We start from the raw sequence: 46,382 nt of genomic DNA on the forward strand, positions 1-46,382 counted from the left end.
GGCCCCGCCAGGTCCTCGATCTGGTCGAGCGCGCCGACGTGCTCATCGAGGGCTACCGGCCCGGGGTCGCGGAGCGCCTCGGGGTCGGTCCCGACGCGTGTCTCGCCCGCAATCCGCGTCTCGTCTATGGGCGGATGACCGGCTGGGGCCAGGAAGGCCCGCTGGCTGCACGAGCCGGCCACGACATCGGTTACATCGCTCTCACCGGCACCCTCTCCATGATCGGCAAGGCCGACGAGCCGCCCGTCGTCCCCGCCAACCTTGTGGGTGACTACGCCGGCGGCTCGCTCTACCTCGTCATCGGTGTACTGGCGGCCCTCCAGCACGCGCGCAGCGAGGGCGGCTCCGGGCAGGTCGTGGACGCGGCCATCGTCGACGGCGCGGCGCACCTCGCCACGATGATCCACGGCATGATGGCGGCCGGCGGCTGGCAGGACCGGCGCGGTGCCAACCTGCTCGACGGCGGCTGCCCCTTCTACGGAAGCTACGAGACGGCCGACGGCGAGTACATGGCCGTCGGCGCGCTGGAGCAGCAGTTCTACGACCAGTTCGTCGAGCTGCTGGGGATCAAGGACGAGATCCCGGCCCGCAAGGACTTCGGCCGCTGGGACGAGCTGCGCGACGCGGTCGCCGCCAGGTTCAGGACGCGCACCCGCGCCGAGTGGACCGCCGTCTTCGAGGGGTCCGACGCCTGCGTCGCGCCCGTGCTCTCGCTGCGCGAAGCCCCCGCCCACCCGCACCTCGCCGCCCGGGAGACCTTCGTCGACCACGGCGGCATCACCCAGCCCGCGCCCGCCCCCCGTTTCTCCGCCACACCGGCCGCCGTGACCAGGCCGCCGGCCCTGCCCGGCGCGGACACCGCGGACGTCGCACGCGACTGGGACGTGCGGAGCATCCAGCCCCACGAGTCCCACGAGTCCCGGGAGGACCGTTGAAGCGCCGCATCTTCACCGCCGAGCACGAGGCGTTCCGCGAGACCGTCCGCACCTTCCTCACCAAGGAGGTGCTGCCCCACTACGAGCAGTGGGAGAAGGACGGCATCGTCAGCCGCGACGCCTGGCTCGCGGCAGGCCGTCAGGGCCTGCTCGGCCTCGCCGTGCCGGAGGAGTACGGGGGCGGCGGCAACGCCGACTTCCGGTACGCCGCCGTGCTCCACGAGGAGTTCACCCGCGCCGGCGCCGCCGGGCTCGCCATCGGCCTGCACAACGACATCATCGGCCCGTATCTCACCTCGCTCGCCACCGACGAGCAGAAGCGGCGCTGGTTGCCGGGCTTCTGCAGCGGCGAGACCGTCACCGCCATCGCGATGACCGAGCCGGGCGCCGGCTCCGACCTCCAGGGCATACGCACCACCGCAGAGGACGGAGGCGACCACTGGGTCCTCAACGGGTCCAAGACCTTCATCTCCAACGGCATCCTTGCCGACCTGGTGGTCGTCGTGGCGAAGACGACACCTGAGGGAGGCGCGCACGGCCTGTCCCTCCTCGTCGTCGAACGGGGCATGGAGGGCTTCGAACGCGGCCGCAACCTGGAGAAGATCGGCCAGAAGTCCCAGGACACCGCCGAGCTGTTCTTCAACGACGTTCGCGTGCCCAAAGCCAATCTCCTGGGCGAGTTGAACGGCGCCTTCATCCACCTCATGACCAACCTCGCGCAGGAGCGGATGGCGATCGCCGTCTCCGGGATCGCCGCCGCCGAGCACCTGCTGGAGATCACCACCCAGTACGTCAAGGAGCGTGAGGCCTTCGGGCGGCCGCTGGCGAAGCTCCAGCACATCCGCTTCGAGATCGCGGAGCTCGCCACCGAGTGCGCCGTCACCCGCGCCTTCCTCGACCGCTGCATCGAGGACCACGCGAACGGCGAACTCGACGCCGTGCACGCCTCGATGGCCAAGTGGTGGGCGACCGAGCTGCAGAAGCGCGCGGCGGACCGCTGCCTTCAACTGCACGGTGGATACGGCTACATGAGCGAGTATCCCGTCGCCAGGGCCTTCACGGACGGCCGCATCCAAACGATCTACGGGGGCACGACGGAGATCATGAAGGAGATCATCGGCCGCTCCCTGCTCGGCTGACCCCATCCACCCCGTCCCGCACGGCACACCCTCATGAAAGGCTCCAGACAGTGAGCACCGAAGCTTACGTGTACGACGCGATCCGCACCCCGCGCGGGCGCGGGAAGGCAAACGGCGCCCTGCACGGCACCAAGCCGATCGACCTCGTCGTCGGACTGATCCACGAGCTCCAGGCTCGTTTCCCCAGCCTCGACCCCGCCGCGATCGACGACATCGTGCTGGGCGTCGTCGGCCCCGTGGGTGACCAGGGCTCCGACATCGCCCGGATCGCCGCCATCGCGGCCGGGCTGCCCGACACCGTCGCCGGAGTCCAGGAGAACCGCTTCTGCGCCTCGGGTCTCGAGGCAGTCAACATGGCCGCCATGAAGATCCGTTCCGGCTGGGAGGACCTGGTCCTCGCCGGCGGTGTGGAGTCGATGTCCCGCGTGCCGATGGCCTCGGACGGCGGCGCCTGGTTCGCCGACCCGATGACCAACTTCGACACCAACTTCGTCCCGCAGGGCATCGGCGCCGACCTGATCGCCACCCTGGGTGGCTGGTCGCGCCGCGACGTCGACGAGTACGCGGCGCTGTCGCAGGAGCGGGCCGCCGTCGCATGGAAGGACGGACGCTTCGACCGCTCGGTCGTGCCCGTCCGCGACCGCAACGGCCTGGTCGTCCTCGACCACGACGAGCACATGCGGCCCGGCACCACAGCCGACTCCCTCGCCGCCCTCAAGCCCTCCTTCGCGGGCATCGGCGAACTCGGTGGCTTCGACGCCGTCGCACTGCAGAAGTACCACTGGGTCGAGAAGATCGACCACGTCCACCACGCGGGCAACTCCTCGGGCATCGTCGACGGCGCGGCCCTTGTCGCCATCGGCTCCAAGGAGGTCGGCGAGCGCCACGGCCTGACCGCGCGCGCCCGGATCGTCTCCGCCGCCGTCTCCGGCTCCGAGCCGACCATCATGCTCACCGGCCCCGCGCCCGCCACCCGCAAGGCACTCGCCAGGGCCGGGCTGACCATCGACGACATCGATCTCGTCGAGATCAACGAGGCCTTCGCCGGCGTCGTCCTGCGCTTCGCCCAGGACATGGGCCTGTCCCTCGACAAGGTCAACGTCAACGGCGGCGCGATCGCCCTGGGCCACCCGCTCGGTGCGACCGGAGCGATGATCCTCGGCACCCTCATCGACGAACTGGAGCGCCAGGACAAGCGGTACGGCCTCGCCACCCTGTGCGTGGGCGGCGGAATGGGCATCGCCACCGTCGTCGAGCGTCTCTGACCCCCGTCCTCTTCCGCCTTACGGAGCACCCACCACCATGAGCGAGCCCACCACCATCCGCTGGGAACAGGACGAGACCGGCGTCGTCACCCTCGTCCTCGACGACCCGAACCAGTCCGCCAACACGATGAACCAGGCCTTCAAGGCCTCGATCGCAGCCGTCGCCGACCGGGTGGAGGCCGAGCAGGACTCCATCCGCGGCATCATCTTCACCTCCGCGAAGAAGACCTTCTTCGCGGGCGGCGACCTCAAGGAGATGATCCAGGCAGGGCCCGACGACGCGCAGTTCGTCTTCGACGCGGGCATGGGCATCAAGCGCGCCCTGCGCCGTATCGAGACCATCGGCAAGCCCGTCGTCGCCGCCATCAACGGCGCCGCCCTCGGCGGCGGTTACGAGATCGCCCTCGCCTGCCACCACCGCATCGCACTCGACGCGCCCGGCTCCAAGATCGGCCTGCCCGAGGTCACCCTCGGCCTGCTCCCGGCCGGTGGCGGCGTCACCCGCACCGTACGGCTCATGGGCATCGCCGACGCCCTGCTGAAGGTGCTGCTGCAGGGCACGCAGTACAGCCCGGCGCGGGCGCTGGAGAACGGCCTGATCCACGAAGTCGCCGCGACGAAGGACGAGATGCTCGCGAAGGCCCGCGCCTTCATCGACGCCAATCCCGAGTCGCAGCAGCCCTTCGACGCCAAGGGCTACAAGATTCCCGGCGGCACCCCGTCCAACCCGAAGTTCGCCGCCAACCTGCCCGCGTTCCCCGCGAACCTGCGCAAGCAGACCGCCGGTGCGCCCTACCCGGCGCCGCGCAACATCCTCGCGGCGGCCGTCGAGGGCTCGCAGGTCGACTTCGAGACCGCGCAGGTCATCGAGGCCCGCTACTTCACCGAGCTGGTCACCGGCGCGATCGCCAAGAACATGATGCAGGCCTTCTTCTTCGACCTGCAGGCCGTCAACGCCGGCCGCAGCCGCCCGGAAGGCGTCGAGCCCCGCCCCGTGCGCAAGGTCGCCGTCCTCGGCGCCGGCATGATGGGCGCCGGCATCGCCTACTCCTGCGCGCGCGCCGGGATCGACGTCGTCCTCAAGGACGTCACCGCCGAGGCCGCGGCCAAGGGCAAGGACTACTCGGAGAAACTGTGCGCCAAGGCGGTGTCCCGGGGCCGCACCACCCAGGAGAAGGCCGACGCGCTGCTGGCCCGGATCACGCCGACCTCGGACGCTGCCGACCTCGCGGGCTGCGACGCCGTGATCGAGGCGGTCTTCGAGGACACCGCGCTCAAGCACAAGGTCTTCCAGGAGATCCAGGACGTCGTCGAGCCTGACGCGCTCCTCTGCTCCAACACCTCCACGCTCCCCATCACCGTCCTCGCCGAAGGCGTTTCACGACCGGACGACTTCGTCGGGCTGCACTTCTTCTCGCCCGTCGACAAGATGCCGCTGGTGGAGATCATCAAGGGCGAGCGCACCGGGGACGAGGCGCTGGCCCGCGCGTTCGACCTGGTCAGGCAGATCAACAAGACGCCGATCGTCGTCAACGACTCCCGCGGCTTCTTCACCTCCCGGGTCATCGGCCAGTTCATCAACGAGGGCGTGGCGATGGTCGGCGAGGGCGTCGACCCCGTCTCCGTCGAGCAGGCGGCCGCGCAGGCCGGCTATCCGGCGAAGGTGCTCTCCCTGATGGACGAGCTGACCCTCACCCTGCCGCGCAAGATCCGCAACGAGACCAGGCGGGCGGTCGAGGAGGCGGGCGGCACCTGGACCGGCCACCCCGCGGACACGGTGATCGACCGGATCGTGGACGAGTTCGGCCGCACCGGCCGCAGCGGCGGCGCGGGCTTCTACGACTACGACGAGGACGGCAAGCGCGCCGGGCTGTGGCCGGGCCTGCGCGAGCACTTCACACGCGCCGACGCCGACGTGCCCTTCGAGGACATGAAGGAGCGGATGCTCTTCTCCGAGGCGCTCGACACCGTCCGCTGCCTCGAGGAGAACGTCCTCACCTCGGTCGCCGACGCCAACATCGGCTCCATCATGGGCATCGGATTCCCGGCCTGGACGGGCGGCGCTCTCCAGTACATCAACGGCTACGAGGGCGGTCTGCCCGGCTTCGTGGCCCGTGCCCGCGAACTGGCCGAGCACTACGGCGAGCGTTTCCAGCCGCCCGCGCTGCTCGTCGAGAAGGCGGGCCGCGGCGAGGTCTTCACCGACGCCTGACGTGACCTGACCTGACTGACCCCATGGGAGCGGGTGGCCTGCCACAGAGGAGGCCACCCGTTCCGACGCGTTTCACCGGGGTGCCCCCGCCGCCTGCGGCGGCCATTCGTCCCTGCGGTAGTTGCCGCCGTCCCTCATGTGGACCAGCAGACCGCCCACGACCAGCGAGCGCCGCAGCGCCGCGCAGTCGTCGTGCAACGGTGAGCAGCGCGTCGTTGGCCTCGCGCTCCGTGTAGTCGCGGTCCCGCTCGAAGAGCGTCTGTGCGAGATGCCGCGAGCAGCTGCTCGCGGCGGGCCGGCTTGCGGGGAATCGCCGTCAGGCGCCCGTGGGAGAAGAGCGCCTGCACACCGTGCGCGCCACTGGTTGTTTGTTCGGACGTGCCCGGAAGCCCGTCCCACCCCTGACCAGGGACAACGTATTTACCTGGACTCCGTGCCGAACGCGGCCCGCAGCTCCTCGCGCAGCGAACGCTGAAACGCCGTCACCAGCGCCTGGACCACCATGGGCTGCATATGGGCGGACAGCGACTTCATCGCCGCCAGATGGTCCGGATCCGACTCGCGCTCGCGGTAGGGATTCCAGACCTCGTCACGGAACAGCCGGCTCAGGTCCTGCGCAGCCGCCCGGGCATGCTCCAGCAGCACCGTGCGGGAGGCCAGGATCGTCTCGTGCGCGATCGGCACGTCCAGCAGCTCCACACCGAGCCGCAGCAGACCGCCGTCCAGTCGGAGCGTGTCCTTCGCGGCGCGGTCCAGCACCCCCATCGCGGCCAGCCGGTCGACGTCCTGGTCCGACAGCTCCCGCCCGGCCCTGCGCTCCAACTCCTGCCGCGAGACCTCCTCCGCCGACTCCGGCGCCCACGAGGCGACCAGGGCGCGGTGGATGGCCAGGTCCTGTGCGCTCAGGTCGGGGGGCAGCTGCTCCAGATAGCGTTCGATCGCGGCCAGCGTCATGCCCTGGTGCTGGAGCTCCTCGATCAGGGCCAGCCGGGAAAGATGGTCATGGCCGTAGTGGCCGACCCGGCGGGGGCCGATCACGGGCGGAGGCAGCAGTCCCCGCGTGCTGTAGAACCGAATGGTGCGCACGGTGACCCCGGCGCGCGCGGCCAGCTCGTCGACGGTGAGCGTCGGCTCCTTTGTTCCGGTCGCCATGACCCTCCTTCTGCTGAAACCGCACCGATGGAACAGTATTGCTGTCTCATCAGTGTTGTGAAAGCCGTGTCCGGAGCGGGTTGTCAGTGGTGGATCGTACGGTTGTTCCGTGTCCGAGATCAGATACGTCCGGGGGGACGCCACCACGCCACAGGGCAAAGGCGTCAAAGTGATCGCCCATGTCGCAAACGACCTGGGCGGCTGGGGGAAGGGGTTCGTCCTCGCGCTGTCCCGCCGCTGGCCCGAGCCGGAGGCCGCGTACCGCCGTTGGCACCGGGAGCGCGCGGGCAACGACTTCGGGCTGGGCGCGGTGCAGTTCGTGCAGGTCGGTCCGTATCTCTGGGTGGCCAACATGGTCGGTCAGCGCGGGATACGGACCGGGAGCAACGGCGTCCCCGTGCGGTACGAGGCCATCGACAAGGCATTGGCCGCCGTCGCCGACAAGGCGTTGGAGCTCGGTGCCACCGTTCACATGCCGCGCATCGGCTGCGGTCTCGCAGGCGGCAAGTGGTCGCGAACAGAGCCGCTGATAACCGAGCGCCTGACGGCACGCGGCATCGCGGTCACGGTCTACGACCACGGCGACTGACGCCGCCCGACCGCGCTCTTGCCCTGGCCCCCGCTGCGGTCCGGGACCGGCACGCCGGAGGCGTGCCCACCGGCCGCGGGCACGCCTCCGGTTGAGGACACATGCGTCAGTAGACGGCGACGCCGTACGCGCCGAGCGCCTCCCTGACCGGCTGGTGGAGCGCCGAGCCGCTGGTGCCCGTGCAGCCTGCGCTGCCCGAGTGGATGCCCAGGGCCGTCGAGCCGGCGAAGTGCGCGCCGCCGCTGTCGCCGCCCGCGGAGCATACGGTGGTGCGGACCAGGTTGTGCACCGGCCCGTCGCCGTAGTTCACCGTGACGTTCACGGCGGTCACCGTGCCGCTGGTGAGCTTGGTGGTGGAGCCGCTCTTGTGGATCGACTGGCCGACGATCGCGTCGGCGGCCGAGGTGATGTCCTGGTGGTTGCCGTTGTAGAGGTTGACGCTGCCCGGCGGCAGTGACCCGTCGGTGTAGCGGACGAGACCGTAGTCGTTGGTCGGGAAGCTGGTGCCCTCCCGTGTGCCGATCGAGGGACCGCCGGAGGTGGTGGACCACTCGGTCGCGACATTGGTGCAGTGCCCGGCGGTCAGGAAGTAACGGTCGGCGCCTTTGGACACATGGAACGCGGTGGAGCAGCGGTAGCCGCCGCCGTAGATCGCGTCGCCGCCCGCCACCTCCTTCTTGAACGCTCCGGCGATCTGCTTAATGCGTACGGCGTCGCCGAGCGTGGCGGCGACGCTCCTCAGCTTCGCCATGGAGGCCGCGGACACGGTGCTGTCGGCCTCGATCACGACCTGGTTCGCCGAGGGGTCCAGGCCCCAGGAGGTCCCGGTGATCCTCGCCTTGGACTCGAGAGTGTCCACAGCGGCCTGCAGTCGGGCCATGCTGCGTGTGACGAGCTCGGCCCGGGCACCGGTGGCCCGTACCTCGTCGGCGGCTTCTGCGTCGGTGACGGTGACGACGAGTTCACCGCTCTGTGCGTCGAGGTACGAGCCGGCGGTGCGGTCGCCGAGGTCGCGTGCGAGCGAGGTGTGCAGGGAGTACTGGGCGGGCGATGCGGCGACGCCGGGGCTCGGGTTCCCGGCGCCGGAGTCGGCTTCGGCGGCACCGGCCGTTTTGGAGCCGAGTCCGACGGCGGTCAAGGCCAGCAGGGCGGGAAGGCAGATGCGCGCGCGGAGCGTGCGTCTCATGGGGGGCTTCTCCTTCGTACGAGTCCGTGTGGGGGGTGCCTGACGGCAATGTGGACTGGACCAGTCCGGAGTTGCGGACTCAATGTGGCATGGCCCTGACACGGACACAAGGCCGCCGTCGGCGGCTTGCGCCTACTGGCCGGAGGCAATCACCGGATAGTGGTCGGACAGATTGTCGTACGTGTAGGTGGTGCCCCAACTGGAGACCGACCAGGGTGCGCTCTGCTCTTTGATCACCTCATTGGTCCAGTCGGCAGGCCTGCTGTGCCCCGCGCGGTGCAGCACGTAGTCGAGATCCTCGCGGGCGTCGTCCGGGTAGCGCTCGGCCGCGATCGAGTTGTCCTCGGTGTCGAAGGAGTACGCGTGGCCGGTCCGGGCGTCGGCTCCCACCAGACCGCCGTCGGCGAGCATCGAGGCGTACTCGGACGTGCGCGAGTCCACGTTGAAGTCGCCCGCCACGACGACCTGCTCGGATGCCGGGATCTTCTTGGCGTCCAGGAAGGCGTCCATCGCGCGGAACTGACGACTGCGCATCTCCGCCGCCTCGCCCGCCTTGCAGCCGGGGTCGGTGGACTGCGCATGGGTGCCGACGACGTGCACCTTCGTGCCGTTCACGTCGAGCACCGCGTAGACGAAGCCCTTGTTCGACCACCAGTCCGCGCCGCAGGCGTCCTTGTAGACGTACTGTTCCTTGCGGACGATCGGCCACTTGCTGAGGACGGCCACCCCACCGTCCTCTGGTGTGGTGGCCGAGTACGAGCCGCCCGTCGCGTCCCAGCCGTCCTTGCTCCGGCCCATCACCGGCGTCCGGTGCGGATATTGCCCGGCGGCGTTGCGTATCAGCGCTTCCGAGGACGAGTTGTCGAAGGCCTCTTGGAGCACGACGACGTCGTTGCCCCGGAAGAAGCCGGCCGCGGGGATGGCGACGGCACGGTGGTCCTGGCCCCAGTTGGGGTACAGCGTCTTGCTGAACAGGAACGCGTTGTACGTGAGGACCTTGAGGGGCGGCGTCTCCGCGCTCGGCGCGGCGGCGGCGGACGGTGCGGCACCGGCGAGGGCGGTGGCGGCGAGCACGGCGGACAGCGCGGCGGAAACAGCGACGCCGGGAACACGGCGGGGCTCGGACTGCGGCACAGGATCTCCCGTTCATGGGTGGGGGGTTCCACCGGTCGACGGACCGGCGCCGCATATCAAATCAGCCGTAGTTACCTTCTGGTAATAGCCAGGTGCCCGAATTCTTTACGCCGCGCCACGATCAGGGGCGGATCCCGTCGCAGGCGATCGACAGATGCCGCGGCCCGCGCAGCACGGCGTTCTGCCGGTACGGGGGCGGGTCCTCCAACAGACGCGGGTTCTCCAGCCTGCGGGCGAGTTCCGACAGCGCGAACTGGGCCTCCAGCCGGGCGAGCGGTGCGCCGAAGCAGCTGTGGATGCCGCTGCCCAGCCCGAGGTGCTGGATGTCCTTGCGGTCCGGGTCGAAGCGGTTCGGGTCCTCGAAGCGCTGCGGGTCGCGGTTGCCGGAGGCCAGGACCAGCCAGAGGGAGGCGCCCTTGGGGATGGTGACGCCGCGGACCTCGATGTCGGTGATGGTCGTGCGCTGGGGGACCAGTTGCACCGGCGGCTCGAAGCGCAGCAGTTCCTCGACGATGGGCACGGCCAGCCGCGGGTCCGTACGAAGCCGCTGGAGGACGTCGGGGTTGCGCAGCAGGGTCAGCATGCCGTTGGTGACGAGGTTGACGGTGGTCTCGTGGCCCGCGATCAGCAACAGCGCCGCGGTGCTGAGCAGTTCAATCGTGGTCATCGTGCCGTCCTCGCTCTTGAGCGTGGCCAGCTCGGAGAGCATGTCGTCTCCGGGATTCTTGCGGCGCTCCTCGATCAGGCCGGCGAGATACATGCCCAACTGCATCCGGGCGTCGTGCGAGGTCTTGCCCCGCTCGGCGGGGTCCGCGCCCGGATCGGGGTCCAGGCTCGCGGCGATGGTGTCGGCCCAGACGTGGAAACGCGCCTCGTCCTCGCGCGGTACGCCGAGCAGCCGGCAGATCACCGTCACCGGGAAGGGATACGAGAACTGGTCCACCAGGTCGAACCGGTCGGTGCCGTCGATGCCGTCGATGAGGCCGGAGACGATGCCGTGGAGCTCCTCGCGCATCCCGTCGACCCGGTGCGGCGAGTGCGGCGGGCCGAAGGGCCGGTTGGTCATGCGTCGCAGCCGGTCGTGTTCCGGCGGGTCGAGCCGCAGGAAGCTCGGCGGCAGGGCGCTCTCCTCCTCCTGGGCCGACTCCGCCAGCGGGTCGCGGGCGGACGAGGCGAGATTGCGGGCGTCCGAGCTGAGCCGGGGATCGTGCAGGAGGCTGCGGATCTCGTAGTAGGTGCTGACGACGTACGGCCCGTTCTCTTCGTGGTGGACCGGCGTCTTCCGCAGCTCCTCGTAAATCGGATACGGATCGGCGCGGTTTGTGTAGTCCAGGATCTGGTGCAGCAGCGATTGCGTCATGGCGGGTCCTCGTGGGCCGGGCGGGTCAGTGCGCGGGAATGAACGTCATCCGGCGATCAGCCGGCGAATAACCGCTGAGGGTCACAGTGGGGCCGTGGGTGGGGATCGAAGGGTCGGGGAAGTCCGCGTCCACCGGCTGCTGTCCGTCCGGGTGCCGGTCGACCGTCGGGAACGACGGCGGGAACGGTGCCGTGGTCTCGATGAGTTCCTGGTAGAACTGCAACCACCGGGCCTGGTCGAAGGCGACCGCGCCGATGACGCGCCCCTGGTAGCCGTAGACACCGATGAACCTGTGACTGCCGAGCGAGCCCTGCGAGACGAGGATCTCCGTCCCCAGCGACGGCACCCCGACCGACTTGATGTTGACGCCGAACTGCGAGGACCAGAAGGCCGGCACCCACATGTGGGGGAGGCGGTCGGAGCTTTCGCTGAGCATGTTGTGCGCCGCGATCCCGGCCTGGGAGACGGCGTTGCCCCAATGCTCCAGGGACAGGAACTGGTAGCCGAACAGGGGGTGTGGGGAGCGGGCGACGTCACCGGCCACGTAGATGTCGTCGGTCACGATTCCGCGGATGTCGAACGCGCGGCAGCCGGCGTCGCAGGCGATGCCGCGGGGGCCGGCACCGAGCCCGGACCCGGCGAGCCATTCCGTGTTGCGGGTGGCGCCGAGCGAGACGACCACGACGTCGGTCTCCACGGTGGAGCCGTCCGACAGATGCGCGGCCCGTACCCGTCCCGAGGCGTCCCCCTCGAGGGCGGTCACCATCACCCGGGTGCGCAGGTCCACGCCGTGCGCGCGCTGGAGCTCGGCGGCGACCGCGCCGACCACCCCGCCGAGCGCGCCGACCAGGGGCGCCGCGCCGCGCTCGGCGACCGTGACCGGCAGGCCGCGTTCACGGCACGCGGAGGCGATCTCCGAACCGGTGAACCCGGCCCCGATGACAAAGACCCGCTTGGGCCCCTCGGCGAGCCGCCGTGCCAGCGCGGCGCCGTCGTCGCGGGTCCGCAGCACGAAGACGCCGTCGAGTTCCGCCTCGTCCTTGCGCGGCCACGGCCGCGCCCGCACCCCGGTGGCGATCAGCAGCCGGTCGTACGGCACCTCGTCGCCGTCGGCCAGCAGCACCCTCCGGGCGGCCATGTCCAGTCCGGTGGCCGGAACGCCGAGCCGCCAGGTCGCGTCGAGGGCCCGTCGCCTGGGCAGTGCCGTGCGGTCGGCGCTCGCCCCGCCCAGCAGCACCTGCTTGGACAGCGGGGGCCGGTCGTACGGCTCGTAGGGCTCGTCGCCGATCATCGTCAGCGAACCGGCGAAGCCCTTGTCGCGCAGGGTCTCGGCAGCCCGCAGGCCCGCCAGCGAGGCGCCGACGACGACGATGCGGCCCTCGCGCTTGAGCCGTTCCAGGGATCCGTCACCGTTCACCGGACACCGCCTCGGCCCCTGGTACGTCGACCGCGTCGACCGCGTCGACCGCGTCGACCGCGTCGACGAGGATCGCCTGGACGGGGCAGGCCCCGACGGCCTGCGTCAGCTTCTCGCGCTGCGCCTCGTCGGCCTCCGGGGTGTACAGCAGCCCCTCCTCGCCGTGCATGGTGAAGACTTCTGGAGCCAGGAACGCGCACTGCGCGTACCCCTGACAGCGGTTCAGGTCGACGACAAGGCTTACCAAGGGATCGGTCCTCTCCAATGGCGCGGTCACCCCCACACCACCACCTTGGGTGGCCCGAAGGGTTGCGGCGACGGGAGGAAGCCGTTGGAGTGAGCGCTGCGGGTGGCGGCTCAGGCCGGTGTGGCGGGCCGGGAACGGGCGGGCCGCCGTCCCAGCAGGATGTGCAGGCTGACGATGAGCGCCCAGGCCGGGAAGACCAGCTCGGCCCAGGGCAGGTTCGCTCCCACCACGAGCAGCGTCAGCCCCGCCAGGTAGCCGAGGATCACGAGCGGGCGCGGGAAGACGCCGAGCCGTCGGCCGATGGTCGAGGTCGTGAAGATGAACACCGCCGCCATCCGCATCGCATACGTGGTCATCATGGTGTAGGCGAAGTGGCGGCCGAAGGCCGAGTGCTGCTGACTCTCGTCGAGCACGGTCCCCGCCGCCGCGGCGCTGCCGAACAGGGTGGCGACGAAGACCAGGCCGCTACCCAGGAACACCGTGGAGATGAACCGGTCCTCTCCCTCACCGGCCTGATCGCGCAGGGCGCCCATGAACCACAGGAAGGCGATACCGGCGAACGGGAGCAGCTCCAGCGCCGTCTGCACGGCGCGCCGCTGCCCGGCGTCGACGGCCACCTCGTCTCCGCCGGCCCCGCCTGGCAGGGCGAGCCGCACCAGGACGATCGCCGCGGCCATCAGGATCGCGAACACCACCCCGGCGATCCCGGCGGCCCGGGGTGTCCCGAGACGCTCGTGCTTCTGCTCCATGGTCCCTCGCTTCTGTCTGCACCGTTTCGTACAGACAGCAGCGATCCTTGAACTCCCGCCACCGGGGCGACTCGGGAGGACGACCCCGGTGCGCCGGACAGGTCATGGACGACGCGGGCTGCCGGGGGCCGTCAGGCGAGCTGGAGTTTGAAACCGACGTGCGAGCCGACGAAACCGAGGCGCTCGTAGAAACGGTGGGCGTCGGGGCGGCCCGCGTCGGAGGTCAGCTGGACCAGTTGGCAGCCCTGCTTGCGGGACTCCTCGATCGCCCACTCGATGAACTGCTGTCCGAGGCCCCGGCCGCGCTCCGAGCTGTGGACGCGTACGCCCTCGATGATCGAGCGGGTGCTGCCGCGGCGGGAGAGGCCGGGGACGAAGGTCAGTTGGAGAGTGCCGACCACGGCATCGCCGCGTACGGCCACCATGAGGAGCTGGTTCGGGTCGCCTTGGAGGCGCTCGTAGGCGCGGAGATACGGAGCCAGGTCGTCGGGCGACTCGCGTGCCGCCCCCAGCGCGTCGTCGGCGAGCAGGGCCACGATCGGGGGGATGTCTTCCGCGAGGGCGGGCCTGATCACGATATCCGTCATGCGCCGCATGCTAACCGGACACTCGTTCGCCGACCGATGCGGCCGGTCGCCCGCCGGTGCGGCCCGGGAGCGATCGGGCAGGTGTGCTGATCGGCGTGGTCATCGACTCCCTCGCGCAGGCCCGGGAGATGGACGTACAGCGCCGCTCGCCCGCCGGGGCGGCCGAGCAGGTTGACGCCGCGCACCCCCTGGGCCAGGAGCTGAGGGACCGGATCGCCGCCGCCCGCGCCGGGCTCGAAGCCTTGGACCAGCTGCTGCCCCAGGTCCCGGCACAACCGGACACGTCACGTGTCCCCGAGAACCCCTGAGGCTCATGGGGCGCAAGTGCCGCAGGTCGCATACTGGGAGGTGCCGGACCGACCCGACGCACGCAGGGAGACCACCGATGACCAGGGCAGCAGCCGAGCCCCTGCCGCCGCCGCCCGGCGGCGTGCTGTGGAGCCTCGCCGGAGACATCCGCGCCCTGCTGATGCTCCCCGCCGCCCTCACCCTGCAGGTCGCGCACCCGGCCGTCGGCGCCGGCGTCGACGAGCACTCCGTCTTCCGCACCGACCCCTGGGGACGCGGCGAACGCTCCCTGCGCTCGCTCCAGCTGTGGATCTACGGCGGCGAGGCGGCCGCCGAGGAGGGCCGCAGGCTCCGCCAACTGCACCGCACCATCCAGGGCACCGACGGCCACGGCCGCCGGTACCACGCCCTCGACCCCGCCCACTACTCCTGGGTGCACGCCACCGGCTTCCCCGTCTACCGGCACGCGGCCCGCTACCTGGTGCGCGAACTCACCGAGGCCGAGGAGCGGCGGCTGTACGCGGAGTGGCTCCAGGTCGGCAGGATCCTCGGCATCCACGACCGGGACATGCCGCAGACGATCGAAGAGTTCTGGCCGTACTACCGCAAGGTGCTCGCCGACGAACTCGAGGCGACCGTCGTCGTACGAGAGCTGGTGGCCGTGGACCAGCCGGTGCCGCCGCCGGACCGGGGCCCCCTGCCGCTGCGGCTGACACTGCGCTGCCTGTGGCCGCTGCTGCTCCCGCCACTCGCCCGCTTCCGCCGGTTCATGACCGTCGGGCTGATGCCGCCGGACGCTCGCGAGGCCATCGGCCTGCCGTGGACCGACCGTCAGGAGCGCAGACTGCGGCGCTTCGCCCGGGTCGTACGAGCGGTGGTGCCCGTACTCCCCGAGCGGCTGCGCTACCTCCCGCTCGCCCGCGAGGCGCGGGCCAGGGTCAGGTCAGACCACCGCGCGCGATGACCTCCGCGTACCAGCGGGCGCTGTCCTTGAAGGTGCGACGCTGGGTCGCGAAGTCAACGTGCACGATGCCGAACCGCTTGCTGTAGCCGTAGGCCCACTCGAAGTTGTCGAGCAGCGACCACAGGAAATAGCCCCGCACGTCCGCGCCGTCTTCGATCGCCCGGTGCACCGCCGACAGATGGGCGTGCAGATACGCCACCCGCTCGGGGTCCTTCACCTCGCCGGACGGGTCCGCGTAGTCGTCGTACGCCGCCCCGTTCTCGGTGATCACCAGGGGCACGCCCGGCAGGTCGTCGCGCAGCCGGACCAGCAGTTCGTGCAGACCGTCGGCGTCGACCGGCCAGTCCATCGCGGTGCGCGGACCGGGCGCGGGCAGGAACCGCACATGCTGCTCGGCGCCCGCCCACGGAGACGGGGACTCGGAGGCGCCCGCGGCGACGACGGTGGGGGAGTAGTAGTTGATGCCCAGCGAGTCGATCGGGGTGGACGCCACCGCAAGGTCGCCGTCCAGCACGAACGACCAGTCGGTCACCGTCGCCGTGTCCCGCAGCAGATCCTCCGGGAGCCGCCCGTGGAAGACGGGGTCGAGGAAGATGCGGTTGCCGACGGCGTCGATGCGACGGGCCGCGTCCAGATCGGCGGGCGAGTCCGAATGGGCCCGCACCGCGTGGAGGTTGAGCGTCAGCGAGACCTCGGCCGACGGCGGCAGCGCGGCGCGCAGTACCTGTGCCGCCCAGCCGTGTGCCAGGTTGAAGTGGTGCGCGGCGCGCAGTGACGCGAGAGGGCTGGTCCGGCCGGGCGCGTGCACCCCGTTCCCGTAGCCGAGGAACGCGGCGCACCACGGCTCGTTGAGCGTCGTCCAGGTCGCCACCCTGTCGCCGAGCGCCTCGGCCATGATGCCGGCATACTCGCCGAACCGCTGCGCGGTCTCCCGTTGAGGCCAGCCGCCGGCGTCCTCGAGCTCCTGCGGCAGATCCCAGTGGTAGAGCGTGGCCACCGGCCGGATACCGGCGTCCCGCAGCTCGTCGACCAGCCGGCGGTAGAAGTCGACACCCTTCTGCACGGCGGGCCCACGTCCGGTCGGCTGCACCCGGGGCCAGGAGACCGAGAACCGGTAGTCGGTGACGCCGAGCCGGCGCATGAGGGCGACGTCCTCGCGCATCCGGTGGTAGTGGTCGGCGGCGATGTCGCCGGTGTCGCCGTTGCGGACCTTGCCCGGGGCGCGGCTGAAGGTGTCCCAGATGGACGGGGTACGGCCGTCCTCGGCGGCGGCGCCCTCGATCTGGTATGCGGCGGTGGCGGTACCCCAGCGGAATCCGGCGGGGAACCGGAGCGTCATTGCGGTGTCGGGCCGGGCGTCGAGCGCGGTCATGAGGTGGAACTCCCAGGAGTGAGACGTCTGAGCGGAGAGGAGGTGAGGGGGCGCCCGGCGGACACCCCTAGCCTTTGACCGCGCCCTGCATGATGCCGCCGACGATCTGCCGGCCGAGCAGGCCGAAGACCAGCAGCACCGGGAGCGTGCCCAGCAGGGTGCCCGCCATGATCACGGACTGGTCGTGGACGTAACCGCCGCCGAGCTGGCGCAGCGCCACCTGGACGGTCGGCTCCTGCGAGGAGAGCGCGACGATCGGCCAGAAGAAGTCGTTCCAGGCGGCCATGAAGGTGAGCATGCCGAGCACGGCCATCCCGGGCCGGGCGACGGGCACCACGATCGACCAGAAGATCCGGGCGGTGGAGGCGCCGTCGACACGGGCGGCCTCGATCAGCTCGTCGGGCAGCGACTGCACCAGGTACTGGCGCATGAAGAAGACGCCGAAGGCGGACACCAGACCCGGCAGGATCACGGCCTGCAGCTGGTTCACCCACTGCAGTTCGGCGATCAGCATGAAGAGCGGGATGACGCCGAGCTGCGGCGGGATCATCATCGTGCCGACCGTGACGGCCAGCAGCGCGCCACGGCCGCGGAAGCGCAGCTTGGCGAAGGCGAAACCGGCGAGCGTGCAGCACAGGACGGTGCCGACGGTGATGGACCCGGAGACGATGAAGGAGTTGATCAGCGCCTTTCCGATGTCCGCCTCCTCCACCACCGCCTCGAAGTTGCGGATCAGGTTGGGGCCGGGCAGCAGCCTCGGTGGCACCTTCGCCAGATCGGCGTTGGAACGGCTGGCGGCGACGATCGTCCAGTAGAACGGGAACGCGGAGACGAGCACCGCGACGATCAGGATGGCGTAGGCGGCCTTGCCGCCCTTCATCGTGCGGCCGGCTCCGGACCTTGCGCGACGGCGCTTTTGCGCGGACCGGTCCGCAGTGGCCGGCTGCTGTTTCGTCGGCGGTGCGGCGAGCACGGTCATCGCCCGGCCTCCTTTCGGGAACGGCGGCGCGCGATCAGGGCGTTGACCCCGACCAGCACCAGGATCAGCAGGAACATCACCCAGGCGATGGCGGCGGCACGCCCCAGGTGGAAGAAGCCCCAGCCCTGCTCGTACATGTAGAGCCCGAGCGTCTGGTACTGGTGCGAGATGCCGCCGGAGATGGAGCCCTCGAACAGCAGCGGCTCACCGAAGAGTTGGGTGGCGCCGATCGTGGACACGACCACGGTGAACAGGATCGTGGGGCGCAGGCCGGGCAGCGTCACATGGAAGAACTGCCGCCACCGGGAAGCGCCGTCCATCTCCGCCGCCTCGTACAGCTCACTCGGGATGGACTGCATGCCCGCCAGGTAGATCAGCGCGTTGTAGCCGGTCCAGCGCCAGATGACGATGGTCGACACGGCGATCTGCGATGCGACGGTTCCGGTCTGCCAGTCCACCGGACCGAAACCGATCAGCCCCAGAAGGTAGTTGATGAGTCCGAAGTCGCGGCCGAAGAGCTGGGCGAAGACGAGCGTGGCCGCCGCGACGGAGGTGGCGTACGGCAGCAGCATCGCGGTGCGCAGGAAAGTGCGGCCGCGCAGACGGTAGTTGAGCAGATGCGCCAGCCCCAGTGCCATCACCAGCTGCGGCACGGTGGACAGTACCCCGATGGTGAATGTGTTGCGCAGCGCGGTCCAGAAGAACTCGTCCTCCAGCAGCGCGGTGTAGTTGCCGAGCCCCCGCCACTCCATGTCACCCGGCGTCTGCAGCTCGACCCGGTAGAGCGAGACGAACGCCGTGTAGATCAGCGGGAAGAGCCCGAAGGCGGCGAACAGCGTGAAGAACGGGGCGATGTAGGCGTACGGCGAGAGCTTGCGCCAGGCGCGCCGCACGGCCGGCGGCCGGGGCGGCGAGACCGCCTTCGCGGGGGCGGTGAGGGTCACGATGCGGCCCTTCGGGGAGTCGGTACGGGGGCGGGAGCCTTCAGGCCGGTCCCGTGCGGGGGCGGAGGCAAGGGGACCGGCCCGAAGGAGATGCGTCGGCGGACGTCAGCCGATGGTGTTGTCGACGCCCTTCTTCGCGTTCGCCCATGCCTTCTCGGACGAGGCGCCCTTGCGCTCGACCTCGCTCAGCGCGTTGGTGATCTGCTGGTTGACGTTCTGGTCGTGCACGCCGAGGACCTGGACCGGCGCCGCCTTGGCCGCGTCACCGAAGATCTGGCCGATCGGCGCTCCGGAGAAGTACGGGTCGGTGGCGCCGGCGACCTTTTCGATCGCCCCGGTGGAGGACGGGAAGTTGCCCTGCTTCTGGAAGAGCTTGGCCTGCTGTTCGGGGGCGGTGAGCCACTCGATCAGCTCGTACGCCTCCTTCTTGTGCTTGGCCGCGCGCGGGATCGAGAGGTACGAGCCGCCCCAGTTGCCGGCGCCCCCGGGCAGCTTGGCGATGTCCCACTTGCCCTTGCCGCTGTCACCTGCCTGGCCCTTGATGTAGCCGAGCATCCAGGCGGGGCAGGGGATGGTGGCGAAGGAGCCGGCGGCGAACGCCTGGTTCCACTGCGGCGACCACTGGTCCAGCTTGGCGCTCAGACCGGCGTCCGCCGCCTCCACGGAGGTGTCCCACGCCGTCTTCAGCGCCGGGTTGGTCTCCCAGATCAGCTTCCCGGAGGCGTCGTAGTAACGCTCCTCCTCCTGGCCGATCATGATGGAGAAGAGGCTGCCGACACTGTCCAGCCACGCGCTCTTGGCGGGTGCATTGGCCTTGTACTGCTCGCCCAGCTCGAGGTAGCCGTCCCAGGTCGACCACTTCTTGGCGAGCTCCTCGCGGTCGGTCGGCAGACCCGCCTGTTCGAACAGGTCCGTGCGGTAGCACATGGCCTCGGGGCCGACGTCGGTGCCGAGACCGAGGACCTGACCGTCCTTGGCGGTGGCGGCGGCCCACTTGAAGTCGGCGAACTGGCTCTTCAGCTTGTCGGCGCCGTACTTCTTCAAGTCCTCGAACTTGTCGGCCTGCTGCTGGGTGACCGACGCGATCCGGCCGACCTCGATGCCCTGGACGTCCGCGAGACCTCCGCCGCCGGCCAGCCGGGTCTGGAGCGACTTCCAGTAGTCGGCCTCGTCCTCGGTGTCGGTCTGCTTGATCGTGACGTTCGGGTGCAGCTTCTCGTACTCCGCGTAGAGACCGGCCTCCTTGTAGCCGAAGGATCCGAACAGGTCGACGGTGAGTGTGATCTTCCCGCCCTCGCCGTCGGAGGCGGTGTCCGACGAACCGGATCCGCAGGCGGCGAGCAGTGCCCCGGCGAGCGCGACCGCACCCAGGCGGACGGCGGCCCTCTTGGCGGCTCTGGCGATGGGCATGGGAAGCCTCCTTGGCTTCGGGATGGAGCGAGAACATTGAGAGCGCTCTCAGATATGCGATTGGAGCGTGCCCCGCGGGCGCGCGCCCCGTCAAGACTCGAAGGCATAACGGGTTGGACTCATGGCCAACAGCGGTCTGTGTTCCCTCTATTGACACGTGTGTTTCAGGAGTTTTACGTTTCGGCCATCTGAGAGCGCTCTCGGCCACCCATCCAGTGATGACGTGAGGTGCTGTTCATGCCAGCCCCCCGCAACAGACCAGCCGCAGCGCTGGTCCTCGCCTCAGCCCTGGCCGCTGTCGGCCTGGGGCCGGCCGCCGCCCCCGCGGCCGCCGCCACCGTCCCCGTAGGCTCCGGCAGCTACTCCGACACCCGCCCCGCCGGCACGTCCGGCCCGACGACCAACACAGGCACGCCGGTCACCCCCAAGGTCACCGCAGCTGCCAGGAACCGCCCGGTGCCCACCAACGACTGGTGGTCCTCCCTCGCCTTCCAGCGCTACGGCGACAACCCGTACTCGACTCCGATGTACGGCCATCCCCTCACCTACCAGGCCACGGCCGGCGGGCTGGACGTGGGCTATCCGACGACACCGGCGATCGTCGGTGACGGCCGCCAGTACGAGTTCGCCCACAAACGCGACCTCACCATCGGCCTCGCCGGTCTCAACTCCCCGGACACCAAGGCCGACGACTGGTCCGACTGGACCGTCACCCCGTACTGGTCCGACGGCACCCGCACCCTGCGCACCACCATCGGCCACGGTCTGCCCTTCGTGTACGCCAAGGGCTCGGGCGGAAACGCTCAGATCACCACGGCCGGCGCCCCCGCCGTCTTCGCCGATCAGGGCAACGTCCTCGGCATCACCGTCGCGGGACACCACTACGCCCTCTTCGCGCCGACCGGCAGCGACTGGAACGTGTCCGGCTCCACCATCAACGCCGGACTCGGCTCCAAGGACTACTTCTCCGTCGCCGTCCTGCCCTCCACCGGCGCTCTCGAGACGTACCGGAAGTACGCCTACAGCTTCGTGACCGGCTCCAAGGTCGACTGGAGCTACACCGGCGGTACGGTCAAGGCCACCTACACCCTCACCACCGAGGCCAAGGAAGGCAGTGAGCGCGGCACGCTCCAAGCGCTCTACCGCCACCAGTGGCGGAACACCACCGACGCGCTCACCGCGCACACCTACGTCTCTCCGCGCGGCACCATGAAGGTCCGGGAGTCGGCCTCCTTCACGACAAGCCAGAAGGCCTCGGCCGTGCTGCCCGCGCTGCCGAAGTCGAACGGCGTCGACACCGCCCGCCTGCGCGGCTACCTGAACGAGGTCGCGAACGCCTCCGACCCGTTCTCCGGTGCCACCGACACCTACTGGACCGGCAAGGCACTCGGCCGGCTCGCCCAGCTCGTCCCCGTCGCCGAGCAGATCGGCGAGGCCGGCATCCGCGACAAGCTCCTCGGCCTGATCAGGGGCAAGCTCCAGGAGTGGTTCACGGCCGGCGGGGCCAACGAGTTCAGCTACGACAAGGACTGGAAGACCCTCACCGGCTACCCGGCCTCCTACGGCAGCGACACCGAGCTCAACGACCACCACTTCCACTACAGCTACTACGTCCATGCCGCGGCGATCGTCGCCCAGTACGACCAGGCGTGGGCCGCCGACTCCGCATGGGGCGGCATGGTCAAGACCCTGATCAGGGACGCCGCGAACGCGGCCCGCACCGACACCGCCTTCCCCTTCCTGCGCGGCTTCGACGTCTACGCGGGACACAGTTGGGCCTCCGGCCACCAGGGCTTCGCCGCGGGCAACAACCAGGAGTCGTCGTCAGAGTCCACCAACCTCAGTGCCGCGCTGGTGCTGTGGGGCTCGGCCACCGGTGACACCTCGATGCGCGACCTCGGCACGTATCTGCTGACCATCGAGTCGGAGTCGATCGCCCAGTACTGGTTCGACGCCGACGAACAGGTCTTCCCGGGCTCCTTCGGCCACGACACGGCGGGCATGGTCTGGGGCAGCGGCGCCGCCTACGCCACCTGGTGGACCGCCAACCCCGAGGAGATCCACGGCATCAACGTCCTTCCCGTGACCGGCGGTTCACTGCACCTCGGCGGCGAGAAGGCCGCGATCCGGCGCAACATCGCCGAGATGGAGCGTGAGAACGGCGGACCGGCCGTCGAATGGCGCGACATCCTCTGGGAGTTCCAGTCGCTGGCCGACCCGGCGGCGGCCAAGTCCAAGTGGGACGCCGGCCACGCCGGTTACACCCCCGAACAGGGCGAGTCCAAGGCCCACACCTACCACTGGATCAGCACCCTCGACACGCTGGGAGCCCCCGACGCCACGGTGACGGGGAACATCCCGACCTCCGCCGTCTTCACCAAGGGCACCGTACGGACGTACGCCGCCCACAACCACGGCTCCACGGCCCGCACGGTGACCTTCTCCGACGGCAAGACGCTGTCCGTGCCCGCTCGCTCGACCGCGACGGGCACCGGAACGGGCAGCGACCCGGACCCCGACCCGGACCCCGACCCGCCGACCGGCAACACCTTTCAGCTGCGCGCCGGGGGAGTCCTCACCACGGCGACCGGTGGAACGGCCGGCAGCGACACCATCGCCTCTGCCGGAGGCGCCAACCACGACGGCACCCCGCACCAGCCGCTCGTCTACGAGGTGAAGGGCGTCAACGGCACCCTCACCCCGGGCGCCGCGACCGCCTTCCGCCTCCAGCTGGACGCGGGCACCACGGTCGGACTCGGCCAGCAGGCCCGCATCAGCTACGACCTCACTGGAGACGGCAGCTTCGAACGGACGGAGACCTACCACTACTTCGCGACCGACCCCGTGCCCGGCTGGGAGGAGTACGCGCAGTCCCGCGGCCTCAAAGCCTCCACCGGCACGCTCGGCAACCTCGCCGGCGGCACCGTGCGCCTCGAGGTGTGGAGCGCGATCGGCAACGGCACCGCGAAGCTCGCGACCGGCACCGACAAGTCCGTGTTGGTGATCCCCTTCGGCTGATCCCCCAGCCCCACGAGAGGCGGTGGGTGTCGGAGGTCAGGCCGATGCCCGCCGCACCAGTGTGGTCGGAGTGATCACGGACGCCGGGGCGTCGCCCCCGGACTCGTTCAGCAGCCGCATCAACAGCCGCACCATCAGCCGGCCCATGCCCTCGATGTCCTGGCGCACCGTGGTCAGCGCCGGCTCCGTGGTGTCCACGACGGAGGTCATGTCGTCGAAGCCGACCAGCGCCACGTCCTCCGGCACCCGCAGACCGCGCTCGCGCAGCGTGCGCAGTGCACCCGACGCCATCAGGTCGTTGGAGACGAAGACGCCGTCGACGTCCGGGCGGCGGTCCAGCAGGTCCGCCATCGCCCGCGCCCCGCTCTCCGCCGTGAAGTCGCCCTGGCAGAACAGGCCGGCGTCGGCGTCCACCAGAACGTCGTGGTAGCCGTCGATCCGGTCCAGCGCGGAGGTCTGGTCGCGGGGCCCGGCGATGTGAGCGATGTTCCTGCGGCCCAGCGACACCAGATGGCGCACGGCTTCCCGGGCGCCCCCGCGGTTGTCGCAGTCGACGTAAGGGACGGCGAGGTCCGAGCCGGAGGCGGGACGACCGCCGAAGACCATGGGTATCTTCGTCCGGCCGATCAGCGCGGGCAGCTCGTCGTCGTTGTGCAAGGAGAAGGCGAGGGCGCCGTCGACATGGCCACCGCCCAGATAGCGCGCGATGCGGTCGTGGTCGTCGGGGCCCTCCACCCACAGCAGCACCAGCTGGGAGTCGTGCGCCGTCAGCTCACGGCTGATCCCGCGGACCTGCTGCTCGAAGAACGGGTCGGAGAAGATCCGGAATTCGGGCTCCGCGATGATCACGGCGACGGCGCCGTTGCGCCGGGTGACCAGCGTGCGCGCCGCGTGGTTCGGCACGTAGCCGAGCTCCTCGACCGCCTGGCGCACCTTGTCGACCAGGGGCGCGCGCACGCCCGCGCCGCCGTTGACGACCCGGGAGGCCGTGGCCCGGGACACGCCCGCGCGCGCCGCGACGGCTTCCAGAGTGGGGCGGGGCCCCGTGGTCTGCTCGGGCAAGGCGTGCGCTCCTCGTCTGCTCCCGGGCTCGGTGAGCCGGTCGGCGGCGTGACCTGTCTCCGACAGGATATCCGCCGTATGCGTGCGTTGAGAGCGCTCCCATGGGGAGGGTCCCGGGTGTCCTGGTGTGAGCCCGGCCGGCGCCCTCGTCAGGGAGGGCGCCGGCCGGGCGGCCTTCAGGGAGTGGACTGTGGCCCTGCCGCAGTGATGCGGGCGATGGCGTCGACGGTCAGTGCGCGGTCGTGCGGCTCGGTGTCCAGGGCGCGGTGCATCGACAGTCCTTCGATGAGTGCGTCGAGCTGACGGGCCGTCGACGGGTCGAAATGCCGCTCCAGCGCCCTTCGGCTGCTGTGCATCCACTCCCGGGTCAGCTCGCGAAAGGCCGGCTGCCGGGCGGCCAGCGTGTACAGCTCGTGGGTGAGCACCAGCTGCCGCTCGTCGCCTCCGGAGAGGTGATGGATCAGGTCGGCGACGGCCTCCCGCGCCTCGTCCGCGGAGCCGGCGGCCCCGAGACGGGACTCGAACAGGGCGACCATGGCGGCGGAGAAGCTGGTGAACGCCTCGCGCAGCAGCTCGTCCATGCCCTGGAAGTGGTAGGTCATCGAGCCGAGGGGGACGCCGGCGCGTGCGGCCACCTTGCGGTGCGACGTGCCCGCGACGCCCTCCTCCGCGATCAGATCCAGGGCCGCCGCGATGATGCGTTCCCGTCGCTCGGGATCCACGCGTCCGGACGCCATCGCCTCAGGCCTCGACCGGGTCGGCCGGGCCGGCGGCGTCGGCCCGGTGCGTGTCGTCGACGGGCTCGAGCGAGCGGACCACGCGGGCCGGGTTGCCCACCGCGACGACGTTCGCCGGGATGTCCTTGGTGACGACGGCGCCCGCGCCGACGACGCTGTTGTCGCCGATGGTGACGCCCGGCAGGACGATCACCCCGCCGCCGAGCCACACGTTGTCGCCGACCGTGATCGGCCGGGCCGCCTCGAGCTTGTCGCGGCGCGGCTGCGGCTCGAGGGGGTGCGTCGGGGTGAGCAACTGCACGTTCGGGCCGATCTGGCAGTCCTTGCCGATCGTGATCGGCGCGACGTCCAGGGCGGTGAAGTTGTAGTTGACGAACGTTCCCGCTCCGATGGAGATGTGGGTTCCGTAGTCGACGAACAACGGCGGCTTGATGTGGGCGCCCGCACCGAGTTCACCGATCAGTTCCGCGACGACCGGCTGCGCGGCGTCCGCATCCTGCGCGTACGCGGCCAGGTACTCGGCGGCCAGCCGGACAGCGCGCTGCGCCTCGCGGGCGATGTCGGGATCGTCGGCGATGTAGAGGTCGCCCGCGAGCATGCGCTGGCGGTTGGTGCGCGGGTCACCGGCGAAGTAGGCAGCCATGCGTACGACCGTACACCACGAGGCGTACGGTCGTACGCATGCCTCCGGCGGGCCCTCCTGCCTTTACTGCCCGTGAGCGTGAGCGTGACCCTGCTCGTGAATCGTGTTCGTCGCCGCGATGCTCTTCCACGACTTCGGCTGCGGCGTCTCGGCACCCTTTGACCGCGCGATGCTCGCCTTGGCCGCAGCGGGAGCACCCGGCTTCGACGCCTCGTACAGCCAGGTGTCGAAGAGCTCGGCGAGCGGCTTGCCCGAGATGCGCTCCGCGTACGCCACGAAGTCGCCCACCGCGGCGTTGCCGTACGCGCGCTCGGCCGGCCAGCCCTTGAGGATCGCGAAGAAGTCCTCGTCGCCGATCTCGTTCCGCAGTGCCTGGAGCGCCAGCGCGCCGCGGTCGTAGACGGCCAGGTGGAACTGGTTCGCGGGGCCCGGGTCACCGGGCCTGACCGTCCAGAACTCGTCGTCGGCCGGATGCTGTGCGTAGACGTGGTCCGCCAGCTCCTGCGCGGTGCCCTCGCCCTCCTTCTCCGACCAGAGCCACTGGCTGTACCGGGCGAAGCCCTCGTTGACCCAGATGTCCTTCCAGCCCTTCACGGACACGCTGTCGCCGTACCACTGATGGGCCAGCTCGTGCACGACCACGGACACGTTGGCGCCGTTCGCGAACTGCCGCGGACTGTAGAACGGCCGGGTCTGCGTCTCCAGGGCGTAGCCACTGGTGACGTTCGGCACGTAGCCGCCCAGCGCGTTGAACGGGTACGGCCCGAAGACCTCGGTCAGCCACTCGGCGACCTCGCCGGTCCGCTCGATGCTGGCCCGCGCGGCGCCCGCGTTGTCACCGAGATCCTTGCTGTACGCGTTCAGGATCGGCAGCCCGTCGGCTGTTGTGTACGTAGTGATGTCGAACTTCCCGACCGCGAGCGTGGCCAGGTAGGTCGCCTGCGGCTTGTTCGAGCGCCAGTTGAAGCGCGTCCAGCCCAGCTTGGAGCTCTGGGAGACCAGCACACCGTTGCTGATCGCCTGCGAGCCGTCCGGTACCGACACCGACACGTCGTACGTCGCCTTGTCCAACGGATGGTCGTTGCTCGGGAACCACCAGACCGCCGAGTCCGGTTCCTGGGCGGCCACCCCGCCGTCCGGCGTGCGATGCCAAGCGGTCCAGCCGCCGATCTTCAGCTCGGAGGGCTTCCCCGCGTACCGCACCACCACCGACACGGACTTGCCCTTGGCGAGCGGCGCGGCCGGGGTGACGACCAGCTCCTGGTCGCCCTCCTTCGTGAAGGCGGCCTTCCTGCCGCCGACCCTCACCTCGCTGACACCGAGGCCGAAATCGAGGTTGAAACGGCTCAGATCCTGCGTGGTGGTGGCGAGGATGGTCGCCGTCCCCTCCAGCAGGTCCGTCTTCGGCCGGTACGTGAGCCTCAGGTCGTAGTGCGACACGTCGTACCCGCCGTTCCCGGCGGCCGGGTAGTAGGGGTCGCCGATGCCGGGGTCGCCTGCGGAGGAGTTTGCGGCCGATGCCGGGATCGCCAGCACAAAGGTGGCCGCGAGCGCGCTCGGGACGATCAGTCTGCGGTGCACGGATGCTCCAAGTCGTGAGAACGGGCGATCTCTTGGACCCTAGACACCTCCCCGTCCTCCGGTCAGGAGCGAACCTCGGCCTTTCACACGACCGCCATCGGCCCGACATGATCCCCGCTGTCCCATTGGTCGCTTTGGTGTGCTGATTGCCCTCTGTCGCACGGGAGTTGACGGGAGTACCTTCCCGCCCATGCCGAATCGTGCGCGGGGAACCCGCTTGACGTGCAGATCGCTGGCAGCGGCGGCCTCGGCCGCCCTGATCGCGCTGGTCCTCGCGCCCACCGGCGCGCAAGGCGCGACACCGGCCCGGGAGAGCAGGCCGGTGTACTCGTACGACGACGCGATCCGGGAGTCCGTCTGGGTCGACACCCGGCTCGACGGTGACGGCGACGGCAGGACGGACCGCGTCGCCGTCGACATCGTCCGCCCGCGCGAGGCGGCGCAGCGGGGCCGGAAGGTGCCCGTCGTCATGGACGCCAGCCCGTACTACGCCTGCTGCGGGCGTGGCAACGAGAGCCAGCGCAAGACGTACGACGCCGACGGCAACCCTGTGCAGTTCCCCCTGTACTACGACAACTACTTCGTGCCCCGCGGCTACGCCTTCGTCGCCGTCGACCTGGCCGGAACCAACCGGTCCGACGGCTGCGTCGACGTCGGCGGCCGCTCCGACGTCCAGTCCGCGAAGGCCGTCGTCGACTGGCTGAACGGTCGCGCCCGCGCCTACACCAGCCGCTCCGGCGGGGAGCGGGCGAGCGCACGCTGGTCCACCGGCGCCACCGGGATGATCGGCAAGAGCTACGACGGGACCGTCGCCAACGGCGTCGCCGCCACCGGTGTACGGGGCCTCAAGACCATCGTCCCGATCGGCGCCATCTCCTCCTGGTACGACTACTACTTCGCCCAGGGCGCGCCCCTGTACAACTCCGGCCCCGAGTGGCTGTCCGACTACGTCGAGAGCCCCGAGGCCCGCGAACGCTGCCAGGCAGTCCAGCAGCGACTCGTCGACGGCGCCCCGCGCAGCGGCGAGTCGACCCCGCTGTGGGCCGAGCGCGACTACGTGCCCGATGCCGGCAACGTGCGGGCCAGCGTCTTCGCCGTGCACGGCATGCAGGACCTCAACGTCCGCGCCAAGCACTTCGGCCAGTGGTGGGACGCCCTCGCGGACAACGGCGTCGAGCGCAAGGTGTGGCTCTCCCAGACCGGGCACGTCGACCCGTTCGACTTCCGGCGCGCCGAGTGGGTACGCACCCTCCACCGCTGGTTCGACCACTACCTCCTCGGCTACGACAACGGCATCGACCGCGAGCCCATGGCCGACATCGAACGGGCACCGGACCGGTGGAGCACCGACCGCCTCTGGCCGCCGCGCACGACCGCCACTGCGGCACTGCGCCCGAACACCGGCACGAAACCCGGCGTCGGCGCGCTGTCACTGAAACCGGCCCGGCCGGGGGCGACCGAGACGTTCACCGACGATCCCCGCCTCGACGAGACCGACTGGGCCGCGGCGGTCGACACGGCGACGCCCGCCAAGGCCGGGTTCATCACCCGCCCCCTCGGCCGCGACCTGCGGCTGTCCGGCTCCTCGCGGGTGACCGTCACCGCCACCCCCTCCACCACCAGTGCCCACCTGTCTGCCGTGCTGGTCGATCTGGGACCCGACACCATCCGGGACTACGCAGCCTCCGGCGAAGGCATCACCACCCTTGCGGAGCGCACCTGCTGGGGCGCGAGCACCACCGGCGACAGCTCCTGCTTCAAGGAGACGAAGGCGCGCACCATCGACGTCGGCCACACGGTGTTCAGCCGCGGCTGGGCCGATCTGGGCGGCTACAAGCCCGATGCGCTGACACCCGGCAAGGCGTACACGGTCACCCTCGACCTGCACGCGAGCGACCACGTCGTCCCGGCGGGCCACCGGCTCGCACTCATTCTCGCCGGCACCGACCAGGACCTCATCGACCCGCCGGACACCACGCCGCGCCTCTCCCTCGATCTCGCCCGTACCGCTGCGAAACTGCCCGTCGTCGGCGGGGCGTCCGCCTTCGCCCGCGCCGTCGCAGGACCCGTCCCAGTCCCCACCGACTCCCGCCTCGGCGGTGTCGCGGCACCACGTCAGATCCGCCCGATCCCGGGAGGCAGCACCCGATGAATTTCCGTGTCCGCACCCTCGCCCTGACGGGCGTCGCCGCCGCGCTCGCCGTACCGCTGATCACCGGCCCCGCCGAGGCCGCACACACCGTGCCACGGACGGGCTTCGAGACGAGCGACGGCGAGCGCTGGACCACGCAGCCGGAGGAGCAGAGCTTCCTCGCCGCCGTCGACCGGGGCAGCGACCGGATGTCACTCGAGCGCATCGGTACGACAAAACAGGGCCGCCCCCTGCAACTCGTCCACCTCGGGGCGCGCAGCTCGTCCCACACCGTGCTGCTGATCTGCTCCCAGCACGGTGACGAGCCGTCGGGCAGGGAAGCATGCCTGACGACGGTCCGCGACCTCGCCCACGCCGGGGACGGCGTGACCCGCAGGCTGCTGTCCAGGACGCACGTCCTCGTCGTCCCCACCGCCAACCCCGACGGCAGAGCCGCTGACACCCGGGGGAACTCGGACGGTGTCGACATCAACCGCGACCACATCGCCCTGAAGACCGCGGAGGGCCGGGCCATGGCCGCCGTCATCCGCGACCGGCGCCCGGACGTCATCTACGACCTGCACGAGTACGGCGCCACGCCGCCGTACTACGACAAGGACCTGTTCGACCTGTGGCCGCGCAACCTCAACTCCGAGGCCGCGGTGCGCGACGAGGCGCGGACCCTCTCCGGCGACTACGTACGGCCCGCCGCGCACGACGAGGGATTCAGCACCGGCACCTACGGCATCTGGACCGACCCGGTGACCGGCGAGCCGATCAAACAGACCGCCGGGGACGGCCAGGAACGCATCCTGCGCAACACCTCCGGAATCAAGAACGCGGTCGGCCTGCTCATCGAGAGCCGTGTCGACGCGCTGACCGAGCAGGAGCAGTCGGATCCCGCCCTGAACAACCGGCGTCGCGTGAACAGCCAACTCGCGGCACTCGACGGACTGCTGTCGTACGCGGACGAGCGCCGCGGCAGCGTCGAGGCGGCGACCACCGCCGCCCGCCTCTCCGGCTTCAGGGACCGGGGCCCGGTCTACCTGGGCGGCGCCGACAACGACCCCGCCACCCCCGAGGAGACGCTTGCCGACCCACCGTGCGGGTACCGGCTCGACGCGGATCAGTACGCGCAGGTGAAGGACGAACTGGCCCTGCACGGTGTCTGGTCGTGGCGGGACGGGGAAGGTGCCTTTGTGCCGCTGCGGCAGTCGCAGCGGGAGCTTGTTCCGCTACTCCTGGATATGCGCGCGACATATCACCTCGTTTCGGCCGAGCCGGTCCCGGCCTGTTGACGCTATGACGTGCATCACACGTGGTAGGGGGTACCGGAGAGCGGAAAAGCCTCCGCGAATTGGTGAAAGGTGCCACTTGTGTCGCACGACGAACAGAAACCTGGGCCACGGTTGCGGTTGCCGGTGAGGGCTGCCTTGCCCGGCCGTCACCCGTACGAGGACAGAGCGCCGGTCACCGACCGGGTGGTGTTCGGCGTGACGGCCGCTCTCACCCTGGCTTTTGTGATCTGGGGATCCTCCTTCACCGATGCGCTGGAGAGCGTCTCGGACACGATGCTGAACGGCCTGATGCACAACGGCGGCTGGGCGTTCGTCCTGGCCGCCTCCGGCTTCGTCGTGTTCGCGCTGTGGCTCGCCATCAGCCGTTACGGCCGGATCGAGCTCGGCCAGGAGCACGAGGAACCCGAGTTCCGCACCGTCTCCTGGGTCGCGATGATGTTCAGCGCCGGCATGGGCATCGGCCTGATGTTCTACGGCGTCAGCGAGCCGCTCGCGCACTATGTGACTCCGCCGCCGGGGACCGACCCTGCCGACTCTGCCGACGCTATGCAGACGGCGCTGGCCACGACGCTCTTCCACTGGACCCTCCATCCCTGGGCCATCTACGCCGTGGTCGGTCTTGCCATCGCCTACAGCACCTTCCGGCGCCGCAGGCGGCAGACCATCAGCGCCGTCTTCGAGCCCCTGATCGGCAAGAAGCGGGCGGAGGGCGCCCCGGGACGAGTGATCGACATCCTCGCGATCTTCGCCACGCTCTTCGGATCAGCCACCTCCCTGGGCCTCGGCGCGCTCCAGATCGGCAGCGGCTTCCGAGAATTGGGATGGATGGAGAAGGCCGGGACCGGCCTTCTCATCGCCATCATCGGTGTGCTGACGGCGGCCTTCGTGTTCTCCGCGGTCTCCGGTGTCGAGCGTGGCATCCAGTGGCTGTCGAACACCAACATGGTGCTGGCCGTGGTGCTCGCTCTGTTCGTCTTCATCGCCGGGCCGACCATCCTCGTCCTCGACCTGATTCCGACCTCGCTCGCCTCGTACATCGGCGAGCTGCCGCAGCTGGCCGGGCGCACCGAGGCGGCGACCGGTGGCGGAGACGTCGCGGACTGGCTGAGCAGTTGGACGGTCTTCTACTGGGCCTGGTGGATTTCCTGGACGCCGTTCGTCGGCATGTTCATCGCCCGCATCAGCCGCGGGCGGACGATCCGTCAGTTCGTCGGCGGCGTCATCCTGGTCCCGAGCAGCGTCAGCCTGATCTGGTTCGCCGTCTTCGGCGGCACGGCCATGAAGCTCCAGGAGGACGGACGGCTCGGGAACGAGACGACGCCCGAGGGACAGCTCTTCGGTGTGCTCCAGGAGTTCCCGATCGCCGGTGTGATGAGCCTGCTGGTGATGATCCTGGTCGGAATCTTCTTCGTCTCGGGGGCCGACGCCGCCTCGATCGTCATGGGCACCCTCTCCCAGAAGGGCACCTTCGAACCTGCCCGGATCGTCGTCATCTTCTGGGGTGTGGTGACCGGAGCCGTGGCGGCGGTCATGCTGCTCGTCGGAGAGGGCAAGGGCGACGCACTCGCCGGTCTGCAACATCTGACGATCCTTGTCGCGGCCCCGTTCGTGCTGGTGATGGTGGGCATGTGCGTGGCTCTCATGCGCGATCTGCGCCAGGACCCGCTGATCGTCCGTGGCGAGCTCGCGGAGGAGGCCGTCGAGACAGCGGTGATCGCAGGTCACGAGAAGTACGCAGGTGACTTCGAGATCCGTATCGGGCCGGGCCCGGAGGCCGGGACCCACACCCGGCCCCGGACCGGAACCGACCCGGGGACCGGCACGGGGGACGACCCCGGCACCGGCCGCGGCGGAGCCAAGGACTCCTGACCGGTCACGGACGGCTGGCGCATGACAGGGAACGGCGCGGACAGCAGACGGCGCGCAGACCAGCAGACCCGGCAGGGCGGGCGGGGCATGACCCCGCCCGCCCTGCCGCTCGTCGCCTCTGAGGCCCCGGACACACAGAGCCGGGCACCCGTGGAATCCGGCTGGACATGAGGATGCCCGGGGACGATCCTTCGTCGCGGTATGAGCCATGGGGGGGTGCTGGTCATCCAGGTGCCGCCCCGCTGATTTAGGATGCACCCCCTGATGACTGCAACTCTCGTCGCCAAGGATCTCGCCGCGGGCCACGGCGACCGTTCGCTCTTCTCCGCCCTGGATCTTGTCGTCGCACCCGGCGACGTGATCGGCCTCGTCGGCGTCAACGGCGCCGGCAAGTCCACGCTGCTGCGTCTGCTCGCCGGACTCGACCGGCCCGAGCAGGGTGAGCTGAGGCTCTCCCCGCCGACCGCCACCGTCGGCCACCTCCCGCAGGAGCCCGAGCGGCGCGAGGGCGAGAGCGTGCGCGACTTCCTCGCCCGGCGCACCGGTGTGGCCGCCGCGCAGACCGCCATGGACGCCGCCACCCAGGGTCTGGTGGAGGGCGCCCCGGGAGCCGACGACGCCTATGCCGTCAGCCTGGAGCGCTGGCTCGACCTCGGCGGCGCGGACCTCGACGAGCGCGCGGAGGAGGTCGTCGGCTCCCTCGGTCTGACCGTCGGCGTCGACCAGCCCATGACGTCCCTGTCCGGCGGCCAGGCCGCCCGCGCCGGTCTCGCCTCGCTCCTGCTGTCCCGCTACGACGTGTTCCTGCTCGACGAGCCGACGAACGACCTCGACCTGGACGGCCTCGAGCGCCTCGAGACCTTCGTCCAGGGCCTGCGCGCCGGCACGGTCGTCGTCAGCCACGACCGCGAGTTCCTCACCCGCACTGTCACCAAGGTCCTAGAACTCGACCTCGCCCAGCAGCAGATCACCCTCTACGGCGGCGGGTACCAGGCCTATCTGGAAGAGCGCGAGACCGCCCGCCGGCACGCCCGTGAGGAGTACGACGAGTACGCCGACAAGCGGGCGGCCCTCGAGGGCCGCGCCCAGATGCAGCGCAACTGGATGGACAAGGGCGTCAAGAACGCCCGCCGCAAGGCGACCGACAACGACAAGATCGGCCGCAAGATGCGCAGCGAGGCGAGCGAGAAGCAGGCTGCCAAGGCCCGCCAGACCCAGCGCATGATCGAACGGCTCGACGCCGTCGACGAGCCCCGCAAGGAGTGGGAGCTGCGGATGGAGATCGCCGCCGCCCCGCGTTCCGGTTCAGTGGTTGCCACCCTCCGCGATGCGGAGGTCAGGCGGGGCGGCTTCCGCTTCGGTCCCGCCTCGCTCCAGATCGACTGGGCGGACCGCGTGGCCATCACCGGCGCCAACGGAGCGGGGAAGTCCACGCTGCTGGCCGCCCTGCTCGGCAGGCTCACGCTCGACGAAGGGCACGCCTCGCTCGGCTCCGGCGTGGTCGTCGGAGAGGTGGACCAGGCCCGCGGTCTGTTCTACGGCCCCGAGACCCTGCTGGACGCCTTCTGCGCGGCCGTCCCCGACACCGAGCCGGCCGAAGTGCGCACGTTGCTGGCCAAGTTCGGGCTCAAGGCCGACCATGTGCTCCGCCCGGCGACGACCCTGTCCCCGGGCGAGCGGACCCGCGCCGCGCTCGCCCTCCTCCAGGGCCGCGGCGTCAATCTGCTCGTACTGGACGAGCCGACCAACCACCTCGACCTGGCCGCCATCGAACAGCTGGAGTCGGCGCTCGACTCGTACACCGGGACGCTGCTGCTGGTCACGCACGACCGCCGGATGCTGGACGCCGTGCGGGTGACGCGGCGCGTGGAGGTCGCTGACGGCAAGGTCACGGAGAGCTGAGTCGGCCCGCGGGCGCCGTCGCGGACGCCGGTCGTCTCACTGGTCCGCCGGGGGCCTGCGGGTGCGGGCCAGCTTCGAGGCGACCAGGTGCCGCGGCAGATGCCGCACGGCCTGTGCGTACGCCTTGTACCGCCAGCCCGTGATACTCACCGGCCGTCGCCTGGCCAGGTCCCTGAGGGCCTGTGCCACCACGTCGTCCGGGTCGAGCCACACCGCGTCGCGCAGCGCGCTCACGTCCATCCCGGCCCGCTCCTGGAACTCGGTGCGGGTGAATCCGGGCACGACGGCCAGCACCCTCACCCCGTACGGGGCGAGGTCAACCCGCAGCGACTCGCTGAACGACGTCACCCACGCCTTGGCGGCGCCGTAGGTGCCGGCCGGCAGCAGGCCCGCCACCGACGACACGTTGACGACCGCTCCGCGACGCCGCGACCGCATGCCGGGCAGCGCGGCGTGCGTGAGTCGCAGCGGCACCTTCACCAGCAGCTCAAGCATCCGCTCCTCGTCCTCGACGGGGCTGTACGGGAAGGGCGCCGCCAGGCCGAAGCCCGCGTTGTTCACGAGCATGTCCACGGGCCGGGCGGGATCGGACAACCGGGCGGTGACGGCTCGGACTCCGGACGGTTCGAGCAGGTCGGCGGGCAGGATCTCCGTCGAGACGGCGTACCGGGCGCGAATCTGCTCCGCCCCCGCCTCCAGGCGTTCCTTGTCGCGGGCGACCAGGACGAGGTCGCAGCCCTTGGCGGCGAATCCGCGGGCGAACGCAGCGCCCAGTCCGGCACTCGCGCCGGTGATCAGAACGGTGGTCACGATGTGATCGCTTTCATGAGTCGGTGCGTTGCGGGGCTGCGTTGCGAGGGGCCGAACCCCCGGGGCAGGCAGTCCCGAGTCGGCGGGGGACAGGTCAGCGGGACGGACGGAAGGAGGCTGTCGCGGAGGACCGGTAGGCGTCGGCCACGTCGATGAGGAACCGCCGTTCGTCGTCGAGGTCGTTGCCGACCATCGCCGGCGCGCTGTACGGCTGCGGTTGCCGGTCGAGCCCGTCCGCCTTGGCGCGCCGGGCCTCCTTGATGACACAGGCGAGTACGGCGGCTTCCGTCTGCCGTCCGCGGCTGAGGTGTTCGCGTGCCCGCTCGTCCGTCCCGGGCGGCACATAGTCGCCCAGCATCAAGATCGCGTCCCGTGTCTCGATCACCTTGCGGTAGACGAGCAGATCACGCGGCAGCGGCGGCCACAGCAGCTCCACCGCCCGCGTCGCGCGCGGCTCGTGCAGGGCCACGTGCGGCATCGACCGCACCAGGTCACGCCACAGCGGCCACAGCCGCCAGGCGGTCGACATGTCCGCCGTCGTTCTGCGCAGCACGGCCAGGGTGGGCAACAGGATGGCCGCGGCCCGCAGTACTCCGTGCAGGTTCATCAGCAGCGGCAGATACGGCATCTGCCAGGCCGTGCCCCACAGCGCTTTGAGCAGATAGCCGATCCAGAACAGCCCCGCCAGGGCGGTGCCGAGCCCGAACAGCCGCAGTCCCGTGGCGAGCCCCGGGCTCTCCGCGCGTCTGCTGTAGTGCCAGCACACATACACGCAGACTGTGTTGGCCAGCAGATGGGTGCCCATCAGCGTCAGCCAGTAGGCGAGTGAGGGCACCGGGTCGCCGCCCGGCGGCATCCCGTGCTGTCCGTGCCGCGGTGCGACGAGGTCCAGCACCACCATGGCGCCCAGCGGCACGGCCGTCGCCAGCGCCGCCGCCCGTTGCCGGCCGCGGCTGCTCGTGGTGCCGCAGACGAAGTAGAGGACCGCGCCCGCGGACAGAACGCCCGTCAGATTCCGTACCAGGCCGACCACGTGGACGAGCCCGTCATCCCGCTCGGCGAACGCGACGACCGACGGAAGGTTGAGCGTCATCGCCGCCGCCGCCGTTGCCACCGCGAGCCACAGGCCGCGCTGCTCCGGCGAGCGAAGTGCCGAACGTGCCCGCACCAGCACGGCGAACCAGAGGAGGACCACACTGGGTACGGCGAGCCAGTCGCCGAACTGCACGATGTCAGCCCGCATCGGACGACCTCACTCCCAGCGCGGAACCGAGCCGCTCCAGGGTGCCGTCCGGCTCCCTGCCCAAGGGCAACGCACCCGCCTTCGTACGGATCAGGCTGGCCAGCATCTCGGCCTCCTGCTCTTCGCGGGTCGTGTAGTCGGTACGTCCCAGGGCGGTGGGATAGCCGCCGCTCTCCGCGCCTGCGAGGAAGTTGTGACCGAAGAGGATGTGCCCCAACTCGTGCAGGACGATGTGCTCCTGGTGCGGTCGCGATGTGCGCGCCTCGTAGAAGACGTGATCGACGCTCTCGGTGCCCACCCACAGTCCGCAGACACCGGACTGGGCGGCTTCCTCGGGCAGCGGGTGCAGCCGCACGGGGCGGCCCCGCTGCTCGGCTATTCGGGAGCACAACTCGTCGAGGGAGAAAGGATTCGACAGCTCCAGTTGACTGAGAATCGCCTCACAGCGTTTGCGCAGAGCGGCGTGCCCGTATGGCATGTGTTCCCCGTTCGGACCCCTTTTCGGGCAGCGTCGATAGGCAGTTACGGAAGTGGTCATGGTGTCCTGAGCCTTCAAGCGGCGTCTGGGACGGTGGTCCTCAGCGGTGTCGGGCGGCGGCCCGCACCGGAGCGGCGGGCGGGCCCTGCGTCATCCCTACCCACCAGCCGGGGGAGTTGGCAAGGCACGACAGGACCGGGGCAGACGATCAAGCCATCGTCCCCCCGGTCCTTTCGTGCGGTTCCGCTGCGTCAGCCGCGGCCCTTGCCGCCGTCCAGCAGACCGGCCTTGCGCAGGGCGTCCGCCATCGCGCTGTTCGCGGGGGCGGGGGCCTGACGGGCCGGGGCCTGCCGCGTCGCCCCGCCCCCGCCCGAGCCGCCTCGGCGCTCGCGCCCGCCGCCCTGGCGCTGCTGCGGCGGACGGCCGCCGCGTTCGCGGCGGGGCGCTCCCTGGTCCGTCGACTGCGCCGACGCGTCGTCGTCCAGCCGCAGCGTCAGCGAGATCCGCTTGCGCGGAATGTCGATGTCGAGCACCTTCACCTTCACCACGTCGCCCGGCTTGACCACGTCACGCGGGTCCTTGACGAAGGTCTTGGACATCGCGGACACATGAACCAGACCGTCCTGGTGGACACCGACGTCCACGAACGCCCCGAACGCGGCGACGTTCGTGACGACGCCCTCCAGAACCATGCCGGAGACCAGGTCGGAGATCTTCTCCACGCCCTCCTTGAAGGTGGCCGTCCTGAACGCGGGCCGCGGGTCGCGGCCCGGCTTCTCCAGCTCCCGCAGAATGTCCGTCACGGTCGGCAGACCGAAGGTCTCGTCGACGAAGTCGGCCGGCCGCAGTGACCGCAGCACCGAGGTGTTGCCGATGAGCGAGGCCACCTCGCCACCGCTCGTCTTCACCATCCGCCGCACCACCGGGTACGTCTCCGGGTGCACGCTGGAGGCGTCCAGCGGGTCGTCGCCGCCGCGGATGCGCAGGAAGCCGGCGCACTGCTCGTACGCTTTCGGGCCGAGCCGGGCGACGTCCTTGAGGGCCTTGCGAGACCGGAACGGGCCGTTGGAGTCGCGGTGCGCCACGATGTTCTCCGCCAGGCCCGCGCCGATGCCGGAGACCCGTGAAAGCAGCGGCGCGGACGCCGTGTTGACGTCGACACCCACACCGTTCACACAGTCCTCGACGACAGCGTCGAGCGACCGGGACAGCTTCACCTCGGACAGGTCGTGCTGGTACTGCCCGACCCCGATCGACTTGGGGTCGATCTTCACCAGCTCGGCGAGGGGGTCCTGCAGTCGGCGCGCGATCGACACCGCGCCGCGCAGCGACACGTCCAGGCCGGGCAGCTCCTGCGAGGCGAAGGCCGACGCCGAGTACACGGACGCGCCCGCCTCCGAGACCATCACCTTGGTGAGGCCCAGCTCCGGGTGCCGGGTGAGGAGATCACCGGCGAGCTTGTCCGTCTCACGGGAGGCCGTGCCGTTGCCGATCGCGACCAGGTCGACCGCGTGCGTCTTGGCGAGACGGGCCAGCGTGGCCAGCGACTCGTCCCACTTGTTCGCGGGCACGTGCGGATAGATCGTGTCGGTCGCGACGACCTTGCCGGTCGCGTCGACGACCGCGACCTTCACTCCGGTACGGAAGCCGGGGTCGAGACCGAGCGTGGCGCGCGTCCCGGCCGGGGCGGCCAGCAGCAGGTCCCGCAGGTTCGCCGCGAAGACCCGTACCGCCTCGTCCTCCGCCGCCGTACGCAGCCGCAGGCGCAGGTCGATGCCGAGGTGAACCAGGATCCGGGTGCGCCACGCCCAGCGGACGGTGTCGCCGAGCCACTTGTCACCGGGCCGCCCCTGCTGGGCCACACCGAAGCGGGAGGCGATGATCCCCTCGTACGACGAAGGGCCCTCGACCGGCTCCTCGGGCTCGAGCGCCAGGTCGAGGACCTCTTCCTTCTCGCCCCGGAACATCGCGAGGACCCGGTGCGAGGGCAGCTCCGTGAAGCCCTCGGAGAAGTCGAAGTAGTCGGCGAACTTCGCGCCCGCCTCCTCCTTGCCGTCACGGACCTTCGCCGCGAGCCTGCCGCGCGTCCACATCCGCTCGCGCAGTTCGCCGATGAGGTCGGCGTCCTCGGAGAAACGCTCCGCCAGGATTGCCCGCGCGCCGTCCAGAGCCGCGGCCGCGTCCGCGACGCCCTTCTCCGCGTCGACGAATGCCGCAGCGGCCGCGAGCGGCTCGACCGACGGGTCGCTCAACAGGCCCTCGGCCAGCGGCTCGAGACCCGCCTCGCGCGCGATCTGCGCCTTGGTGCGCCGCTTGGGCTTGAACGGCAGGTAGATGTCCTCGAGCCGCGCCTTGGTGTCGGCGGCCCGCATCTGCGCCTCGAGCGCGTCGGTGAGCTTGCCCTGCTCCCGCACGGACTCCAGGATCGCCGTCCGCCGGTCCTCCAGCTCCCGGAGGTAACGCAGCCGCTCCTCGAGCGTGCGCAGCTGCGCGTCGTCGAGCATCTCGGTCGCTTCCTTGCGGTAGCGAGCGATGAACGGCACGGTGGACCCGCCGTCGAGCAGCTCGACGGCCGCCTTCACCTGCCGCTCCCGTACGCCGAGCTCCTCGGCGATCCTGCCTTCGATGGACGTCGTCACGGTTTCCCGACTCGCCTTCTCGTGCTCGCTGTGCTTGAGAGTGCATTGTGCCGGGTGGCCGGGTGCCGTGTCGCGTGCCTCCAGCCGCGCGCCTCGACGCGACGGGTGCGGCCACTCGCGCGTCTCAGGCGCGACGGGTGCGGCCACTGCGCGAGGCGCCACCGAAGAGCCGGGCCAGCAGCCGGAAGGGAAGCGTCACCACGGTGGCGATCGCCGAGCCGATCATACGAAGCGCGTCAGCTATGGAGCGGAGCACAATTGACCTCCAGGTTCGGGTGCTTGGAATGGGTCGGGTAACCGCCGTCACCCGCCGCCAAACGTCGCCGTGCACCCGGCCTGATCCGAACGAGAGGCCCTGAGCGTCAGTCCTTGCCGATCAGGTCCGCAGGGAACGCGCCGGCGACCGCCGCCGTCATCAGGAAGCCGCGCCCCAGCTCGGTGAGCCGTTCGACGCCCTCCGCGCCCAAGTGCTCGTACGGCGCGCGGTCCAGGCGGTCCGTGAGGTCCTCGAGCTCGCTCCGCAGCGCGGTGCCCGCCTCCGTCAACTCGCCATCCGCGTCGAGCAGTCCGCGCCCCCGCAGCCGCTCCTGCGCCGCCTCCCAGTCGGCCCGGCCCCAGCCACGCGTGGCGAGGATCCAGCGGGGCGCCATACCCTTGCCCGTCGCGGTGTGGCTCACCAGCGCCTCGAGCGGGTCGAGGCCGGACGCCAGCAGGGCCGCCAGATGCCCGTCCCCGCGGTGCTCGCGAAGCAGCGTCGTCGCGTGCCAGTAGGCGAGGTGCGGTTCCGCCGGCACGGGCAGGTCCGCGTGGGCCGCGTACAACGGCCGGGCGTGCCGGGTGCACGCCTCGGCCGCGCGCAGGGCGAGCTCCGCCGCCTCCGCCAGGTCCGGGGACGCGATCACGTCGTCGCCGAGCAGCCGCCTCAGAGTGGTGTCGGCGGCACGCAGCCGCGCCGCGAGCACGGCCTCGGGGGACGCGGTCTCCCAAACCGCCGGCAGGTGCTTGGCGACCAGCTCGTGGTTGAAGTTGTAGAAGGCGGCGGTCACCGTGCCCGGTCCCACAGCGCCCAGTGCGGCGCCGCGTCCAGCGAAGTACGCCGCGCTCGCGTCCTCGATGCCGAGGCGGCCCAGCTCCTCGGTGAAGTCCGGCGAGAAGTAGACCGTCGAGTGCAGCGGGTTGAGGGCGTTGTGGCAGCGGCGTCCCGCGCGCGGGTGCAGAGAGGTCATGACGGGCAGGTTAGCGACTGCTTAGTACGGTCGGAAGAGCAGGGCGGGGCTGGGGTGGCCGATGGCAGGAAAGGTGGGGTTCTTGTCATTGCGGCCATGCTCTGGTCCCGCCAAGGATGGTGCCATGACACAAACCGTGCTGGTCGTCCTCTTCGACGAGGTGCAGGCCCTCGACGTGACCGGGCCGGTCGAAGTGTTCGACGGTGCCGGGCGGGCGAGCGGCGACCGGGCCGCGTACCGCATCCGTACCGCCTCGCTCGACGGCACACCGGTGCGGACCTCCAGCGGCCTCACCGTGGTGCCGGACGGCAGCCTTGCCGACGCACCGGCCCCGGACACGCTCCTCGTCCCCGGCGGCGAGGGCACCCGCCTCCCCGATCCCGGTCTGATCGACTGGCTGCGCGACAACGCACCTCGCGCCGGACGCCTGGTCTCCGTCTGCACCGGCGCCCTGTTGCTGGCCCGGGCGGGACTGCTCGACGGCCACCGCGCCACCACCCACTGGATGGTCTGCGAGCACCTTGCCGCCAACTATCCGGAGGTCGACGTCCAAACGGAACCGATCTTCGTCAGGGACGGCCGGCTCTCGACCTCCGCCGGCGTCACCGCGGGCATCGACCTGGCGCTCGCCCTGGTCGAGGAGGACCTGGGCCGTGACGTCGCGCTCACCGTCGCCCGCCACCTGGTCGTCTTCCTGCGGCGCCCCGGCAACCAGGCCCAGTTCAGCGCCCAGCTCGCCGCCCAGACCGCGTCCCGGGAACCGCTGCGCGAGGTGCAGCACTGGGTCACCCAGCACCCGGAGGCAGACCTGTCCGTCGACGCGCTCGCGGATCGCGCCGGTCTCTCGCCCCGCCACTTCGCCCGTGCCTTCCATACGGAGACGGGTACGACGCCGGGCCGCTATGTCGAGCGCGTACGCCTCGAGCACGCCAGAAGGCTCCTGGAGGACACCCCGGACGGCGTCACGAAGATCTCGCGGGCCTGCGGCTACGGCACCAGCGAAGCCATGCGGCGCGCGTTCGTGAAGGCTCTCGGGGTGGCGCCCGCGGAGTACCGCCGCCGCTTCCGCGGTACCGCGCAGACCGCTCGCTGACCAGCGACCAGCTACAGAACCGACCAGCTACAGAACCGATCAGCTACAGAACCAATCAGCCACAGGAGGGAACCACCCATGCAGATCGCCATCCTGCTCTTCGACCGCTTCACGTCCCTGGACGCCGTCGGCCCGTACGAAATGCTCTGCCGCCTGCCCGACGCGGAGGTCGTGTTCGTCGCCGAGAGGCCCGGACCCGTGCGCAACGACCGTGACGAGCTCTCCCTCGTCGCGGGCAAAGCCTTCGACGAAGTACCCCGCCCCGACATCGTTCTCGTGCCCGGCGGCCCCGGCCAGAGCGACCAGATGGAGAACGAGGCGCTGCTCGGGTGGCTCCGGTCCGTGGACGCGACCAGCACCTGGACCACGTCGGTGTGCACCGGCTCGTTGCTGCTGGGCGCGGCCGGACTGCTGGAGGGGCGCGAGGCGACGTCGCACTGGCTCGCCCTCGAGCACCTGGAGCGGCTGGGCGCGAAGCCTACCGGCCGCCGTGTCGTGACCGACGGCAAGTACGTGACGGCGGCCGGCGTCTCGTCCGGCATCGACATGGGGCTCACCCTGCTCGGCAGGCTGGTCGGCGAGGAGCACGCCCAAGCCGTGCAGCTGATGACGGAGTACGACCCGCAGCCGCCCTACGACGCGGGCTCGCCCGCCAAGGCGCCGGCCCACCTGGTCGAGAAGTTCCGGGCCGAGAGCCGCTTCTTCCTCCAGTAGGCCCGCTCAGGCTCCGGTGGTCCCCGGTGTCCATGTGAAGCGCGGCGTACGCCGCTCCAGGAAGGCGGCGACACCCTCGGCCGTGTCGCCGCTTCCCCGCGTCTGCTCCGCCCAGTACGCGTCACGGTCGGTGCGGCCCGCGGTGAACTCCTTGGCCGCGCACTGCGTCAACTGCGAGCGCGACACCAGGATCCGGGTGAACTCCGCGGCCCGTCGGCCCAGCTTGCCCTCGGGCAGCACCTCGTCGACCAGACCGGTGCGCAGTGCGCGCTCCGCGTCGATCAACTCGCCCGAGTACAGCAGGTACTTGGCCGCCGCCGGCCCCACCAGCGAGGCCAGTCGACGCGTAGAGACCGCCGGATAGACGATCCCGAGCTTCGCCGGTGTCACGCCGAACAGCGTGTCGTTCTCCGCGAAGCGCAGATCGCAGGCGGCGGCGAGCTGGCAGCCGCCGCCCACGCAGTAGCCGCGCACGACGGCGAGTGTCGGTTTGGGGAACGCGGCGAGCGCCTCCTCCGCGCGCACAGCCAGGGTCTGCGGGTCCTCGCCCGGTGCACGCAGCGAGGAGATGTCCGCGCCCGCGCAGAAGGTCTCGCCCTCACCGGTCAGCACCAGTGCCCGTACGGCGGGGTCGGCGGCCTGCTCCTCGAGCAGCTCCGGCAGCGCGCGCCACATGTCGGCGGTCATGGCGTTGCGCTTGGCGGGGTTGCTGATCACGACGGTGGCGACACCGTCCGCGACGGTGTGCAGCAGCTGCGGCCGGCGGGGCTCGGGGAACTCCATGGGCCGGATGCTATCGGGCAGGCCCGAACTCAAGATCAAGAAGGGCCCCGTCGTGGTCGGCGCCGTCGGGCGGCAGGCCGTCGGCACGGTCACCGCACAGGGGGAAGAAGCCGATGAAAGACGCCGGTAGGAGTGCCGATAAGGGGGCTGATAAGAGTGCTGAAACGATCGGTCCGGAGAAGCGGGCAGAAGGGGCTTCCGAGCAGTCACACAACTGACCCTGTCATACGCATCCGGTCAAAAGGCGTCGATAGACACTCACTTCCGTTCAGTGGTACGGCACGGACCTACTGACTACCAACACTTGTTACTCCAACGTCAGTGGGACGAGCTGAAGGTGGGTGCCGGACTATGGAGAGCCGCGGGAGCGTGCCTGCGCGGCCGCTGTCGTACGAGGGTGTCTGGCGGTTCACCGCCCCCGCTCTCGACGTGTCCGTCCCGCAGGCCAGGCACGCGGTGCGCGACCTGCTCGCCCGCCAGGGCGTGCCCGTCGCCGACGACGTCGTGCAGGGTCTGCTGCTGATCGTCTCCGAGCTGGTCACCAACGCGGTGCGGCACGCCGCGCTGCTCTCGCCGGAGGTCGCGGTCGAGGTGGCCATCGGCACGCACTGGGTGCGTGTCTCCGTGGAGGACAACCACCCCTACCGGCCCAAGGCGCTGGAGACCGACTCCGCGCAGACCGGCGGCCGTGGGCTTCTGCTGGTCCGTGAGATCACCCGGGAGGCCGGCGGGAACTGCGACGTGGAGCACACGGCGAGCGGCGGCAAAATCATCTGGGCCGAGCTGCCGCTCCTCGCCCAGTTCGTCGGCGGCGCGACGACCGTATAGGCGCCGCAGCCGCGCCGCCGCAGAACGTGGGACCGGCCGCCGACCGGTCCCGTGCTACCAGCCGCCGGCCGGTCCCGTCAGCTCCCTGACCGCGGGCCGGGCGGCGTCCAGCACCGTCATGAACCACGCGGAGAACGGCGCCTCGCGGTGCAGCTTCGCCAGTTCGTCGGGGGTCACGAAGGCCGTCTCGCCGATCTCCTCGGGGTCCGGTCGCAGCGGGGACTGCACCATCCCGACGAAGAGATGGTTGTACTCCTGCTCGACCAGCCCCGACTCCGGGTCCGGGTGGTTGTAGCGGACCGTGCCGGCCTCGGCGAGCAGCGAGGGCGAGACCCCCAGCTCCTCGTGCGTACGACGGGCGGCAGCCGCGAACGGGGCCTCTCCCGGGTACGGATGTCCGCAGCAGGTGTTCGACCAGACACCGGGGGAATGGTACTTGCCGAGCGCCCGGCGCTGCAGCAGCAGCCGCCCCTGCTCGTCGAAGAGGAACACCGAGAAGGCGCGGTGCAGTTGTCCCGGCGCCTGGTGGGCGGAGAGCTTCTCGGCCGTGCCGATGGTGTTGCCCTCCTCGTCGACCAGCTCGAGCAGGATCTCTGGTGATGTTCCGTTCGACGAACTGGTCGCCGCGGTGGCTGGTGTGATCGGCATAACCGTCCTTCGCATCGGTCCTCGGCCCGGCCGTCCTTCCGGAGGAAGGACCCTGGGCCCCGCTCAGTCTGCCGTACAAAAGCGGCTTGTCCGCACTTCGGCCGGAGCCTGGCATGTCCGCTCCGCCGCGTCGGAACGCGGCGGAGCGGACACGGTTGACGGATCCGTCAGACGCCGAAGGCCGCCGGATAGCGGACCGTGCCCTGCGGCACCGCCCGGGAACCGTCAAGCGTCAGCACCATCAGAGCCTCGTCCGGTACCTCGAAAGACGTCCGGATCCCGTAGGTCGAAGCGACCTCGAACCCGAACCTCGGGTAGTACTCCGGATGCCCGAGGACGACGACCGGCGCCTCGCCCCGCGCTCGCGCGGCGTCGAGCACCGCACGGACGACCGCCTGGCCCGCGCCCCGGCGCTGGTGCCCGGGGGAGACCGCGACCGGGGCCAGAGCCAGCGCGGGTGCGTCGCCGATCCGGCACCGCGTCAGCAACGCGTACGCGGCCACCGACCCGTCCGCCGCCTCCGCGACGTACGACAGCCCCGGCAGCCACGCCTCGCCGTCGAGCCGGAGCCGGTCCACAAGAGCGGACTCCTCCGGGGTGGGGAACGCGGCGGCGTTGACGGCCCGGACGGCCGGGATGTCGGCCGCCGCCTCCGGCCGGGTGCGCCGGCGCGCGTCGGCCGGACGCAGGACGTAACCGGTGTAGCCGAACTCCGAGCTGTGCTCCCGCCGCATGGCGATCTCCTCGCGGGTGGCGGCAAGCATCTCCGCCATGCCGGGGGTTGCGGGGTCCGCGGCATCGGCACGCTCGCCCAGCGGACCGTAGTACTCGTCCCAGTCGCTCTCGGGCTGGCGGTACAGGCCGAGAACGGTGTAGCCGGCCGCGACGGCCGCCGAGCAGTTCGCCGCGGTCGTACGCAGCGCGCAGTGCTGGTCCCAGAAGGCGCGCGCGTCGGGCGAGGGGTCCTCGGCAGTCCACTCGCACTCGGTCAGGACCAGGCTGCCGCCGGGAGCGAGCAGCCGCCGCCACTTGGCGAGGGCGGTGTCGAATCCGATGCTGTAGGCGGAGCTCTCCGCCCAGACGACGTCGAACGAGCTGTCGGGGAAGGGGAGTTCGCCCATGTCGGCGTTGACTGTACGGACCGCGTCACCGAGCCCGCGGGCCGCGGCGCTGTGCCGCAGCTCCTCGAGGAACGGCTCGTGCAGATCGACCGCCGTGACGTCGGCGGCGGCCCGCGAGGCCAGCAGCAGGGCGGAGCGGCCCGGTCCGCAGCCCAGGTCGAGTACCCGCGGACGCGTGGGCAGCGGCCCCGCCAGGGCGAGAAGCCGCAGCGAGGTGTCGTCGGAACCAGGACCCTGCCGGGGAAGACCGTGGTGCAGGGCGAAGAAAGCGTGGTGCAATGCGTTGTCGGACAACGTACGAACCCTTGTGTTCGGGGCTCCGGCCGACGTGCGCGGTCGGGTCGGTGGGACCGGACCGGATCAGGGTCGGACGGAAGCCCGGAGGATGAGGAAGGACCGGGCGCTGCTCGGGGCAGCCTCCACTGCGACGGTCATCAACCTCAGCTCCTCTCAAGGGCATAGGGACTTCGACATCCCTGCAAAACCCTAGCAGCCACGATGTCGCTTGGCGCCGGTGGCCAAGGGGGCTGTCGGTCAGTGAGCTTCTTCGAGTTGGCCACCGATCGGGTGATGGCCGTGAAGCGCAACGAGCGAGGCCCCCGGGCTGTTGATCGAGATGTCTGACGTCT

41 protein-coding genes and 1 pseudogene (1 of these 42 only partly in view) are annotated in these 46,382 nt (G+C 70.5%); 16 read left to right on the forward strand and 26 right to left on the reverse strand.

Annotated elements, in window-relative coordinates; genetic code table 11:
* The 4 genes in view from ACIQ7Q_RS24080 to ACIQ7Q_RS24095 are tightly spaced (at most 50 nt apart) and all read left to right on the forward strand, a layout consistent with a single transcriptional unit that may run on beyond the window.
* Positions 1 to 935: the 3' portion of a CaiB/BaiF CoA transferase family protein gene (locus ACIQ7Q_RS24080; RefSeq protein ID WP_403865696.1), read on the forward strand. Its footprint begins 217 nt before the window's first position; 935 of the gene's 1,152 nt are visible here — the last part of the coding sequence; the start codon falls outside the window, past its left edge; it ends in the stop codon at positions 933 to 935.
* Positions 932 to 2,074 carry an acyl-CoA dehydrogenase family protein gene (locus ACIQ7Q_RS24085; RefSeq protein ID WP_403865699.1) on the forward strand — a complete coding sequence of 381 codons (1,143 nt, stop codon included), beginning with the start codon at positions 932 to 934 and terminating at the stop codon, positions 2,072 to 2,074. Before ACIQ7Q_RS24080 ends, ACIQ7Q_RS24085 begins: the two co-directional genes overlap by 4 nt.
* 50 nt (positions 2,075 to 2,124) lie before the next feature.
* Entirely contained in the window at positions 2,125 to 3,339 is a 1,215-nt protein-coding gene (locus ACIQ7Q_RS24090; protein ID WP_403865702.1) for an acetyl-CoA C-acetyltransferase, read from the forward strand.
* Positions 3,340 to 3,376: 37 nt separating this feature from the next.
* Positions 3,377 to 5,551 carry a 3-hydroxyacyl-CoA dehydrogenase NAD-binding domain-containing protein gene (locus tag ACIQ7Q_RS24095; protein ID WP_403865705.1) on the forward strand — a complete coding sequence of 725 codons (2,175 nt, stop codon included), beginning with the start codon at positions 3,377 to 3,379 and terminating at the stop codon, positions 5,549 to 5,551.
* A 72-nt stretch (positions 5,552 to 5,623) separates the two neighbouring features.
* Here ACIQ7Q_RS24095 and ACIQ7Q_RS24100 read toward each other — a convergent pair.
* Together ACIQ7Q_RS24100 and ACIQ7Q_RS24105 are read right to left on the reverse strand one after the other, a co-directional pair.
* Positions 5,624 to 5,898 (reverse strand): annotated as a pseudogene (locus ACIQ7Q_RS24100) (DUF2087 domain-containing protein).
* Positions 5,899 to 5,971: 73 nt separating this feature from the next.
* A complete protein-coding gene (locus tag ACIQ7Q_RS24105; protein WP_403865708.1) occupies positions 5,972 to 6,703 on the reverse strand; it encodes a MerR family transcriptional regulator in 732 nt (243 codons plus the stop codon).
* Between the two features lie 109 nt (positions 6,704 to 6,812).
* On the opposite strand from ACIQ7Q_RS24105, the gene ACIQ7Q_RS24110 reads away from it, so the two are divergent.
* The gene (locus ACIQ7Q_RS24110) at positions 6,813 to 7,292 is read left to right on the forward strand and encodes a macro domain-containing protein (protein WP_403865711.1); all 480 of its coding nucleotides are present in this window, start codon (positions 6,813 to 6,815) and stop codon (positions 7,290 to 7,292) included.
* Between the two features lie 106 nt (positions 7,293 to 7,398).
* Here the strand turns inward: ACIQ7Q_RS24110 and ACIQ7Q_RS24115 are convergent, their stop codons facing one another.
* The 7 genes from ACIQ7Q_RS24115 to ACIQ7Q_RS24145 all read right to left on the reverse strand — a co-directional run bounded on the left by ACIQ7Q_RS24115 (position 7,399) and on the right by ACIQ7Q_RS24145 (position 13,972).
* Positions 7,399 to 8,478 carry a S1 family peptidase gene (locus tag ACIQ7Q_RS24115; protein WP_403865714.1) on the reverse strand — a complete coding sequence of 360 codons (1,080 nt, stop codon included), beginning with the start codon at positions 8,476 to 8,478 and terminating at the stop codon, positions 7,399 to 7,401.
* A 132-nt stretch (positions 8,479 to 8,610) separates the two neighbouring features.
* Positions 8,611 to 9,612: a sphingomyelin phosphodiesterase gene (gene sph / locus ACIQ7Q_RS24120; protein WP_403865717.1), complete on the reverse strand. Its 1,002-nt coding sequence runs from the start codon at positions 9,610 to 9,612 to the stop codon at positions 8,611 to 8,613.
* Positions 9,613 to 9,733: 121 nt separating this feature from the next.
* Entirely contained in the window at positions 9,734 to 10,972 is a 1,239-nt protein-coding gene (locus tag ACIQ7Q_RS24125) for a cytochrome P450 (protein WP_403865720.1), read from the reverse strand.
* A 25-nt stretch (positions 10,973 to 10,997) separates the two neighbouring features.
* Complete coding sequence (locus ACIQ7Q_RS24130) at positions 10,998 to 12,389, reverse strand: NAD(P)/FAD-dependent oxidoreductase (RefSeq protein WP_403865723.1); 1,392 nt, start codon at positions 12,387 to 12,389, stop codon at positions 10,998 to 11,000.
* Positions 12,379 to 12,636, reverse strand: coding sequence for a ferredoxin (locus ACIQ7Q_RS24135; protein WP_403865725.1), 258 nt, complete (start codon positions 12,634 to 12,636; stop codon positions 12,379 to 12,381). Before ACIQ7Q_RS24135 ends, ACIQ7Q_RS24130 begins: the two co-directional genes overlap by 11 nt.
* A gap of 110 nt (positions 12,637 to 12,746) precedes the next feature.
* The gene (locus ACIQ7Q_RS24140; RefSeq protein ID WP_403865728.1) at positions 12,747 to 13,385 is read right to left on the reverse strand and encodes a hypothetical protein; all 639 of its coding nucleotides are present in this window, start codon (positions 13,383 to 13,385) and stop codon (positions 12,747 to 12,749) included.
* A gap of 131 nt (positions 13,386 to 13,516) precedes the next feature.
* Positions 13,517 to 13,972, reverse strand: a complete 456-nt coding sequence (locus tag ACIQ7Q_RS24145) for a GNAT family N-acetyltransferase (RefSeq protein WP_403865731.1) — start codon at positions 13,970 to 13,972, stop codon at positions 13,517 to 13,519.
* Between the two features lie 95 nt (positions 13,973 to 14,067).
* Between ACIQ7Q_RS24145 and ACIQ7Q_RS24150 the strand changes: the two genes are divergently transcribed.
* Together ACIQ7Q_RS24150 and ACIQ7Q_RS24155 are read left to right on the forward strand one after the other, a co-directional pair.
* Positions 14,068 to 14,280, forward strand: a complete 213-nt coding sequence (locus ACIQ7Q_RS24150; protein WP_403865734.1) for a hypothetical protein — start codon at positions 14,068 to 14,070, stop codon at positions 14,278 to 14,280.
* A 77-nt stretch (positions 14,281 to 14,357) separates the two neighbouring features.
* Positions 14,358 to 15,224 (forward strand): oxygenase MpaB family protein, encoded by an 867-nt coding sequence (locus tag ACIQ7Q_RS24155; protein WP_403865737.1) that lies wholly within the window; start codon positions 14,358 to 14,360, stop codon positions 15,222 to 15,224.
* Here ACIQ7Q_RS24155 and ACIQ7Q_RS24160 read toward each other — a convergent pair.
* The 4 genes from ACIQ7Q_RS24160 to ACIQ7Q_RS24175 form a co-directional block, all read right to left on the reverse strand.
* Complete coding sequence (locus ACIQ7Q_RS24160; RefSeq protein WP_403865740.1) at positions 15,199 to 16,596, reverse strand: GH1 family beta-glucosidase; 1,398 nt, start codon at positions 16,594 to 16,596, stop codon at positions 15,199 to 15,201. The genes ACIQ7Q_RS24155 and ACIQ7Q_RS24160 overlap by 26 nt on opposite strands.
* A 67-nt stretch (positions 16,597 to 16,663) precedes the next feature.
* Positions 16,664 to 17,575 carry a carbohydrate ABC transporter permease gene (locus tag ACIQ7Q_RS24165; protein ID WP_403865743.1) on the reverse strand — a complete coding sequence of 304 codons (912 nt, stop codon included), beginning with the start codon at positions 17,573 to 17,575 and terminating at the stop codon, positions 16,664 to 16,666.
* The gene (locus ACIQ7Q_RS24170; RefSeq protein WP_356637056.1) at positions 17,572 to 18,519 is read right to left on the reverse strand and encodes a sugar ABC transporter permease; all 948 of its coding nucleotides are present in this window, start codon (positions 18,517 to 18,519) and stop codon (positions 17,572 to 17,574) included. Before ACIQ7Q_RS24170 ends, ACIQ7Q_RS24165 begins: the two co-directional genes overlap by 4 nt.
* Positions 18,520 to 18,624: 105 nt before the next feature.
* Entirely contained in the window at positions 18,625 to 19,929 is a 1,305-nt protein-coding gene (locus ACIQ7Q_RS24175; RefSeq protein ID WP_403865747.1) for an ABC transporter substrate-binding protein, read from the reverse strand.
* Between the two features lie 237 nt (positions 19,930 to 20,166).
* Here ACIQ7Q_RS24175 and ACIQ7Q_RS24180 point away from each other — a divergent pair, with 237 nt between their 5' ends.
* Positions 20,167 to 22,947: a glycosyl hydrolase gene (locus ACIQ7Q_RS24180; protein ID WP_403865750.1), complete on the forward strand. Its 2,781-nt coding sequence runs from the start codon at positions 20,167 to 20,169 to the stop codon at positions 22,945 to 22,947.
* Between the two features lie 36 nt (positions 22,948 to 22,983).
* Here ACIQ7Q_RS24180 and ACIQ7Q_RS24185 read toward each other — a convergent pair whose 3' ends face one another.
* From ACIQ7Q_RS24185 to ACIQ7Q_RS24200, 4 genes are all read right to left on the reverse strand, one after another.
* Positions 22,984 to 24,009 carry a LacI family DNA-binding transcriptional regulator gene (locus ACIQ7Q_RS24185; RefSeq protein WP_403865753.1) on the reverse strand — a complete coding sequence of 342 codons (1,026 nt, stop codon included), beginning with the start codon at positions 24,007 to 24,009 and terminating at the stop codon, positions 22,984 to 22,986.
* Positions 24,010 to 24,185: 176 nt separating this feature from the next.
* Entirely contained in the window at positions 24,186 to 24,746 is a 561-nt protein-coding gene (locus ACIQ7Q_RS24190) for a TetR/AcrR family transcriptional regulator (RefSeq protein WP_403865756.1), read from the reverse strand.
* A gap of 4 nt (positions 24,747 to 24,750) precedes the next feature.
* Entirely contained in the window at positions 24,751 to 25,389 is a 639-nt protein-coding gene (locus ACIQ7Q_RS24195; RefSeq protein WP_403865758.1) for a sugar O-acetyltransferase, read from the reverse strand.
* Positions 25,390 to 25,452: 63 nt separating this feature from the next.
* Positions 25,453 to 26,970: a M1 family metallopeptidase gene (locus ACIQ7Q_RS24200; protein ID WP_403865761.1), complete on the reverse strand. Its 1,518-nt coding sequence runs from the start codon at positions 26,968 to 26,970 to the stop codon at positions 25,453 to 25,455.
* Between the two features lie 190 nt (positions 26,971 to 27,160).
* On the opposite strand from ACIQ7Q_RS24200, the gene ACIQ7Q_RS24205 reads away from it, so the two are divergent.
* The 4 genes from ACIQ7Q_RS24205 to ACIQ7Q_RS24220 all read left to right on the forward strand — a co-directional run bounded on the left by ACIQ7Q_RS24205 (position 27,161) and on the right by ACIQ7Q_RS24220 (position 34,170).
* Positions 27,161 to 29,122, forward strand: a complete 1,962-nt coding sequence (locus ACIQ7Q_RS24205; protein WP_403865764.1) for a Xaa-Pro dipeptidyl-peptidase — start codon at positions 27,161 to 27,163, stop codon at positions 29,120 to 29,122.
* Positions 29,119 to 30,399 carry a M14 family metallocarboxypeptidase gene (locus ACIQ7Q_RS24210; protein ID WP_403865767.1) on the forward strand — a complete coding sequence of 427 codons (1,281 nt, stop codon included), beginning with the start codon at positions 29,119 to 29,121 and terminating at the stop codon, positions 30,397 to 30,399. Before ACIQ7Q_RS24205 ends, ACIQ7Q_RS24210 begins: the two co-directional genes overlap by 4 nt.
* A gap of 117 nt (positions 30,400 to 30,516) precedes the next feature.
* On the forward strand, positions 30,517 to 32,268 hold the full coding sequence (locus ACIQ7Q_RS24215; protein ID WP_403865857.1) for a BCCT family transporter: 1,752 nt from the start codon (positions 30,517 to 30,519) through the stop codon (positions 32,266 to 32,268).
* 264 nt (positions 32,269 to 32,532) lie between these two features.
* On the forward strand, positions 32,533 to 34,170 hold the full coding sequence (locus ACIQ7Q_RS24220; protein WP_403865769.1) for an ABC-F family ATP-binding cassette domain-containing protein: 1,638 nt from the start codon (positions 32,533 to 32,535) through the stop codon (positions 34,168 to 34,170).
* Positions 34,171 to 34,206: 36 nt separating this feature from the next.
* On the opposite strand, the gene ACIQ7Q_RS24225 is transcribed toward ACIQ7Q_RS24220, so the two are convergent.
* The 6 genes from ACIQ7Q_RS24225 to ACIQ7Q_RS24250 form a co-directional block, all read right to left on the reverse strand.
* The gene (locus ACIQ7Q_RS24225; protein WP_403865772.1) at positions 34,207 to 34,980 is read right to left on the reverse strand and encodes an SDR family NAD(P)-dependent oxidoreductase; all 774 of its coding nucleotides are present in this window, start codon (positions 34,978 to 34,980) and stop codon (positions 34,207 to 34,209) included.
* Between the two features lie 94 nt (positions 34,981 to 35,074).
* Positions 35,075 to 36,223, reverse strand: coding sequence for an MAB_1171c family putative transporter (locus ACIQ7Q_RS24230; protein ID WP_403865775.1), 1,149 nt, complete (start codon positions 36,221 to 36,223; stop codon positions 35,075 to 35,077).
* Positions 36,213 to 36,701 (reverse strand): hypothetical protein, encoded by a 489-nt coding sequence (locus ACIQ7Q_RS24235; protein ID WP_403865778.1) that lies wholly within the window; start codon positions 36,699 to 36,701, stop codon positions 36,213 to 36,215. Before ACIQ7Q_RS24235 ends, ACIQ7Q_RS24230 begins: the two co-directional genes overlap by 11 nt.
* A gap of 251 nt (positions 36,702 to 36,952) precedes the next feature.
* Positions 36,953 to 39,340, reverse strand: a complete 2,388-nt coding sequence (locus ACIQ7Q_RS24240; protein WP_403865781.1) for a Tex family protein — start codon at positions 39,338 to 39,340, stop codon at positions 36,953 to 36,955.
* A 124-nt stretch (positions 39,341 to 39,464) separates the two neighbouring features.
* The gene (locus ACIQ7Q_RS24245; RefSeq protein WP_403865784.1) at positions 39,465 to 39,596 is read right to left on the reverse strand and encodes an LPFR motif small protein; all 132 of its coding nucleotides are present in this window, start codon (positions 39,594 to 39,596) and stop codon (positions 39,465 to 39,467) included.
* A gap of 106 nt (positions 39,597 to 39,702) precedes the next feature.
* Positions 39,703 to 40,566, reverse strand: coding sequence for a hypothetical protein (locus ACIQ7Q_RS24250; protein ID WP_403865787.1), 864 nt, complete (start codon positions 40,564 to 40,566; stop codon positions 39,703 to 39,705).
* Between the two features lie 124 nt (positions 40,567 to 40,690).
* Here ACIQ7Q_RS24250 and ACIQ7Q_RS24255 point away from each other — a divergent pair, with 124 nt between their 5' ends.
* Entirely contained in the window at positions 40,691 to 41,659 is a 969-nt protein-coding gene (locus ACIQ7Q_RS24255; RefSeq protein ID WP_403865790.1) for a GlxA family transcriptional regulator, read from the forward strand.
* A 78-nt stretch (positions 41,660 to 41,737) separates the two neighbouring features.
* Positions 41,738 to 42,373, forward strand: coding sequence for a DJ-1/PfpI family protein (locus ACIQ7Q_RS24260; protein WP_403865793.1), 636 nt, complete (start codon positions 41,738 to 41,740; stop codon positions 42,371 to 42,373).
* Positions 42,374 to 42,379: 6 nt separating this feature from the next.
* Here ACIQ7Q_RS24260 and ACIQ7Q_RS24265 read toward each other — a convergent pair whose 3' ends face one another.
* A complete protein-coding gene (locus ACIQ7Q_RS24265) occupies positions 42,380 to 43,156 on the reverse strand; it encodes an enoyl-CoA hydratase/isomerase family protein (protein WP_403865796.1) in 777 nt (258 codons plus the stop codon).
* Between ACIQ7Q_RS24265 and ACIQ7Q_RS24270 the strand changes: the two genes are divergently transcribed.
* Together ACIQ7Q_RS24270 and ACIQ7Q_RS24275 are read left to right on the forward strand one after the other, a co-directional pair.
* Positions 43,155 to 43,286 (forward strand): hypothetical protein, encoded by a 132-nt coding sequence (locus ACIQ7Q_RS24270; RefSeq protein WP_403865799.1) that lies wholly within the window; start codon positions 43,155 to 43,157, stop codon positions 43,284 to 43,286. The genes ACIQ7Q_RS24265 and ACIQ7Q_RS24270 overlap by 2 nt on opposite strands.
* A 221-nt stretch (positions 43,287 to 43,507) precedes the next feature.
* Entirely contained in the window at positions 43,508 to 43,984 is a 477-nt protein-coding gene (locus tag ACIQ7Q_RS24275; protein WP_403865801.1) for an ATP-binding protein, read from the forward strand.
* 54 nt (positions 43,985 to 44,038) lie between these two features.
* Here the strand turns inward: ACIQ7Q_RS24275 and idi are convergent, their stop codons facing one another.
* On the reverse strand, positions 44,039 to 44,632 hold the full coding sequence (gene idi / locus ACIQ7Q_RS24280; RefSeq protein ID WP_403865804.1) for an isopentenyl-diphosphate Delta-isomerase: 594 nt from the start codon (positions 44,630 to 44,632) through the stop codon (positions 44,039 to 44,041).
* Between the two features lie 167 nt (positions 44,633 to 44,799).
* Entirely contained in the window at positions 44,800 to 46,047 is a 1,248-nt protein-coding gene (locus ACIQ7Q_RS24285) for a GNAT family N-acetyltransferase (protein ID WP_403865807.1), read from the reverse strand.
* Between the last annotated feature and the right edge of the window lie 335 nt (positions 46,048 to 46,382).

Origin of the sequence: Streptomyces sp. NPDC096176 (assembly GCF_044763255.1) — a bacterium.
Lineage (GTDB): Bacteria > Actinomycetota > Actinomycetes > Streptomycetales > Streptomycetaceae > Streptomyces.

Excerpts from the sequence above, each read along its gene's own strand:
- ACIQ7Q_RS24095 (WP_403865705.1), top strand. The coding sequence starts at position 3,377 with ATGAGCGAGCCCACCACCATCCGCTGGGAACAGGACGAGACCGGCGTC.
- ACIQ7Q_RS24105 (WP_403865708.1), bottom strand. The coding sequence starts at position 6,703 with ATGGCGACCGGAACAAAGGAGCCGACGCTCACCGTCGACGAGCTGGCC.
- ACIQ7Q_RS24115 (WP_403865714.1), bottom strand. The coding sequence starts at position 8,478 with ATGAGACGCACGCTCCGCGCGCGCATCTGCCTTCCCGCCCTGCTGGCC.
- ACIQ7Q_RS24125 (WP_403865720.1), bottom strand. The coding sequence starts at position 10,972 with ATGACGCAATCGCTGCTGCACCAGATCCTGGACTACACAAACCGCGCC.
- ACIQ7Q_RS24140 (WP_403865728.1), bottom strand. The coding sequence starts at position 13,385 with ATGGAGCAGAAGCACGAGCGTCTCGGGACACCCCGGGCCGCCGGGATC.
- ACIQ7Q_RS24145 (WP_403865731.1), bottom strand. The coding sequence starts at position 13,972 with ATGACGGATATCGTGATCAGGCCCGCCCTCGCGGAAGACATCCCCCCG.
- ACIQ7Q_RS24155 (WP_403865737.1), top strand. The coding sequence starts at position 14,358 with ATGACCAGGGCAGCAGCCGAGCCCCTGCCGCCGCCGCCCGGCGGCGTG.
- ACIQ7Q_RS24160 (WP_403865740.1), bottom strand. The coding sequence starts at position 16,596 with ATGACCGCGCTCGACGCCCGGCCCGACACCGCAATGACGCTCCGGTTC.
- ACIQ7Q_RS24165 (WP_403865743.1), bottom strand. The coding sequence starts at position 17,575 with ATGACCGTGCTCGCCGCACCGCCGACGAAACAGCAGCCGGCCACTGCG.
- ACIQ7Q_RS24175 (WP_403865747.1), bottom strand. The coding sequence starts at position 19,929 with ATGCCCATCGCCAGAGCCGCCAAGAGGGCCGCCGTCCGCCTGGGTGCG.
- ACIQ7Q_RS24180 (WP_403865750.1), top strand. The coding sequence starts at position 20,167 with ATGCCAGCCCCCCGCAACAGACCAGCCGCAGCGCTGGTCCTCGCCTCA.
- ACIQ7Q_RS24190 (WP_403865756.1), bottom strand. The coding sequence starts at position 24,746 with ATGGCGTCCGGACGCGTGGATCCCGAGCGACGGGAACGCATCATCGCG.
- ACIQ7Q_RS24195 (WP_403865758.1), bottom strand. The coding sequence starts at position 25,389 with ATGGCTGCCTACTTCGCCGGTGACCCGCGCACCAACCGCCAGCGCATG.
- ACIQ7Q_RS24205 (WP_403865764.1), top strand. The coding sequence starts at position 27,161 with ATGCCGAATCGTGCGCGGGGAACCCGCTTGACGTGCAGATCGCTGGCA.
- ACIQ7Q_RS24210 (WP_403865767.1), top strand. The coding sequence starts at position 29,119 with ATGAATTTCCGTGTCCGCACCCTCGCCCTGACGGGCGTCGCCGCCGCG.
- ACIQ7Q_RS24220 (WP_403865769.1), top strand. The coding sequence starts at position 32,533 with ATGACTGCAACTCTCGTCGCCAAGGATCTCGCCGCGGGCCACGGCGAC.
- ACIQ7Q_RS24230 (WP_403865775.1), bottom strand. The coding sequence starts at position 36,223 with ATGCGGGCTGACATCGTGCAGTTCGGCGACTGGCTCGCCGTACCCAGT.
- ACIQ7Q_RS24235 (WP_403865778.1), bottom strand. The coding sequence starts at position 36,701 with ATGCCATACGGGCACGCCGCTCTGCGCAAACGCTGTGAGGCGATTCTC.
- ACIQ7Q_RS24250 (WP_403865787.1), bottom strand. The coding sequence starts at position 40,566 with ATGACCTCTCTGCACCCGCGCGCGGGACGCCGCTGCCACAACGCCCTC.
- ACIQ7Q_RS24255 (WP_403865790.1), top strand. The coding sequence starts at position 40,691 with ATGACACAAACCGTGCTGGTCGTCCTCTTCGACGAGGTGCAGGCCCTC.
- ACIQ7Q_RS24260 (WP_403865793.1), top strand. The coding sequence starts at position 41,738 with ATGCAGATCGCCATCCTGCTCTTCGACCGCTTCACGTCCCTGGACGCC.
- ACIQ7Q_RS24270 (WP_403865799.1), top strand. The coding sequence starts at position 43,155 with ATGGGCCGGATGCTATCGGGCAGGCCCGAACTCAAGATCAAGAAGGGC.
- ACIQ7Q_RS24265 (WP_403865796.1), bottom strand. The coding sequence starts at position 43,156 with ATGGAGTTCCCCGAGCCCCGCCGGCCGCAGCTGCTGCACACCGTCGCG.
- ACIQ7Q_RS24275 (WP_403865801.1), top strand. The coding sequence starts at position 43,508 with ATGGAGAGCCGCGGGAGCGTGCCTGCGCGGCCGCTGTCGTACGAGGGT.
- idi (WP_403865804.1), bottom strand. The coding sequence starts at position 44,632 with ATGCCGATCACACCAGCCACCGCGGCGACCAGTTCGTCGAACGGAACA.